The organism is Shewanella sp. SM55 (assembly GCF_025654025.1).
GTDB lineage: Bacteria > Pseudomonadota > Gammaproteobacteria > Enterobacterales > Shewanellaceae > Shewanella > Shewanella oncorhynchi.
Window position 1 is genome coordinate 1 of the sequence record NZ_JAKKRS010000023.1, and the last position, 41,012, is coordinate 41,012.

Genomic DNA, 41,012 nt, shown 5'->3' on the forward strand with positions numbered 1-41,012 from the left:
ATTATTTACGGTGGCCATTAGATCACGTGGTTTCGTCGTCTTGTGCCAACTCACCTCTAGCCTACGCCTCATATGATGTTCTTGTTCATCAGCTCGCAAATTTGCTAGCGGCTTCCTTCAGACCAATCCTCGCGGATAAGCCCTTGCCATTCGCTAGTAGTTAACGTTTAATTACAGGATGTTATTGAACGGTGACCTTCCTACAGAGGACTTTCACCTCATTAGTTCATGCCCATGCTGGGCGTACACAAGCAGCTTCACCGGACAGAATACTCGCTGCACTCGCATTTTGCCGGTGAGCTAGGCGTTAATCCATATAAATTTTTATCCGAAATTCGCCTGATACGGCCCACGTCCTAACACGCTTTTGTCCCAAAGAAGGTTAGGGCGCTTCACTCGATATCTATAAAAACTCCTGAAAATGACATATTTATGTCCATAGCAGCTCAAAATCGGCAACATCTTAGTATTTTATTGTGACTTTTTGGACAAGCATAAGCGCGTTGCTAGGTGTTTCTGGCTAGTTTGCGAGTCCAATATACCAAAGCATTCACGTAGCGACGATTAAATTGTTTAAGATACAGTCAAGTGGAACTGGTGATGTGTTCGAACGACTCCGATGTTGATAAATCACGTCATCAACATTACAACAAATTAATCGGTAAGATTAAGCAGTGGAAATATAGCTACGAACCAATTTCAATTAAGCTTGGTAAACCTATGAATTATTGTAAGTAATCATTCTAATGGAGCGACATAATTTGATTGGGGCATTGTTTCATAAAATTCATTTCTAACACGTCATCTATACTTCAAAAGTGTTCGCATAGCTGCGTGTGAGATGCGCTTTGTCAAAAAGCAGCAAACACAAAGTTTAATGCGCTCTGGATGAACAGCTTTGCACCATAATGGAGCAAAGCTGTTGGCGGAGTGAATTATAGCCTTGATATATAATAACAAAAGTCAGACTCACGAAATGACACAAAACTCATTTGGAATGACAAGCCACACACATGTGGCTTGTCATACAAAATGAGTTTGGGAAATGCGTAGAAACAACGAGTTAGAAAATACGATTTTCTTTGGAAGGCTTTAAATTGTCATAATTTATGATTTTAAGCGCTTTTTTGTCAAAGAATATGATTTTAAGCGCTAATAAATTAATCAGCATCTGATTGAAGATGGCCGAAATATGACTTTATTTATATTTAATAATATAGTTTTTTAAGTAATTTATCACTCTATTTTTATCAGAAGTGTAAGCATGGAATTAAAGTGAAGACTATTTGAATTCAACGAAGACAATCTTTTGAGAAAAAATCACGATCAAAATAACTAATTGATTGAGTGCACAGAGAAAGCACTTGGATGCCGTTGTGGAGCAGCTTGATGCACGTCAATGCCATCCTTTGTGATGTAGAAAAGACATCAAAGCTCATCACGGCCGAGTGTTCGTTCATTTTTATCACCATGACCGAGAGGGCCTTGAAGACATGTTGTTCTTAGCGTTGAAGCCATTGAGTAAGCGCCTTGATAAGTTACCATTGACGCGGGCTTTGTTGAAAAAGCTTGGATTGAAGTGAGTGTTGTATAGGCTACGCGCAATGAGGTGAGCTTGTGGCGTCTTATATGATCTTTATCAGGCGTTAAGGCATCTGGGGTCGACTGCGCGCAATTCGTGCTTATGTTAAATCGGCAAGTTTACCCTGATTTATAGCCGTTTTAAGGCAAAATCGCCCGCAAATGTCGATTTATACGCATTTAATCGGCGATTTAGCGTTGCAACAGCATGAAAGTTTATAACCGTTTGTGGCTCACATTGCCCTTGGAATTGTCGAAGCGTCGCTTCATGCAAAAATGACACTACACCACCCATTTTGGATTGTTTTCTAATTGAAGTTCGGCTCGGCTGTCGGTGAGCACTGCCAATTGCGCTAACTGTTCATGGGTCAACAGAGTGCAATACGTTGAGCTAAAAATGGGGATAATTTGTGCCTCGACCATCACACGCTCAACACTATAACGGTGGTAACTACGCAGGTAACACCAGCGCTGTAATGATGAATATTGCACTAACACTGCCTGCAATGACGCGCGTGTGATGTCACGATTGCGGCTGCAGGCAAATAGCCCTGGGCGGATCATCTCCTTCATTCCCGCAAAATGGATCCTCAAACGCCTAGCAACCCACTTTTGCGATTTGTCTTCTTGTGGATCAAATACTTCATTATCTTCGACAAACTGTTTCACATCCTCAGCGGCCAGGTGGAGTGTTAATTGCTCATTGTAGCTGGCCAAGGCTATTCGAAATTTTCCCTGATGGATCCCCTCGAACAGTCGACTGAACTCGATGCCATACATCATAAGCAGTTTGTTAAAACTCTGTTCAGGGTAATAGGCACATTTATCTTGGCTAATACGTGTCTTAAACCAGCGATAAATTTGGCGCATATCATAAGTTCGGTGCCGTGAATTGGATAGGTGGTATAGGCTATCAAAATGGCCACTGTCCTCGAGAATACTCAGTTGAACAGCTGTTAAGTCGAGCAGCTGACGCAGGTAAAATGTACTCACTCGACACGCTAAAGGCACTGTAATGTGTGGATGTTTATCCACTCTGTCGTGCACGGTATAACTGGGCCATGTGGATTGGGTTTCAGCCACCTGAGCCGGTAAGCCATTCAGCTCACGCAAGCTGGTGAGGGGGGACTGCACATGATGTTCACCAAAGAGGCTGAGATAGTGACGATCTTCGGCACATTGTTTGCCCCAAATCAGGTCAAAACGGCCTTGCAACAGGTGAAATGCATCGAGAATGTACTGACTGTCTAGACTCAATTTGTGGTTTGGTGGAAGGGGATCGAGATCGGTCGGATAAATCAGACGGGTGATTGCCCGATGCAATAAGTGCAACCGCTCCTCTGCGCCTTCTTCTTGTTCAATCCATTGTTGATAATCAACATCGATTTCATGGTTGGCGGGTAAAGTGGCCCAGGGTTTTTTGCACTGCAAACAGTGACTAAATAGATGCTGCTGCCAAGTGAGGGGATGCTGACAACAGGGACACTGATCAATGCGTTTACAACGATGTTTTACACAAAATAGCGCTGTCTTAAAGTGCTCGACATGACGCACGTACGGTGTGGTGCCGATGCAAATAGGACAAAATCTGGGGGAGTGTTGATAGAACATCCGCGCTGGCATGGACCTTGGGATCTCCTCCATGCGCGGTAGAAACTCCGAGTGGGGAAGGTGGGTTAATTGCACTAGGCGGTCAAGCGAGACATCCGGATCGATTTTGGTTTTCTTTATCCCCATGACCAATAAAAATTCGGCCATGGTTGACCAGCCATTGACGGTGGCTAGCCGACATAGGTAGGACGGCAGGGATTCGGCCTCATAGGGGCGCAATCTGATGGGTAATGTCACTGCACTCATGAAAAATACCACTTTTCTAATTGGTTGCTCGTGATTAAAAACGGACAATGTGAGATGTCATGATCAGCAATATCACGGAACGCGGTGGAAAAATCGAGTAACGTCGCCTTCTTACCGTCAAGGCTATTCTCGATCACAAACTCCAAAATTTTAATAATGATAGAAATTTTTCCGCGACTGGCGGCAAGGAGACGACGAGCAACATTCGGATCGATGAGATTAATGGTTTTGATTGGCATGAAAGACGCAATCGAGTGGAGAAATGAAACATACAGATCATAGGCCGTGTATTCCTCAGTGATGAGTTCATCAGTCATACTAAAAGGCTTGAGCGTCACCGATTTCGAAAATCGTCGTGCTAATTGCGGATCCATGCTCAATAGATCTGTCGCGTCAGGCATACCAACGAGGACGACCGGACAGTTTGTTTCGGTCATCAGGTTTTTAACGAGATTGATAACTGGCCGCGTTTTTTTCTGGGCATTACGCTCAGTTAGATGTTGAATTTCATCAAAAATGATGATTTTTGTATCGAGCTCATGGATCAAGGTGGTGATCCGAGTGAACATACTGTTGGCGGTTCCTCTGTCTGGCGTCGGGCAACCCAAGACTTTCAGTAGTGCGGAGCACAAGCTTTTCACACTGGCATCCACAGGGGTCACGACATTGGCGACTGTTTTGTAGGAATGTGTTTCTGTTGCAGGTCGACTGAATCGTTGTTCAAACAGTCTCAGCGCTGTGGATTTACCAAGACCAGAATCGCCAACAATCATCAGCCCAGTCGGATTAAGGCCAGTTGTTTTCAGGCTGCGTTCTAATGCCGCAATCACTGCATTGCACTCAAAGTGGTAAACTGAACGAGATAAAAATGCTGTGGTAATAGGCTTTCGTTGAGGTTGATAGTGATCCATGTGTTATTCCTAGCTGGTTTGGTAATTGATTATTTTAGGGATCACGGCGGATTCTGGGACATCGCTGCCCGTCGGTTTTGCTGGCGATAATACCAGCGCTTGATGAGCCACTTTTTCACGTTTAGTTAACATGTCTTGAATAACATCTTGAGTCAGCGGTGTGTCCATGGACAACGCCTCATCGGCAAGATTGTGGCTCGTTTTCACGTCTCGAGCGGCTTTCTTTTTACGCTCGAGAGCCTGTTTTGTGATATCGTTGACCTTCAGTTCGCCTGCGTTCGGCATGAAAATTTTCTTGGTCATTTTCAGTTGCAGGAAGGTTTTTCCCCAAGCTAATTTGTTGGTGTTAGGCACAGTTAACACAGATTGGTTTAACGGGTTAATGACCATGATATTACTGGCGTTTAGCTCATCAACATAAAAAGTGACTTTGCCGCGATCACGACTATTCTTTTTTAATTGTTCAAAAAGGTTTCGTAATTCCATGGAATTAAAAAACTGATTTTTATACTGCAATCCCTTTAATTGCTGGAGTGTGCCTCGTTTTTGTTGCCGCAGGTAAAGATCAAATATCGCAACATTGGCAGGCACAATAGCCGGAGAATAGCGAATATGTGTGTTCCACATCGCTATTGGCGTTTGATTTCCTACTCCTGCATGCGCTTCTTGATGGTATATATCATTGATGAGAATACAGACAATCTTTTCGAATTCCTCGACCGTCAGGGTGGCATAGTGCTTTGCCGGGTGATCATAGGTGAAACCATCCGTTAATTTTCCGACATATCCAGGTATCCCCTTGAGTTTGTCGCGTAACGTACTATTAAAGCGTTCAATAAAACTGTGTTTCCAGGGCTGGCGTGACGGCCCAGCGATTCGATTGATCTTGAGTTGAGCTAATAGTGCGTCGAATGATTCATTAATGAATGCTGCGCCAGAATCGACGTACAGATCCATGGGCGTACCATGGCATGTCCATGGATTTTCCATAAAGGAATATTGTTGATTGGATTTGGGCAAAATGGCATGGCGTAATGCGCTCACCGCTGCATTAGTGGTTTCTCCTTCTTGGATACTGATATGCATTCCCATAATGCAGCGGCTAAAAGCATCAATCATCAAGAAAATGATCGGCTTCCCAACGATATCGCCCTGTTGATCAACGAGATAAATACCGACGTGAACCGCATCCATTTCACATCTTTCAAATAGCCCATTGACCTGATATTGATGGTTTGCAGTGCGCAGATATTTATTTGCAGCGATCGAACCTTGCCGCCGCCTAATAATAACGCTTTCATCTAATTTTTTTATTTCTCTGTAAAATGTCGATTTTGATATCATTGGGCAGTCAAGTGCCATGCGCCTGTGTTGTTGCATAAGCGTTCGGTAACAATCCGCCGCGTTGGGGCCATTAAGAGTCAGATAAAAACTATCAATGACATCGTCGACGAGAGAACGCATCGCTGCATCGATTCTGCAGCTGAGTGTCAGGTTTGGATCGTGTTTTCTGGAGGCCAGCAGATAGATGAATTGTCTATTATTGTTTAGCCATTTTGAATACCAGCGCCGTAGTGTTGATGTTGATGGACGGCAATTCACCGGTTCATTTAATATCTCTCCGCATGTCGAAATAGCCATATTGAGTGAACGTATTGCACCTGGGTATTCGAGTTTGTCTAGATAGTTTAGGTAGGTGTTATAACGCCGAAGATCAGCCTTCTGTTGTTCGTTTAGCCAAGATTGGTCAAGATTCAGATTTGTCTTAGGGAGGCTCAAACTTCCTAGTTGATATTCAGACAATAGCTGGTCAATCGATAACACCTGATGATGTTTGCTGTCCACAACCTCTAGTGTCACTAACGTGTCATCGAGCATGACTATCCGGTAGTCACGATTATTGCGACAAATAACCATATTGGCTTTAAAGATTTGTTGAGCCATAAGATCTTTCCAGATGAGTTAATGGGCTTAACATACAAGTTAAGTCGAATGTGTAGCATCGATTTGCTAATAGGATCATCGGATCATAAACATGACATTGATGAGATTCTGCCCAGCTAATGAGACCACAATATGTGATACGCGAGGGTAATTCTTGCATTACCTGCTGGCATTGTTCTGACAGCGTAAGTGACCGGTAATGATAGAGTTTTTTTAGATTTGCAATTGTACTGCCGACATAGATTTGTTCTTCAGTAACGAGCTTTAAACCATTGTCAGAGATGGCGGCAAAGGCTTTTGAGAGAATATCGAATTTTTCAATATTTTTTTGACTACCGAGTTTGTCTTTTGGTTTAATTTCCTCGAAATACACCCCTTTATGTTTATGTGAAATAATGAGATCAGGCGTATAACGTCTATTTTTTCCGTTGACGAGATATGTAAATGACGCCGGTTGGGTATTATATGCAATGACATCATCCTCAAACTCCAATAGCAATAATCGAGCAACTTCTAGTTCACTATCACAGAAACGTGTAGAATCATTTTTTTGTGAATGGAAATGAATGCGCGCCATCACTTTACTGTGTCGCGGAATTTTTCTGGGTTTCATATTAACCTCGCTTTATGGATAGATATACACATTAGTGATTCCAAATTATTGTGTAAATAAATATTTTTAGCGAACGCAAGAGAGGTTTGAATATTTTTTGAATATCGTAAATATGTTGCCACCCATCGGCGCCTCACGTTTTCATATTGACTTGTTTATATTTTTCACGAAAACACACGCTGTATTCGAGAGCAGTGACGAATGATGGTGCCAAAAATAAACAAACCTAAAATCATAAGCTTATGAATTTCACACCTATTAATTTCATATTCAATTCGGATATTATTAATACTTTGACAGTGTGGTTAATTTAACTTTCCTTTTATTTTGCCGTGCACACTTAATTTTATTTGATATATATTTCAATAGTAATGTGTATTGCAGCGTAATATACAGCCTAAAGGTATAAGCAGTTAATCGTCCAGAGTGAATTGTTATGCTAAAAAGTATTTTCAAACCTATGAATGCCGCTAAATATCTTGATGAACAGAAAATGATTATGACAGGGCTAATCATTGATGATTTTGCTACACTTGGAATGACACCTTTTACGAGAAGCGAACTAACCTTATGAACTCAACATCACTAAGTACCGAGTACCTATTTAATAGGGCATGTGAAATTTATGGTGAGAAAACCCTCGCTGAAACACTGTTTAATAGTGAAATCCCAGTACTAGGTAACAATAAGCCCATCGCATTAATGCAAACACCAGAGGGCTGTAAATTAGTCAATGAATGGCTAAATAAAATAGAAGCAGGGGAGTATTCTTAGCCTTCAATAGTGCACTGAAACGGCCATGCTCACTTGCGATCCAACATCCCATTAAGCATGCCCTGTAACACAGGGCTATAAATGTCTGAGCTTTCTCGTAAGGTTTTTGCCTGAGCGATTATCAAAGGCCTTTTTGACCTGGCCAGATGAACCCCCAAAGTACATGTTTTTGCTACCTTAATTTATTATCAAACATTAATATCGCTATAACTCATTTGGAAGGGCGTTAGTCTAAGTCTGTTGGTGGTTGAAAAGGGATGCCGAGTTGGCTTGAAACCGCTTGAATGAGAAATGCGCCGTCATCACCATTACAACATCGGTGTAGTGTTAATCGATTTAGTGAGCATAAACATCGCCGGTTAGATTTGTTCAACGCGCTAAAAGCTAACCCCGCGTTAATACAAATTCTTGATTCTAACAATCAGCGTTACGGCGCAGGCACTCTCTTAATTACCACTCAAGGTATCGCGCAAAAATGGAACACGCGCCCAGACATGTTCACACCACACTGTACGACCGGGTAGAATTGTCTGCCCGAGATAAAGTGATTAGAGAGATTTACACGTTTGCCCTAACTCAATGCATTCAATGAAGCCTCTGTACGTTAATTACTGTAAAGCCATGAATGAAGTTCTATGTAACAAAAAGCTCGTTCAATTCTATCAATTTGATTAATCTTGTCTCAATAACTGGATTTTTTGAGATAAAATTTATGCCAGGTCAGTATCTATCACCGCCTGAGTGTCCGTTTAGCACTATCAGTGATGTTATATTTGAGATCCGTAATCATGGTGATGATCCTAATAAATACATGGATTACATCAGTTCACTTCATATCGAGTATCATTCCTTTGATGAATTTAGACGCAGCGTTAAGCCTAGCCTAAATGTTAATTTCTGTTGGTGGTTAGTTCGGCTACATAGAGACAGTTCGCTAATCAATCTCACCCCGTTAGAAAATAAACCGTTACCACTACACCTGCCGGAGTCCGTAAACCGAGCGCTATCGCAATCTCCTGACTTCATGACATATTGCCGATTTAATCACTTGCATGAGTTTAGTCGGGTTTTGTCACAGATTGACCGCTACACCACGCATAGTGCGATGCTCGGAGTGCTTGAGCAAATCGGAGAAAGCGTACATTTTGAGCACTTTAAAAATAATTTGATTGATGATGAAGCTATATCGAGTAGTCAGCTAGAGGGCGCTGCAACAACGACGCTGATTGCGAAAGAAATGCTCCGAAAGAAGCGTAGGCCTTGTACTGATGGTGAGCGGATGATTGTTGGGAATGCTGACTTAATGAATGCAGCGTGGGACCTCAAGGATGAGGCATTCAGTATTGATTTGATAAAAACCTTACATAGAATGGGTACGCAGCACTTAGAGCAAAAAAACTACACCTCTGGGATATTTAGAACCACAGATGATATTGCGGTTGTGAACGCTGATGGTGAGGTCGTTCATCAGCCACCAAAGCATGATGCTATTGAGTGCCTATTATCCCGCGTCGTGAATTGGTTAAACTCGACTGACGATCACATTCATCCGGTTATACAGGCCATTACTCTTCATTTTGTCATTGGCTATGTTCATCCGTTCCGTGATGGTAATGGACGGATAGCAAGAGCTTTGTTTTATTGGTATCTGTTTAAGTGTGGTTATACGGGTTTCCGCTATATTGCGATTTCAGCACTGTTGAAAAAATCGCCCACTAAATACGGTCAGAGCTATCTGGATTGTGAGCAGGACAACTTAGATTTAACCTATTTTATTCGATATCAGTTAAGTATTATCAATCGTGCCATTACTGAATTCGTTTCTGCATACCAGCGTGCAGCATATCGAATGACTGAATTGGCCGAGCAGTATTCTGATTTAGATGATATTGAGAAAAAAATTATTGGTTTTGTTGCTGGTGAGCCTCGTTATCGAAAAAAACCGACAATTACAGCCAGAGAGGTCGAAAAACTACTGGGGCTTAGTTATAACACGGTTAAGCAAAGACTTGATGAAATGGTTACTGCTGGAATACTCAGACGTGAAAAAATAGGTAAAGCGACAGAATATTTTTTAGGATGAACATCATCAGCAGTGTTGTCACGTGAAGAAAGACTGATGAAATTTAATGGAACATACAACTTTATGAAAATGTATGGCAGCCCCTAGCTCGTTGTAGTGTGTGTTGCGTTAATCTTAGATTTCTTCGTGGTAATGGCTCGCAATCTTAACGCGCTTTAGCCCCAATCCTAGAGTCAGTATCATACTGATGATCTTCCTTAAGATGAAACAGTTCCAAATTTTCTTATGGTGGGTACTGAAAGGGCGAATCTATCACGCTCATTCACCCTCGAATATCGCGTTTCTATAAACGATAAGAGCCACATTAAGTGGCTCTCTTACGCGCTACCTGCGGTCAATACGCTATGCGCGGAAGAGAACAGGGCTATTTGAATTCATCTGTCTACGAGTGTAGCCGAAGCCGCGTTTCTCATAACAAGAGACTATGGCGTCAATAACTAATTTATCGCTTTTGGCGCTTCCCATAGGGCACCGTCTCTCAACATCGAATTTAACGTCACCACCATCTTCCTAATACAGGCAATGATAGCCACTTTTTTAGGTTTCCCTGTGGCAACTAATCGCTGATAGGTGCTCTTAAAAACCGGGTTAGATTGTATGGCTGACATCATTGCCATATATAAAACCGTTCTCACTTGATGCCTTCCTCCTTGTATTTTTCGCATGCCTTTAAAGCGCCCGCTTTCTTTATTCATCGGTGCCACACCGACCAATGCGCTTGCTTCCTTGTTACTGATATAACCCAATTCTGGTAAGTTACTGATGATGGAAGCTGCGGCGATTTTACCGATACCTTTCATACTCTGAAGCAGTATATTTTTCGCTTGATAATCAGGGTTTGACTCAATGAGTTTAACGATTTTTATTTCAATCTTTTCAATCTGATTTTTGAACGCCGTTAAAATAGGTTTAATGGTCATTTCAAGTTCTTTTGGCAATATTTGAAGGCGGTTTTTTTCCATCGTCTGCATCACCAATAGTTGATTTCGTCTTGCGACTAAATCACTCATAGCACGCATTACATCAGGTTTTAAAGTTGATAAGGTCGGCTTAATCGCTTCGCTGTAATGCGCTATAAGTTGCGCATCAAGCTTGTCAGTTTTTGCCCGTTGACCAATGGCACCAGCAAAGCGTTTTATGTGAACAGGGTTTGCGATGACAAAAGGTAAGTTTGCCTCAGCGCAGGCCATAATGAAGGGCATTTCAAGACGACCTGTCGCTTCGATAACGATGCGCTCAGGAGTGTATTTTTTAATAGTTTTGACGGCCTCTTTAATCCCTTTTTCATCGTTCGATACAGTGAAATAGATATTGAGAGGGCGGATATAAATGTCGAGTTGAAACTTGCCAGTATCAACACCTACGTTAATGTTTTGATTAGAAGTTGTTTTCATAATAAGCTAACTCTTGCTTGCAAATGCGGGTTCGAGACCCAGTAGACTATTCGAGTATTTTGCTTGGAGTCCTTTGTCGCGTTCTTTCTTGTTATCGGTCTCTCAATAGAGGAGCCAGCGTTCAATCGAACTACGACAAGGAAAGCTTTAGTTGCAGCTAAAGCCTGGGTCTCACATTACCCGAAACTGGAAATTATTTGTAATCAGGTGAGTTTATTATCCATACAAGCGTTAGTAGTATATTTTTGGAACCGGAATCTGTCGAATTTAAATCTGGCTATTCATACTGAGTGAGAATGCTGGCAAAGTTATGCCCCAAGGAAAGTTAACGAGTTGTCTGTGGCTCAATCTAAAGCAGACTCTCTGGCCTAGAAATTTTCATGCATATAACTCAAATGTTGCAATTCCTTGCTATGCCTAAAAACTGGACAGGAATACAGTCATATTCAAATTATGAGGATTTTGAAAAATTTTAATCCTACCTTCGTCCGCGTTTTCAAATTTGCTCACCAATAAAAAAATTAAAATAAAATAGTTACAAATACCATGGATTAGATAAGAGGTTTGAGTGATCTACGAAATTCGAATTAATGATGTAGTAATTGGTACTACCAACTTAGAAGGTGGTGATCCGCCGATGGGGTTCGTATTCGTCACTGTCACTCCAACTGAAAACTATGAGTTTTTATCTGGGGGGCTTGCACAATGATCCCGAGCAGATGATGAACATTAAGGCGTTGCGGTTAGGGCTTTATCGCTGGGGCCGTTATTGGGTGCACCAAGAGTTAGGCAAGGGGTTTTCGAACCGCAGCGCCTGCGACCGTTTAGGCGAAGCGCTGGGCGGCGGCAACTTAAAGCACGAACTCAACGTGCCTGCCCACGTCGCCCATTATGACCACCTCGTTGAGCTGTTATCCATTAACTGCAAACGCGCCATCCGCGCCCATTATCTGTGCAAAGAGCAGTGGGCCTTAATGGGATTTGACAGCAAAAAGTCCTATATCTTCTGGCTAAGAAAAGCCGAAATGGCACTGCTGGATAGGATGAATTAGAAGGAACGCCCTCTTACGAGGGCTGGCGGGTTAGACGGTTGTCCACCAAGACTGCTAACCCGTTACTAGTACTTTATCAAATGGCAGTCGCCACCACAAAATTCAGATAATAACCGCGACATTCTAATTTAGGCAAAGAGGCATTACTCTTTGGTTTAAGCTGTACAAATTACTCAATTGCTTAGTGTCGTACCATGGTGCTGAACTCGAGAGTTGGTTGCACACCTTTGACGCATTCATCAAAAATAATCACTTCCGCTATCGTTTAAACTTATTAATATTTCACCCCGAGTCACCCTTTTCCTCCTATCAATAAGTAAGTTCATCCTCATAGTTTGGTTTTGATATAAAACACAAAATAAACAAATTGTCAGGTCATTGCCGTTCAAATCTTAGGACACTCAAGGACTTTGTGGCAAACTCCACAATCTAAGTATTCGGTTATCTATCTAGAGGGAATTGGATTAGTAATGGTCAACCATAACGCGAACATCAATAAAGCAAAGTTAACCGAAACAGATATCATCACAAAGTTCATCATGCCTGCGGTAAAAAATGCTGGTTGGGATGATATGACGCAAATTCGCCAGGAGGTGAAGTTGCGTGATGGTAAGGTGATTGTGCGGGGTCAAATGGGCATGCGCACAACAGTTAAGTCAGCCGACATTGTGCTCTACCATAAACCGAGTATGCCGCTGGCGGTTATTGAGGCTAAAGCGAATAAGCATGAAGTCGGTAAGGGCATACAACAAGCACTCGATTATGCTCATTTGCTCGATGTTCCCTTTGTTTTTGCCTCTAACGGTGATGGTTTTATCTTCCATGACAAGACCCATGCCATCACAAACAGCCCAGGCACGCCAGATGCTCACAACCTTGAATCCGAAATCCGTTTAGAAGATTTTCCTAGTCCTGAAGAACTTTGGGCCAAATACTGTATTTGGAAAGGTTATACCGCAGCGCAGTTACCTATTATTAATGAAGCCTATTACGATGACGGCACGGGTAAGCACCCGCGTTATTATCAGTTGCAAGCCATCAATAAAACCGTTGAAGCTATCTCATCGGGTAAAGATCGGGTATTGCTGGTGATGGCAACGGGCACAGGTAAAACCTATACAGCGTTTCAAATCATTTGGCGGTTATGGAAATCCCGTGCCAAGAAACGCATTTTATTCCTCGCTGACCGTAATATTTTGGTCGATCAAACTCGCATAAACGATTTTCAGCCCTTTGGCACATCGATGACCAAAATTACTGGCCGAACAGTCGATCCTGCTTATGAAATCCATCTAGCACTTTATCAAGCACTGACTGGCCCTGATGAGAGTCAAAAAGCGTTCAAACAAGTCGCTCCAGACTTTTTTGACCTGATCATTATTGATGAATGTCATCGTGGCAGTGCCAGTGACGACAGCGCTTGGCGCGAAATTCTGGAGTATTTCAGCAGTGCCGCACAAGTGGGCTTAACCGCAACACCAAAAGAAACCGATGAGGTCTCTAATTCTGATTATTTTGGCGATCCGCTTTACACCTATTCGCTCAAAGAAGGTATCGACGATGGTTTCTTAGCGCCTTATAAAGTGGTTCGTGTGGATATTGATGTGGACTTACAAGGCTGGCGACCCACAAAGGGCCAAATCGACAACAATGGCGAAGTGATTGAAGACAGGATCTATAACCAAAAAGACTTTGACCGCACTATGGTGATTGATGAGCGTACTCAGTTGGTGGCCGAAACCATAACTAACTACCTTAAACGCACCGATCCTATGGGTAAAACCATTGTTTTTTGCAACGATATTGATCACGCCGAACGGATGCGCCGCGCACTTGCCAATCTTAACCCTGAGCAAATGGCGAAAAATGACAAATACGTTATGAAGATCACCGGTGATGATGAACTCGGCAAAGCCCAGCTGGATAACTTCATCAACCCTAAAAAGGCCTATCCGGTTATTGCGACCACCTCAGAACTCATGACCACAGGTGTCGATGCGAAAACCTGTAAGTTAGTGGTGCTCGATCAAAATATTCAATCCATGACTAAATTTAAGCAGATCATCGGTCGCGGCACTCGAATAGATGATAAATACAATAAGTTATGGTTTACCATTCTGGATTTCAAAAAGGCAACCGAGTTATTTGCCGACGAACGTTTTGATGGTACCCCTGAAAAAATCATTAAAGTGACGCCTGAAGACATTGAAGATGAAGACGTGGATATTGATGCCGCTGATGATGAACCAAACGAGGAAGATGTTCAGGGGGACATTCAAGATGAGCAACAAGGCGACGGCCAAGACAACACCAAAAATGATCCTCAAGGCGATGGTAGCTTTGATGAAAGTGAATGGGACGAAGGCGAAACTCGTAAGGTTAACAAGTACCGCGTATCTGGCGTGACAGTCAGCAAAGTTGCCGAGCGGGTGCAGTATTACGACAGCGACGGCAAACTGGTCACTGAATCCTTTAAGGATTACACCCGTAAAACCATGGCGAAACAGTTCAGTTCGCTTGATGAGTTTGTCAGGCGTTGGAATGACGCTGACCGTAAACAAGCGGTCATCGATGAGCTGGCGCAAGAGGGAATTATTTGGTCAGCACTTGAGGAAGAAGTGGGCAAAGACATGGATCCCTTCGATATGATTTGCCATGTCGTGTACGACCAACCGCCGTTAACCCGCGCTGAACGGGCTAATAACGTTAAAAAACGCAATTATTTCACTAAATATTCCGACACGGCCCAAGCCGTACTCGAGAATTTATTGATAAAATACGCCGATGTGGGCGTGCAAGAAATTGAAAACCGTCAGATATTGAAGGTGGCGCCCTTTACTGAACTAGGCCGCCCCATGGAAATTGTTAAAAAAGGCTTTGGGGATACCGCTGATTACGATAAGGCTATCAGAGAGCTTGAAGCAGCAATCTACCAATCTGTAGGTTAATATCACTTACTCTTGCTCTGCTCGGGCATCAAGCTCAGCAGAGATATTTCTCATGACCTTGGTCATTTCATCACTTAAACAGGTATGTGGCACATAGCGGCTATGTACGTATCCAAGCTTTAAGGTTTCATAGCCTGGTTGCTGGGCCAGTATCTCAAGGTATTGATTAAGCGTCGTTTCGGGGGTAGTTGGGCGGCTCAGCTGCTTCTTTATTTTTTCCGCAAACTTGCGCTCTTCATCAGCATCTCTCACCCCATAGGTATCATATCCATCTACATAGAGTTCTTCGTACAGCAGTCCGGCAAAGTTCGGAATACTCAGCTGTAACTTGGTAAGTATTTCTTTAATGTATTTTTGTTTCTGCAATGTCCCCATTTGTCCCTAGTCCCTATGCAATTCTATCCGTGTCTTAGCGAAGACAACCTAACTACTTACACAATTAAAGGAATTGAACATGTCCAACAATAAAACCCCGATGACACCCGCAGCCGCTGCTCGTATTCAGTCAGGCACCGCCAAGCAGAACGGTGGACAAGTTGACAAAGGCTCTTTTTCATCCCGTGCTCAAAGTGCAGCAGCAACTAATCAAAAAACCGGTAAATAAGGAGCCTGTTATGAGCAAGCCATCACCCAAACCTGCACCTGCTACACCCAAAACAGGTCAAAATCCTAATTACCCAAGCACAACGGGAAAACCATCTGGATCTGGCCGCGGAAATACACCTAAGCGTTAAATACCTCTGAATTAAGAAGCCTGCCTGTAACCGCAGGCTTTTTTATTACCGTTTAACGACAGTTACTGGCATTAATCATTAGTATTTTCTTAAAGTTATCAATGTTTTTACTTGCTTCAGCATAGCTGATTTGCTTTTGCGTTTCAGCCAGAGCACACAAACACTCTTTGCGCTTATCCCGATACCTACTCATAGTATGAAGGCTATCATTAGCGTTAATGCAGCTGTCCAGATAGGCATATTCTATCTCCATGGGATAGCGTTCAGCGTTATTGTGAAACAAGTATTCTTTCCCTGTATGGACACCGAACAAAGCGCTAACGACTATCGTCCCTGTGGCAATCCACTTGCGTTTTGAAAAGCTGAACCCTTTATAGTCCTTCTCACACTTCTTACAGCGGATATGTTCTGCATATTCAATTTCGTTATCGTGATAGCAGTGGGGGCATTCAATAATCATCGTGGCTCACTTTCGTCCATGTTAATGAGTTGTTTTAGCGCGTATTTAAGCACAAAGTCTTATTTCTTGAACAGGCTTTGTTGCCTAGAGAGACTGATTTTGTGACATATGGCATTAACAATTTGCTGTAAGGAGATTTTTCGTTCACTAAATCCTATTTTAATGCTCGCAAATGTGGCTCTCAATCAGTGTACTGACGCTGCTATTTTGGTACTATCCCAATAATTTTTAGGTATTTAGGTATTTCTCTCATGTCCATCAGCTCCGTTATTAAATCTATTCAGGACATCATGCGCAAAGACGCCGGCGTCGATGGCGATGCTCAGCGCCTCGGTCAGCTCTCATGGCTGCTATTTCTTAAGATATTTGATGCTCAAGAGCAGGAGTTGGAATTCGAGCAGGACGATTATAATGCCCCCATTCCCAGCCTGTACCTTTGGCGCAATTGGGCTGCCGATAACGAAGGGATCACAGGTGACGAGCTGCTTGAATTTGTGAATGATGAGCTATTCCCTGATCTTAAAAATCTCACCGCCCCGATAGATAAAAATCCCCGCGGTTATGTGGTAAAAGCGGCGTTTTCGGATGCCTTTAACTACATGAAAAACGGCACGCTACTGCGTCAAGTCATCAATAAACTCAATGAAATCGATTTTACTGACTCAAAAGAGCGGCATTTGTTTGGTGATTTGTACGAGCAAATCTTAAAAGACTTACAAAGCGCGGGTAATGCAGGCGAGTTCTATACTCCGCGTGCCATCACCAAGTTTATTGTGGCCGTGACAGATCCAAAGCTTAACGAGTCGATTATGGATCCGGCCTGTGGAACCGGTGGCTTTTTGGCCTGTGCCTTTGATCATGTTAAAGCCAATTACGTCAAGACAGCGGATGATCATCAAACCCTGCAACAGCAAATTCATGGGGTAGAGAAAAAGCAATTACCGCACTTATTGTGTACCACCAACATGATGCTGCACGGCATTGAAGTGCCGGTGCAAATTAAACACGGCAATACCTTAAACAAACCGTTATCAAGCTGGGATGAAGATATTGATGTCATCATCACCAACCCGCCTTTCGGCGGCACCGAAGAGGACGGGATTGAAAAAAACTTCCCTAGCGAGTTCCAAACCCGCGAAACCGCCGACTTATTCCTGCAGTTGATTATCGAAGTGCTTGCCCCTGCAACAAATGGCAAGGGCGGCCGCGCAGCCGTGGTATTGCCCGATGGCACCTTGTTTGGTGAAGGCGTTAAAACCAAAATTAAAAAAATGCTGCTCGAAGAATGTAATCTGCACACCATAGTGCGTTTACCTAACGGTGTGTTTAATCCTTACACTGGCATTAAAACCAATATCCTGTTTTTCACTAAAGGCATGCCTACTAAAAATGTCTGGTTTTACGAGCATCCCTACCCAGCAGGTGTAAAAAACTACAACAAAACCAAGCCAATGAAGTTCGAAGAGTTTGAGACAGAACTCGCGTGGTGGGGCGATGAAGCCGATGGTTTTGCAGCGCGGGTCGAAAACGAGCAAGCGTGGAAAGTCTCCATCGACGACATTATTACCCGTAACTACAACCTTGATATTAAAAACCCGCATGTGGGCGAGGTGGTAAGCCACGACCCGCAAACCTTGTTAGCCGATTACGCTAAACAACAAGCGGATATTCAAGCCTTGCGTGACCAACTCAAAGGCATCTTGTCTGCGGCATTATCTTCCCCTACACAATCATCAGACGGTGAGGGCAAGTAATGGCTAATTTATCCATACCAAACGCTCACGCTCGCAATATCGAATCTGCGCCAACGTCTGAAAATTTAATTACCACGCACCTTGATATTTGGACGACCGCCATTGAGCAAAAGTCCTCAGCAGGCCGCGGTAGTTCTAATAAATTTTCGCTTTATGGCATTAAAAAACTGCGTGAATTGATTTTAGAACTCGCCGTGCGCGGTAAGTTAGTGCCACAGGCCAGCCGCGAGGCGAGAAATAGTCCGAATTATGAACCCGCGTCAGTATTGCTAGAACGCATTGCTGCTGAAAAAGCGCAATTGGTGAAGGAGGGCAAGCTTAAAAAGCAAAAGCCGTTGCTTGAGATTGGTGAGGATGAAAAGCCGTTTGAATTGCCGAATGGTTGGGAGTGGGCATTCTTTGGTGATATCTGTGAAATAGAAAGAGGTGGATCTCCTCGACCAATTAAGTCCTTTATCACTGAGGAATCTAATGGCTTAAATTGGATTAAAATTGGTGACACTGAGATCGGAGGAAAATATATCACTAAATCAGCTGAGAAAATTAGACCTGAAGGTTTAACCAAAACTCGACAAGTATTTCCAGGTGATTTCCTTCTAACTAACTCAATGAGTTTTGGCCGACCTTACATCACTAAAATTGAAGGTTGTATACACGATGGCTGGTTAAGGATTAGTCCGCCTAAGCCGTTAGATAAAAATTACTTATTTAGCCTTCTTTCATCTCCATTTATTATTCGTTCATTTAAGAAAAGTGCCGCTGGAGCGGTTGTTATGAACTTAAATGCAGATAAAGTAAAAGAAACAATTATCGCAGTACCTCCTACCGAAGAACAACACCGAATCGTCGCTAAAGTCGATGAGTTGATGAGCTTGTGTGATGCCCTTGAAGCGCAAACCGAAGCGAGCATTGCGGCACACCAAACCTTAGTCGAAACCTTGCTCAATGCGCTGCTACTGCCACTGCCACAAACGGCTGCTAATACTGCAAGTCAATCTGATGCCAGCCTTGAACCGCAGCCTTTTACAAATAGTTTTGATAAGGATTGGCAACGTGTTGCCGAGCACTTCGACACCTTATTCACTACTAGTGCCAGCATCGATACGCTAAAGCAAACCATCCTCCAACTTGCCGTGATGGGTAAGCTTGTCAAACAAGACCCTAATGACGAACCAGCAGCCAAACTACTCGCGCGTATCGCCAAAGAAAAAGCCCAGCTGATCAAAGAGGGAAAAATCAAAAAGCAGAAACCACTACCTGCCATCACCGACGAAGAAAAACCGTTTGAACTACCGAATGGGTGGGAGTGGTGCAGGTTTGGCGCTGTCTTTATCGATCTAAAATATGGAACCTCACAAAAATCTGATTATGGAATTGATGGACAAGCAGTTTTAAGAATACCAAATGTTGTTAAAGGCTTTGTTTGTATCGAGGACCTGAAGTACTCAAAACTTACAAATAAAGAAAAAGAAGACTTAAGACTGCTAAGTGGGGATTTACTTTTTATCAGGTCAAATGGAAGCTTAGGAATAGTCGGAAATTGTACAGTTGTTGACAGAGACCTTGAAGATTTTGCTTATGCCGGATATTTAGTCCGAACCAGACTTCCTTTGGAGTTTGTATCACCTAAATTCATAGCATTAGTAATGAAAACTACAGATATACGCGATCAAATTGAGAAGCCAATAAGAACAACATCTGGAGTTAAAAATATCAATTCTACAGAGTTGGGGCAACTTATTTTCACAATGCCATCACTCACAGAACAACACCGCATTGTCGCTAAAGTCGATGAGTTAATGGCGCTTTGCGACCAACTCAAAGCCCGTTTAAGTGATGCCCAAACCACTCAACTGCACCTCACCGACGCCATCGTCGAACAGGCTGTGTTGCAGTAACAGTATATGAATAGTTTCCTTATCAAGGAAGAGACAAAGTAATGAAGCTACTAAAGAGTCAATATAATAATCTAAAACCTAATGCTGATTTTTTGCATGACCCTCATGTTCTAGGTTTAGCTTGGAAAAGAACTCAACACTATGTTCGTACTACAAATTGGTATGCTGATTTATTAGAGCTAGATAAGACCTGTTTAAATATCGAATTCAAGATAAACGAATGGGTAAATGATGTTAGATATGGTTCTTTTTCATGTAATCCGTTGGAATTAATACCAGCTCCAAAGTCTGGCGGTTGGAATGTAAGTAATAATATTTGGCAGCCTGAAACCTGTGAGAACAATACCGCAAGTTTGAGGCCTCTTGCTCATATATCAATCAGAGACCAGTCTGTTGCAACGGCAGTCATGATGTGCGTGGCAGATGCTGTGGAGTCGAAGCAGAAAGATTGTAGCCTAGGAAAGCAAACCTATGCGGATCATCAAAAAGGTAAAGTTTACAGTTATGGTAATCGGCTGTCTTGTGACTGGGAAGGTGATTCTGCTCGGTTTAGGTGGGGAGGCAGCGAATTTTATAGAAGATTCTCTATAGACTATAAAACTTTTTTACAACGTGCTTGCTATGTTGGAAGAGAAACTCAGAAGCAAGTTAGTGCTATAGATGAAGTTTTCATAGTTAGTTTAGATATATCTGATTTTTTCAATAATATCAGTATTGAGTTATTGATTTCAAAATTGAAAGTTATCACTTCTGAATACTACCGGAATGATTTTAATAAATATAACCAGTCATTTTGGTCTAAAGCTCAACAGTCATTAAGTTGGGATTGGTCTGAAACTGCAGCAACTTTAGCTAGAACGTTAAATATGGCTAACCTTGACGGTATTCCTCAAGGTCTCGCATCAGCAGGGTTATTTGCCAATGCATACTTAATAGAATTTGATAACTTAATTAGTAGTAAGTTAGGTAAATCAATACCGGATTCTAAGGTATTTATACATGATTATTGTCGATATGTAGATGACCTTCGATTAGTTGTTTCTGGTGAATCAATAGATAAGAATAGTCTTAAAAGCTTGATGTATGATTTTATAAATGGATTATTGCAAGAGTCTGCTAATTGTACTTTAGAGCTTAATAATAGGAAAACTAAAGTATTTGAAATTTCAGATGTTGATAGTTGGAGTAGTTTAGCTAATAGAGTCAATGATATACAGGTTGACATTGGTTCTTCATCTGTCGCAGATCGAACGACTCTTGAACAAAATATACCAGCATTACAGTCTCTTCTTACATATGAGGCTAACGAAGATCTTTCTTCTTTTAGTTCTTTAGCTCCATGGGAGGGGGAAGGGGACAGCTTAATTCGAATAGACTCTTTAAGACGGTTTTCAGCAAACAGGCTTAAAAGTTCATTAGATAGCATGAAGAAAATATTGCTAGATAGTGAGAAAAGGACCTTTGATAATGAATCTATAGCTATAGCCAAAAAAATGCTTAATGCTTGGTTGAAAGATCCTTCTGTTATGATTTTATTTCGTAAGGCTATGGAGGTTTACCCATCTGTTAATCTATATGAAAGTATACTATCAGAGGTTTTCAAGCGAGCCACAGTCAGAGAAGCTTCGCATGATAAGTATTGCATGATTTATATCTTGGCAGATATTTTTAGAAGTATTTCAGATATACATAGGCTTGGTGAAGTAGTTGGCGAAACCTCATACAAGGACCTTCTTGATTGCATCAGTATGTATGCACAAAAGATATTATCAATGAAGGTTAAACTGCCTCCTTATGTATATCACCAAGCTTTATTCTTTCTCGCAACAATCAATCGTCCTCACTTGGATAGAAAAGCCTGTAATAAAGAACAGGTTAGACTCCACAAAGTGTTGTCGAGGTCAGTATTAACTGATTTTACGTCTGAGGATAGTGCACTTTTTGAATTAGCAGCTCAAATTACTGGTCAGTTTGATTCGTATGCTGCTTTTCTTATTCAACACCTTGGGGGTTATAAAGATAGAATAAATGTACTGGAAACTTTTGCTAAAAATGGAGGTGAGTTTTGGAGCGCTATATGGCGTGAGCTACATCGTAAACAGGAGGTTAAAACACTGACTAGGTTGAGGTGGGCTATTCCTTTGATTGAAGCAGTGCCAAGTGGCAAACGTCATTTTCTATCATCGATTTGTTCTTTCAGTGACAACCCATTTAAATATGAACACTCATTAATTAAGTTAGGTATTGGCCTAATAAACCTTGTTGAAGAGAACCCTTCTGCGTTAGGTGCGTCACCACATGAAGTATTGATTAAGTTAGACCCAAATGGTAGCTGGAATGGTTTATGGAAAGAAAATACCAGAGGAGTTACTTGCGAATTTGAAAGTAAAGAAGCAGGAAGGGATCCAAGGTATGGTTCACCGGGGTGGCTAGCAGGTCATCAAGATATATTAAGCAATGAAAAAATTATCTATTGGGTTTGTAGCCTCCTACGTGCAGCTGCACTGGGTAATACTGACTTTACTCAAAGAAATGATATTGAAGTGATTGCATTACGGTATCAAGGGATACGGTCAAATTGGTTTAAAAGGCAAATTGGGATGCTACATTCCCCAGAGTCATTAGTAGGCTGTTATGCAACAATTAGTGACTGGTTTACTAATTTGCTAAAACATGGTTTGCAGTGGCCTGGCTTTGCTTCTACCCACATAGAAGAGCTTGATATTACAGGGATTGAAGACATTCTAACTTTTAAGGGCTGCTTAGAGTCAAGGCTAGCAGTATTGAATAGATCTATATGTAAGTCCTCGGAAATACCAACATTAACAACCGTGGTAAATCGTCCAAATCTTGGGGATAAGTTATTTAGGGTGGTTACTGTTCAACAGCTATTGCCTAAAAGCGAACAGTTTCATAAGTCCGATGTAACACTTGATAATGCTAATGTTCGGGCTGCTCATAGAGAGCATCTTGCCGCTATTTGCAGATTGACAGAACAAACTCTTGAAGCCAAGTTGAAGGCTGATGATAAATTGGGAGAAAGCGCAGCAGATTTGATCGTGTTCGCTGAGGTTGCGGTTCACCCTAAAGATGAGGATTTGTTAAGGTCATTGGCATATAAAACCAACTCAATTGTTTTTGCAGGTTTTGTTTTTCATGAATACGAAGGGAAGATAGTTAATAAAGCTAGGTGGATAATTCCTGATTATACGGATACAGGAATACAGTGGAGATTGCGTGATCAAGGAAAGTATCACATGACGAATGAAGAAATTGATCTAGGGGTTGAAGGTTATAGGCCCTGCCAACATATAATTGAGGTTCATGGCCATTCAGAGGGACCGTTCAGGTTAACTGGTTCTATTTGTTATGATGCTACAGATATTTGCTTAGCGGCTGATTTAAAGAATAAAACTGACATGTTTGTTATTTCTGCGTACAACAAAGATGTTAATACGTTCGATAATATGGCATCGGCACTTCAATGGCACATGTACCAACATGTTGTTATATCAAATATTGGCCAATTCGGTGGATCTACAATACAAGCTCCTTTTAAAGAGCAATATGACAGACTCATTTCCCATGTCCATGGTGTAGGGCAAATATCTATAAACACAGCAGATGTCGATCTTGCTGCTTTTAATAGAAAACTCAAACAATTCAAACCTAGAAAAACAAGACCAGCAGGAACGAAATAATGATTTGTTATGAAACAGGTTTAGCCGCTGTGCTAGATGCACAGTTACTAGCTAACTGGGCTACTATTGCTGCTCCGTTTATTGCGATTTCGGCTATTAGCTATGCTAAACGACAACTTAATGCATCAAGAGCTGATAGTCGCAGGGCAACTGCCTATGCCACTTATCAAAGTTATCTTCAGCTTTGTTTTGAGCACACAACATTTGCTAGAGGAAATGAGAATGACATCACTAGGAATCAGGATGATTATGAAAGGTATAAATGGTTTGTTGCCCAAATGCTTTTTTCATTCGAGCAAGTTTTAGAGGCATGTTCAGGTGATGATGATACTTGGGAGCCTACAATTAAACATCAACTAAAAAGGCATAAGTGGCATTTAGATAAATCTGGTTCAGCTTCAAGGCCTGAGTGGAGCAAAGCATTGAAAGTCTTGTTCCCATAGACTAACTTAAAGGATGAATATTCATGGCTGGATTAGGTGATATTGAAGCATTTTTTGCACTTAAAGATAGATTCAATAAATGGCATCGACCAGAGCCTTTAGTGACTAATACTGCTCAACGTTTCATCTATTTATTTGAAGCGCATGGTGTTGCTCGGGTGCAAATTCCTCGTTTCTTTGGCCATAATCTCACGATCTATCAGGTTGAACATGAGAGTGAGCTTTTAAATCTCGTTCTAGCTTTATCCCAAAATCACTTAACTGATAACTAAATCATTCAAAATTTGCTAACCGGTTAGTACTGTATATGGTTACTGCGATTATATACAGTATTCTAAGGGGCATATTCTTCCTTTTATTCCAGTCTCTGCGCATGCTGGGATCAGTGGTTTTGAGACACTTGCAGCTGAGCTTAAGTCTTGACGAGCGACTTGTGCAGCATCCTAGCGCTTCGTATGTGGAGATTACCGAGGGGGGATTTGATGCTGACTGAGGGGATTTATGATGGTGACTTGCTGATTGTAGATAGGCATATTACTGCACAGCATGGAGCTGACTTCATTCTGCTAATTGTGAACAGCCGCCTGTAGATTTGAAAATTCTCAATTAAAAATGTCCAGTTTGAGTTGACCAGTACAAAAAGCCCTGTTCTAAAAGCCTAAAAAGCTCGGAAATCTGGTATCGTCTTGCTTCGGTCAACTGCTGATAATTCATAGTGATACTCTTTTACTTTGGCGAGATAAAGCGTACTACTTTCAGTCGTTGGCTTCTTCTACGACTCAATTAGAGTGTCGCAGTTATTATCTGAATTCTGGAGTAACTAAAAAAGTAACTTGAGTCGTCTATTTTCAGATTAAGCCTAATGAATAAGGTAATTATTTGATATCTCTACCTAATAATATTGTGAAAGGATGCCTTGATGTTAGACCGTAAACAGAATTATTTTGAAAAGCTTTTTTTGCAATTCAAAGCCTTTCAGAATGAAGAATTTGCATACCAGCAAGTCCTAGAAGTTTATCTCTATAGAAAGCCTGCTAAAAAAAGCTTGTCGATTGTTAATCGAGAAGACTGCTTTTGGCATTCAACATTCATTTATGATTTCCCACCTCATCTGTTTGGATCTGATGATTTTATCCTAGCCTTAGCCCGTTATTTTGCACAGGACATCGCTGCTAATCCTAAGTTTATCTCAATGGTATTAGCGAAATCGCCAAAAACCATCATAACGGCGATCAGAAGATCTGAGATAGTACTTAAGAAAGAGCATACTAAGTGGCATGAAATTAACCAGCTATCGAGCCAATACCCAAATATACTTGAAGGTTTGATTGAGACATGTCATCAATTCCAACAAGCTCACGAAGATAGAATAGGGCTGATAGCAAAGTACAGCAAACCATTTAAAGGTATATCTTTATTCGAGTTTTTGTCATTTTCTTCTGTATATTTTTTCAAATATCAAATAGAACAAACCATATCATTTGACGGTGGTGTGATAAGTGTAAACTCAAAGTTGAGAGCGCTTACGGAGTTAATACATTGGAAATTAAGACATTCACCAGATACTGACTTCCATCTGAATGATAATAAAATTGGTAAATCACTAAAAGCGTATCATGCCCCATTAGTATTCCCATCTAATGAAGACAGTACTGCTGCAGATTCATTACTGAATACGTTTAGTCAATTGATGCAAGTACAAGTCGAACTTGATGAGTTTTTGTCGCAAAGCGTATATCCATTTTGTTTTGACGATTCATTACATTTTTCAGTAACAAATGGAAGGTTAATATTTGAGCGTTTTGGTGAAGGTATAATTAATAATTGGGATCGTAATGGGAACAGACAGCAACTTCTTAAAGGTTACTGGTTTAATATAGCAATGGAAGAATTTATTACTGCAGGAATGGCCAGTGTACAGATTGGTTCTGTTGAACACCATGACAACAATCAAATCGCTTACTTAAAAGCCTTAGCAAGTAAGTTGGAACTACAGAAACTATATGGTTTTCAGGAGTTTGTTAAGCTCGATAACGGGTTTAACGTTAATTTATTCCAAGCTTTACTATCTTTAGAGCTCATGGTCGTATTTTATTTCAAAGAGAACATTGAATCGTTCTATCATGAACATGCTCAACTAGGTGATTGGCAAAAAGCCATTGGAATGGTTGCAATAAAAGGGATCGCTATAGGTCAAAATCGATTTCCTATAACTTGGTCTTTATGGAAAGAGAAAGTTAATAATATTGTCGGTTGGACTGTTTCCAAAGACTTACCTAAAAGGAGCATTAAGGCTGCTGAGGCTATTTTAGAGTTTTGGTGCCTTGATATGAAAAAGCTCAGTATTGAATTACGCCAATCGAAGTTTGAAAAGATACAACCACTTTACGAAAAACCAGTTTTTAAAATCGGCAGTCATTGTGTTCAACTTCCTTGGTTGATGTCTACACAGTATGGTTCGCTGAGTGCAGTGAATAATCTTCGACGTTTTGCCAATCTGCGCAGTTCATTAAAAGACGAAACAACAAGAATAGAAAATCAGTTAGGTGATGCATTCGAAGGCCGTGGCTTCAATGTGATACGAAATTATACTGCAAGTACTCCAAGTGGGATTGAAGCAGGTGAGATTGATTTAATTTGTGTCATAGATAATATTGTCTTTATCATTGAAGTGAAATCAACATACTACCGTACAACTCACTCTGAGATATTTCATTACCGGGATCGTACATTACGTAAAGCTGGTATACAGGTAAGGAAAAAAGTTGAAGCGTTTAAGGATAATCTTGGCATAAATAAAGAACTTAGACAAATTTTAGGTTTAACGGTTGAAACACCAAAAGTTAAAGGTTTGATTGCTGATACTTCACTCGAGTTTGATCATGACTATTTCGCTGGTTTTATGAAAGTAAGCGTTGAAGAGCTTTTGATTGCATTGGCTGACAATGCTCATTATTTATGTAATCAAGAGAAAGAAATTACATTGTCTATGGCATCAGTTAAACCTGTTCATTTATCTTCAGAGCCTTATTCTTTGTATCCATTGGGATTTAATGGCAAAGAGTTTCTGAGGATAATCGAGGAATCGCTTGTTTGGGCAAAGGCTGAGTTAATATATCAACCATAAGCCCTTTATAAGGAAGGCAGGTTGTATTATGCAGCTAACACATAAATAAAAGCAGCTAATCGGGCCGCAGGAGGTATCTAGTCTCCCCCCTGTGGCGGGCGTTAGTTGAATAAGGAAATTCCGTGGATATATTCGGATTACTGTCGGAAGCTTTAGTTCAAGTTTGGTATTTAATACCTTTATTATTCATCATCTCGCTTTTTAAGAGTCGGTGGTTTAAAGGTGTGTTCGGTTAATATCTGGTAAACAAACTACTGGCACAGTTGCCAACGTTAGATTATACGTTGGTAAAAGACGTTACCTTGCTAACTGAAGATGGTACGACCCAAATCGATAATATTGTAGTATCTAAGTTTGGTGTTTTCGTGATCGAAACTAAGAACATGAAAGGTTGGATTTTTGGTTCAAAAAATCAAAAACAGTGGACTCAGAAAATCTATCGTCACTCTTCTAAGTTTCAGAATCCCCTTCATCAGAATTACAAGCATGTTAAAACGCTGGAATCATTGTTAAACATAGACCCATCAAAAATGCACTCAATAATAGTATTCATTGGTGACAGTACGTTCAAAACGGATATGCCTGAAAATGTCACCTATGCACGAGGCTGTTTAAACTACATCAAGCAGATCGATCAACCTGTTTTTTCGGATGCAGAGTACATTCAACTCATTGATATTATAAATAATACTAAACTTGAAAGAGGTGTTGTTACAGACTTTAAGCATCGAAAGTATATTAAAGAGCTGGTCGCATCAAAAGAACCAGTAAAGCTATGTTCGCGTTGTGGTTCAGAAATGGTTCTGCGTGAAACTAAGCGTGGTGAGAATAATGGGAAACAATTTTGGGGTTGCTCTGGATTCCCCAAGTGTAGATCTATAGAAAAACTCAACTAAAAACGCCTCCACCGCGGTGAATTTTGACGTGGGGTTTGATAAAGAAAAGAACCAGTGGTGTTACATCGAAACATCACAATAATTCTTGCCAGTTACCTAACAACGCCTATAATCACTGTATATAAAAACAGTGGTGTTGACTATGCGTATTATCCCTATCTATGCCAGTGCCGGTATCACTGGCTTCGAAAGCCCTGCAGCTGAATATAGTCAGTTGGGTCTGAGCCTTGATGAGCTGTTAGTTGTGCATCCTAGCGCGACTTTTATTGGTGTCGCAAAAGGTGACTCAATGCAGGGAGTGGGCATTTTTTATGGCGATTTACTGATTGTTGACCGTCAGGAAACCGCGCGTCATGGTGATGTGATTGTTGCCAATTTCAACGGTGAATTTGTATGTAAAATCCTCGATAAAACGCATCGCATGCTGCTTTCATCGAATGAACAGCACCAACCTCAGCCTATTCACGACTACGATAACTTTACCATTGAAGGTGTTGTTATTCGTTCTATTCGTTGTCATCGCCAAAGTCCATTATTAGCGGACATCTGATGTTTGCCTTGGTAGACGCCAACAGTTTCTATTGCAGTGCCGAGCAGGTATTTAGACCTGATTGGCGTGGTAAGCCAATGATTGTGTTGAGCAACAATGATGGCTGCATCGTAGCGGCAAACAAGCAAGCGAAAGAACGGGGTGTTCCTAAGTTTGCACCATACTTTCAAGTCAAAGACTTGTGCACGAAATTAGGTGTCATTGTTTGTTCAAGTAACTATGAGCTCTATGCCGATTTATCCGCAAAGATGATGAATATCATTGGCCGATTTGCACCAGAGCAGCATGTCTATTCGATTGATGAAAGCTTTCTCTCCTTTAAAAATTGTTACCCCGCCATCAAGTGTTTACAAACCCAAGGTCAGTTGATTCGAAAAGCTGTTTGGAAAGAAACACGTTTACCGGTTTGTGTCGGCATAGGCTCAACACTCACACTGGCTAAAGCAGCCAATCATGCGGCAAAGAAGTTACCTGGCTATCAGGGTGTGTGTGTGATTGATAATGAACAAGACAGGATTTCAATTTTACAATCAATGAATGTGAATGATGTCTGGGGCATTGGGCGCAGGATAAGCAAAAAACTTGAATTGATGAACGTAAAAACCGCCTATGATTTAGCTAGAATCCCTGCAGGTTTAGCGCGTAAGCAATTTAGTATTGAAATAGAACGCACTGTGCGTGAACTCAATGGGCAAGCGTGCAAAGTGTGGGACGAGGCCAGGGCGGATAAGAAGCAAATATTCTCAACTCGTAGTGTGGGCGAACGCATTACCGATTATGAGGATTTACTGCAAGCCTTAAGTAAACATGTGGCGATTGCTGCAGCGAAAGCGCGTAAGCAAGGTTCAAGCTGTAAAACCATGTTGTTGTTTGCCAGCAATTCTCCCTACGATGAACGCCCTACAGGCTTTAAGACCTTAGTGCACTTTGCTTGTGCCACCGATTGCAGCATTGAACTCACTCAAGGTATGACACAAGCAGCATCTCAACTTTTCCGTGCCGGCGTACGTTATTATAAAATCGGTGTAGGTCTGATTGATTTGGTCAGCACCCAGCATGGCCAGTTAGATTTATTCAATGTCTCAAAAGCCAAGCCCGCGTTAATGAAGACCCTTGATTGCATCAATCAACGTTATGGCACAGACACCTTATTCATTGCCGCCCAAGGTATCGAGCAAAAATGGGCCATGCGCCGCGACCTGCTCACACCGCAATACACGACTAAATGGAAATGTCTGCCAGAGATAAAGTGTTGATATCTGACAGTAGATGGATTAGCACGTTAATGCCTCAAAGCGTGTCAGTATAGCTTAGACCCAATTTTTAGTCATACTACAGAGTGGCTACTGTAACTGTGACGATTCGAATAGAGGAATTGATAATGAAGAATACTAAAATCAATATATTGCTCTCAAAATGTGACGCTACCGCACCACTATCTGATGACTTAGCGGCAAGGGTTGATTCTCCTTCTGTCGGGTATGAGATTATTACTTATTGCGAAGAGACGCCTCTGAGTTCTGATGATGAGTATCGTGCAGCTTTAAAGAAAATTGAAGGATTGTTTGATGCAATACCTAATACTGCTGAAGGTTCCGAGCTTGAAAAATGGATTTCATTAGTTGAATCATATGAAAATGAACACTTCCCAATGTAACTCACTGTTGCCCCGAAACAAGTTATGGACCAAAGTATGAACATAGATTTTCTGTTAACTTTGGTATACAAAAAGTAATGTTGGTCAAAAGTTAAGAACTGACGCCGATTAATCTAATCAACATTTATATTTACACGAAGAAAAACTAATTACTAAGTAAGGTAGAGAATGTCACGCAAAAAATTTATGGAATCCTACGGCGCAACTAATCGCAATGCTCGGTATGGTTGGGCCTTTGTGAATCACGAAGAAAAGGAAGTATATTTTGGTGCGTGGGATGTCAATACAAACGGAGACAGAGCGTTGATTTTTTCAATGAGCTGGGAGTTCAATAACGAAGGGTGTAGGGTTAATGCATTTGGCGAAGCTCTTGAGTATATAAAACTAGTAGAAAATGAAGGTTATTCATTAAGAATATTCCCAATAATATGGGATGAAGATAACGACGGTTACGCAGATACAGGCAGCGCCAAGATAAAAGAGTATATAGAAGAAGTCTCTGACATGTCCCTCGATATTATTGGCGGTGATTACTATGCGGTTGGTAACCATAAAGCAAAGTACTCTAAAATGCCTTTACCCAACGTAGCAAAAGACGTCGATGATATATTCGGTACTACTACTGATAAGACTGAGCGCGAAAGCTTAGTACTTTCTCGTGTTGGGCAAGGGCAATTTAGACAAAACGTCATCAACGCATGGGGTAATGGTGAGAGCTGTGCATTAACCCTTACAAGGGTACGCGAGATGTTAATTGCATCTCATATAGTGCCTTGGTCTAAATGCGAAAGTGATGAGCAGAGGCTTGATGGTGCAAATGGTATCCTACTCTGTGCTCATATTGATAAACTCTTTGACGCGCACTTGCTAACCTTCACAAAAAAGGGCTCGAAGTACATATCTCAGTTATCACCCAAGCTTGATACTTCATTGTTAAAAGGTTTGGGTATTCAAAGTGGTGAGGAACTTTGTTCTGAAGAGCTAAGCGAAGAGCATCGTGATCGATTTGAAAAGTATTTGGAAGTACATAACAACGAGTTCAACTTCAAGATCTCACAGACCCACTAAACTAACACTAGCTCGACCATTTGGAGTTTCAGACTTCCAAATTAAAGGGCCCTACGTGATTCGTCGCGGTGATTGCAATTAGGTGGATTTGTCAGGACGTCATCGCACGGAACAGATATATTGGGGTCGTCTCAGAAAACGGAAAATAAAGCACGCTAAGCCGGTTGCAGAGGCCGTAGCGGCCTGAACTTCCCCGCGCCGATCTTGGCGCTGCTGCGCCATAGGTAATCACCGGTCAGGTTGATGTGCTCCCAGCCGAGTGGCGACAGGTACTGCAATAGCGAGTCATCGACGGCATGACCATTGCCGCGCAACGCATGCGCCGCACGCTCCAGGTAGACCGTGTTCCACAGCACGATGGCCGCCGTCACCAGGTTGAGGCCGCTGGCCCGGTAGCGCTGCTGCTCGAAACTGCGGTCACGGATTTCACCAAGGCGGTTGAAGAACACGGCACGGGCCAGCGCATTGCGCGCCTCGCCCTTGTTCAGCCCGGCATGCACGCGGCGGCGTAGCTCGACGCTTTGCAGCCAGTCGAGGATGAACAGCGTGCGCTCGATGCGGCCCAACTCGCGCAGCGCGACGGCCAAGCCGTTCTGGCGCGGGTAGCTGCCGAGTTTCCTGAGCATCAGCGAGGCCGTCACCGTGCCCTGCTTGATCGAGGTGGCCAGCCGCAGGATTTCGTCCCAATGGGCGCGGACGTGCTTGATGTTGAGCGTGCCGCCGATCATCGGCTTGAGCGCGTCATAGGCGGCATCGCCCTTCGGGATGTAGAGCTTGGTGTCGCCCAGGTCGCGGATGCGCGGCGCGAAGCGGAAGCCCAAGAGGTGCATCAGGGCGAAGACGTGATCGGTGAAGCCCGCCGTGTCGGTGTAGTGCTCCTCGATCCGCAGGTCGGATTCGTGGTACAGCAGGCCGTCGAGCACGTAGGTTGAGTCGCGCAGGCCGACATTGACCACCTTGGTGTGGAATGGCGCGTATTGGTCGGAGATGTGGGTGTAGAAAGTCCGTCCTGGGCTGCTGCCATATTTTGGGTTGATGTGCCCCGTGCTCTTTGCCTTGCTAGCGGTTCGGAAATTCTGTCCGTCCGATGATGATGTGGTGCCATCGCCCCAGTGCCCGGCAAAGGGATGCCGAAACTGAGCGTTGACCAGTTCAGCCAACGCTGTCGAGTACGTTTCGTCGCGGGTATGCCAGGCTTGCAGCCAAGCGAGCTTCGCGTAGGTCGTGCCGGGGCAGGACTCGGCCATCTTGGTCAGGCCCAGGTTGATCGCGTCGGCCAGGATCGTGGTCAACAACAGGTTCTTGTCCTTGGCCAGATCGCCCGATTTCAAGTGCGTGAAGTGCCGGGTGAAGCCCGTCCACTCATCGACTTCGAGCAGCAGTTCGGTGATCTTGACGTGCGGCAGGACCATGGCTGTCTGGTCTATCAGCGCCTGCGCGGTGTCGGGCACCGCCGCATCCAGCGGCGTGATCTTCAAGCCCGACTCGGTGATGATGGCATCCGGCAGGTCGTTGGCTGCCGCCATGCGGTTGACGGTGGCAAGTTGTGCTTCCAGCAGCGTCAGCCGCTCATGCAGATATTGTTCGCAGTCGGTGGCCACGGCCAGCGGCAATTCGCTGGACTGCTTGAGGCTGGTGAACTTCTCGGGCGGTACCAGGTAGTCCTCGAAGTCCTTGAACTGGCGTGAACCCTGCACCCAGATGTCGCCCGAGCGCAGGGAGTTCTTCAACTCGGACAGCGCGCACAGTTCGTAGTAGCGCCGGTCGATGCCGGCGTCGGTCATCACCAGTTTCTGCCAGCGCGGCTTGATGAAGCCGGTCGGTGCATCGGCTGGCAGCTTGCGGGCGTTGTCGGTGTTCATGCCGCGCAGCACCTCAATGGCATCAAGCACGTTTTTGGCGGCGGGCGCGGCCCGCAGCTTGAGCACGGCAAGGAATTCCGGTGCATAGCGGCGCAGGGTGGCGTAGCTCTCGCCGATGCGATGCAGGAAATCGAAGTCATCGGGTTGCGCGAGCTTCTGCGCCTCGGTGACGCTCTCGGCAAAGGAATCCCAGGACATGACGGCCTCGATGGCGGCAAACGCATCGCGGCCTGATTGCTTGGCGTCGATCAGCGCCTGACCGATGCGCCCGTACAGACGTACCTTGGCGTTGATGGCCTTGCCTGACGCCTGGAACTGCTGCTGATGCTTATTCTTGGCAGCGTTAAACAGCTTACCCAGGATGCGGTCGTGCAGGTCGATGATTTCGTCGGTGACGGTGGCCAGCGCCACGAGAGTGGCGTAGCGCCGTTGCGGCTCGAATTTGGCCAGGTCGGCGGGTGTCATCTGGCCGCCCTCGCGGGCAATCTTGAGCAGGCGGTTCTGGTGAACCAGCCGCTCGATGCCGGTAGGCAGATCGAGTGCCTGCCATGCCTTGAGGCGTTCGATGTGTTCCAGCATATGCCGCGAATTTGGCTTGGCCGGAGACTGGCGCAACCAAGCCAACCAGGTCGTCTTGCCGTTGTCCCGGCGCTTGAGCAGATCGTCGAGGCGGCGGCGATGCGCGTCCGCCAGTGGTTCGGCCAAGGCGTCGTAGATGCGCCGGTTAGCACGGGTGATCGCCTCGGCACTCGCCCGCTCGACGGCGTTGAGGGCGGGCAGAATGACCGACTGCCGCCGCAGGTGCCCGATCAAGGCGCTGGCCAGCACGATGCCTTTGTCGGTTTGCATCGCCAGCTCGGTCAGCATCTGGACGGCCTGCCGGTAATGGCTCATGGTGAAGGGCCGGAAACCGAACACGGTTTGCAGCTCGCTCAGGTGCTCGCGCCGGGTCTGCTCCCGCTGGCCGTACTCGTTCCAGCTTTCGACGCCGACCTTGAGCTGGTCGGCGACCAGCTTCAACAAGGGCGGGAACGGTAGTTCATCGACGCCCAGGATGACGCCGGGAAAGCGCAGGTAACAGAGCTGCACCGCGAAGCCCAGCCGATTGGCTGGCCCGCGCCGCTGTCGGATGATCGAGAGGTCGGTATCGTTGAATGTGTAATGTCGGATCAGGTCGTCCTTGGAGTCCGGCAACGCCAGCAGGCTTTCCCGCTCGGCGGCGGACAGGATGGAACGACGTGGCATATTTACTGATCCGTTCTCAAGTATTGATACAGGGTTTCGCGACTGATTCCGAATTCACGAGCAAGCTTGGTCTTTTGCTCGCCAGCCTCGACACGTTGGCGCAGTTCGGCAATACGCTCAGACGACAGGGATTTCTTCCTGCCACGGTAAGCCCCGCGTTGCTTGGCGAGCGCAATACCCTCGCGCTGACGCTCGCGGATCAGGGCGCGCTCGAACTCGGCGAACGCGCCCATCACCGAGAGCATCAGGTTCGCCATCGGAGAGTCTTCGCCAGTAAAACTGAGGTGTTCCTTGACGAATTCGATATGCACGCCGCGTTGTGTCAGCGTTTGCACGATCCGGCGCAAATCATCGAGATTGCGCGCCAGGCGATCCATGCTATGCACCACCACGGTGTCGCCGGTGCGGGCGAAGCTTATCAGCGCTTCCAGTTGCGGACGCTTGACATCCTTGCCGGATGCCTTGTCGCTAAAAGCGCGATCAACCTTGACGCCTTCCAGTTGCCGTTCCGGGTTCTGGTCGAAGGTGCTGACCCTGATATACCCAATGCGCTGTCCAGTCATGGAATTCCCTGCAAAATGTCAGGGAAGACTCTATGACCTTCAACGAGATATGTCAATAAATTCAAAATTCAATCCTATCCTGACGCAATTTACACATGGCATCTGACATCAGGTTAGGGTATAGCTTAACCGGACACCTCGGCCTCTGTGCCTTTACTGCTTTTCGGTACAACCGTCAAGAACAGGCAGAGCGCTCCGATAGTTATCGCCACATCAGCGAGGTTGAAGGCGGGCCAGTGCGCAAGTCGCCAATGGAAGTCAAGGAAATCAACAACCTGTCCACGCAGCACACGATCCGCGACATTGCCCAGCGCACCGCCGAGGATCAGGCTGTATCCCATCGCTTCGAGACGGGGCAATTGCTGGCACAGCATGCGTCCCAGCCAAGCAGAAACGACCAGGCCCAGCGTGATGAAAAAGTAACGTTGCCAGCCGCCAGCGTTCGCCAGAAAGCTGAATGCCGCGCCGGGATTCAGGACATGGACGAAGTTGAAGAAGGGCGTGACTTCGACCTGTTCACCGTAGGCAAACGTGCGGGTGATGGCGAACTTTGCGAGCTGATCGGTCATGACAGCACTGGCGGCCACTGCGAACCAGACCCAAGTCGATGTGCGGCGAGCCGATTGCCACACAGGGGCGGCCAGCGGCATCAGCCACCCGGCGAGCGCCGTGCAACTCAATCCAAGTACCCACCCCGCCAGCACATCGGCAGGAAAGTGCATTCCGGCTGCGATGCGTGACCAACCGACCAATGCGGCGTACAACACCAAGCCGATGCGGCCACGACGGCCTATCAAAGGCCAGAGCGCGCCGACCACCAGCGCGGCATAGGTGGCATGCCCGCTGGGCAGGCTGTAGTGTCGTTCGATGCCCCCGATAACGCGCACCATGTCGCCAAAAACGGCAGGCGGGCGTGGAAAGTCGATCCATAGCTTCAAGATGGTGGCGACGAGAAATGCCAACGCAAAGGCCACGCTAAAGACTCTGAGTCTGTACCGGATGGCATCGGCCCGCGTTGGGTCAGGTGCCGACTTTGACCATCCCCACATCGCCAAGAGCATCAGTGGTGCAGTCCAGTAGTTGCCTATCACAAGGTTGAAGAACGATGCCAGCGGTTCCAGCGCTGCAGGTGTGCTCATGTTGATGGCTTGGAACAACGCGATGTTCAGACCACCCCAGTCGTAGAGAAAGAATTTCCAGCTCATTTGCGCAACAGCCTCAAGCCATTGCCAACGACGAGCAAGCTGGCCCCCATATCAGCAAACACCGCCATCCACATGGTCGCTTGACCCGTGAAGGTCAGCACCAGAAATACTGCCTTGATGCCAAGGGCCAGCACAATGTTTTGCATCAGCACCTGCGCCGTCGCACGCGACAGGCGCACGAAGGTCGGAATCTTGCCCAGGTTGTCGTCCATCAGGGCCACGTCAGCGGTCTCGATGGCGGTATCTGTGCCAGCCGCTCCCATGGCAAAGCCGATGTCCGCACGCGCCAAGGCCGGGGCATCGTTGATGCCATCACCGACCATGCCGACCTTGCCCTTTATGGCCAGTAGCTCAACTTCGCGCAGTTTGTCGTCTGGGAGCAGATTGCCTTGCGCACGGTCGATCCCGGCTTGTGCGGCAATGGCCTGTGCCGTGTGGGGGTTGTCGCCGGTCAGCATCATGGTGTTGATGCCCAGTGCATGAAGCTCGGCAATGGCGCTCCTGCTGCTTTCCTTGATGGTGTCCGCTACGGCAAATAAGGCATGAACCCCTTTTGCGCTGACCAACATCACGACAGTTTTACCCATGGTTTCCAGCGCCGCGATGCGCTGTTCCAGCTCGGGAGTACGCTGCCCCAGCTCTTCTAGCATCCGCTGGTTGCCAAGATGGTAGGTTTCACCGTTGATTTGGCCCTGCACACCCCGACCGGGCAGCGCGTTGAATTCGGCCACGTCGAGCAAGGCAACCCCGTCCGTCTGCGCGGCCAGTGCCACCGCCTTGGATACAGGATGGTCCGAGCGGGCCGCCAGACTGGCAGCGATGCTGCGGCTGTCCGAGGCGAGTGCATTGCCCCATGTGACAAAGTCGGTCTGTGCGGGCTTGCCGTGCGTGATCGTGCCGGTCTTGTCCAGAGCCAGCCAGCGCAGCTTGCGGCCTTCTTCCAGATAGACGCCACCTTTGATGAGAATGCCGTGGCGGGCGGCGGCGGCCAGGCCGCTGACGATGCTGACCGGTGTAGAGATCACCAGTGCGCACGGGCAGGCGACCACCAGCAGAACCAATGCACGGTAGATCCAGTCGAGCCATGCCGCACCCATGAACAGCGGCGGCAACAACGCGACGGCGATGGCAACGCCGAATACAACGGGGGTGTACCAGCGGGCGAACTGATCGACAAAACGCTGAGTCGGCGCACGACTACCTTGCGCAGCCTCTACCGCGTGAATGATCCGGGCCAAAGTGGAGTTGTTGGCCAAGGCGGTGACGCGGTACTCGAACGAGCCGGATTCGTTGATCGTGCCAGCGAACACCGAATCACCGGGGGATTTTTCGACCGGGAGGCTTTCACCCGTGATCGGGGCTTGGTTGACGGCAGAGCGGCCTTCCAGCACCTCACCATCAAGGGCGATGCGCTCACCTGGTTTGACCCGGACGCGGGCGCCGATGGTGATTTGCTTGGCGCCCACCTCGCGCCATGTGCCGTCAGCCTGCTGTACCGTGGCCTGTTCCGGGGTCAGGTCGAGCAGGCCACGGATAGCGTTACGAGCGCGATCCAGCGATTTGGCTTCGATTACCTCGGCCAGCGCGAACAGTACCATCACCATTGCCGCTTCGGGCCAGTGGCCGATCAACATGGCACCCGTGACCGCAATCGACATGAGGGCGTTCATGTTGAGATTACGGTTCTTGAGCGCAATCCACCCCTTCTCGTAGGTGGAGAGGCCACCCGTGAAGACCGCGACAAGCGCCAGAACGACAACCGACCAGTGATTGCCGTTGTGGAGCCAGTAGACCGCCTCGGCCGCCGATGCAGTGACCAAGGAGATGCCCAGCGGCCACCAGTTGGTCGGCGTGGTCACAGGGGCGGCGGATGGAGATGCGACCTCTGCCGTGTCCACGACCTGCGCCTCGAATCCAAGCGCTTGCAGTGCCACGAGCACGTCTGGCAGAACCTGGTTCGCATGGCGTACCGACAGCGTGCGCTGCATCAGGTTGAAATCGAGATCAGCAACACCGGCCACGGTGCCGAGCTTGTTGCGGATCAACGTCTCTTCGGTCGGGCAATCCATCTTGGCAATGGACAGCTTGGTCGTCTGCTCGGCCGACGCCTGATCCATGCGCACAGCTTGCATGCCGATGGCCTTCAGCGCCTGCTCGACGGGAGACAACGAAGGCAATTCGTGTCGCACGGCCAAGGTACGTTGCATCAGGTTGAATTCAAGACCCGCCACCCCCGCCAGACCGGCCAGTTTGCTTCGGATCAGCGCCTCTTCGGTCGGGCAATCCATGTTCTCGATGCGGTACACCGCTTGAGCCGATCCGGTTGCCAGCGGGGCCGGTGCCGTGGGTTGGATGATCGGCTCAGTCGTGCAGCCACACCCCTTTGAAGCGCATTCGCTCATGAGTAACTCCTGAAAATCTTCTATTCAGCCTCCATTAAAATCTCTATAGTCACTATAGAGTCAAGTGATAATTGGAGATTGATGCATGGAAATCAGAATTGGCGACCTCGCCAAGCGCTCTGGGTGCGAGGTCGTGACCATCCGCTACTACGAGAAGGAAGGGCTACTGCCGAAGCCAGCGCGAAGCGGTGGCAACTTCCGGCTGTACGGTGAGGCGCACATTGAGCGCTTGCAATTCATCCGTCATTGCCGTTCGCTCGAGATGACGTTGAGCGAGATTCGCGCATTGCTGGGTCTGCGAGACAACCCGATGCAGGACTGTGGGGAGGTCAACACGCTGCTGGAGGCCCATATTCAACAGGTGGAAATGCGTGTATCCGCGCTGTTGCAGTTAAAACGGCACTTGGTTGATTTGCGCGAGAAGTGTTCTGGCTCTCGATCTGTAGAGGCGTGCGGCATTTTGCAAGGGTTGGGCAATTGCAATTGCCATGGTGAAAGTGCCACGAACAGTCAAACATCTGGGTAAGTAAGGGCTTAGCGTGCTTTATTTTCCGTTTTCTGAGGCGACCCCATATTGATCTAACGAACTTCTGCCCCGCAATGAGCTGGATAGTAAAGTGGAAAAATAAAGGGCAAAATAAAAAACCCAAGAAAACTTGGGTTTTATTTTCCCATAAAATGGGGAACGAATTTTTTTAACTTTAAAAAATTTAGGTCTAAGTTAATCACCTGGTTTGTGATCATGTGGTTTTAACGGCTTATGTTTATTTGGTGTGTTAGTACGTTGTCTTTTATCCGGCGTTCCATCATCATTTTCTCTTTTCGGTCCTGGTTTAATGAACATATGTATACCCTTTGTAATGGTTTAAGTTGTTTATTCACCTTTATAATAACCATTTTTTTACTAAAAAATAGACTTAAAAATTTAAAAACAGTAAAGAAATTTATTGGTAAGGGGTAGAAATTTAACTATTTGTGTTCATCATTGGCTTGTTTTTCATTTTATCGAATTATTACTCTCTGTTTAAAGCTGGCTTATCGATTAAAAATCTAATCCTAATGTACTTCATATAAATGGTTAATGTCTCGAATGTGGTGGCTACTGCCCTTATGACGTTGAATTTAGCCATGTAGAATTTTTTATTCTATGATATCCGATATTGCACAAAGGACTGTTTAGTTCGCATTAGGGACGTTAGCCTTAAATTTTTGCCCTATATTTTTCTCATCTGAACCATCCAAATTAGAGCAAATAATCTAGCGCGTTTCTGTCCAGAAATGAGCTGGATGGGGTCGAGTTGAGATTGTCCGATTAAGTCTAGCTATTTAATCAACGCTGTCAGTTCATATATGAGCTAGTACACATAATGATTTTTGTCCAAAAGAAGGTTAGGGCGCTTCACTCGATATATATAAAACTCCTGAAAATGACATATTTATGTCCATGGCGGCTCAAAATCGGCAACATCTTAGTATTTTATTGTGACTTTTTGGACAAGCATAAGCGCGTTGCTAGGTGTTTCTGGCTAGTTTGCGAGTCCAATATACCAAAGCATTCACGTAGCGACGATTAAATTGTTTAAGATACAGTCAAGTGGAACTGGTGATGGGTTCGAACGACTCCGATGTTGATAAATCACGTCATCAACATTAAAACAAATTAGTCGGTAAGATTAAGCAGTGGAAATATAAGCTTAGTAAACCTATGAATTATTGTAAGTAATCATTCTAATGGAGCAACATGATTTGATTGGGGCATTGTTTCATAAAATTCATTTCAACACGTCATCTATACTTCAAAAGTGTTCGCATAGCTGCGTGTGAGATGCACTTTGTCAAAAAGCAGCAAACACAAAGTTTAATGCGCTCTGGATGAACAGTTTTGCACCATAATGGAGCAAAACTGTTGGGGGAGTGAATTATAGCCTTGATATATAATAACAAAAGTCAGACTCACGAAATGACACAAAACTCATTTGGAATGACAAGCCACACACAAACAGAGCGGCGATGGGAACCATACAGAGCGCATTTAACATAATATACATTGTGCGCAGCTTTGTGTGGAAGGGATTAGATGTGCCGATAAGTGTCGTTATCGGCATTTCAGCATTCCTTGCTATGCCTTACAGGGATTTAGCCATTAGTCAGTTATCAACGGTTCAATTTTGGTTATTTGCCGCAACTCAGCAAAACAGTTCGGGCAACTATCACTGAACACTGGGCGTAAATCATCAGGCCACCAAGGTTTGTAGCAACGTGTACATTGATGCGTTGGTGCATCTTTGCG

The 41,012-nt window shown here is 44.8% G+C and carries 30 protein-coding genes; 19 read left to right on the forward strand and 11 right to left on the reverse strand.

The window, feature by feature from the left end:
- Positions 1-1,863 precede the first annotated feature (1,863 nt).
- Genes L5L91_RS21820 through L5L91_RS21835 form a run of 4 tightly spaced genes read right to left on the reverse strand, consistent with a single transcriptional unit; the run spans position 1,864 to position 6,906 of the window.
- Positions 1,864-3,438 (reverse strand): TniQ family protein, encoded by a 1,575-nt coding sequence (locus tag L5L91_RS21820; protein ID WP_263237734.1) that lies wholly within the window; start codon positions 3,436-3,438, stop codon positions 1,864-1,866.
- Positions 3,435-4,349, reverse strand: a complete 915-nt coding sequence (locus L5L91_RS21825; protein ID WP_263237735.1) for a TniB family NTP-binding protein — start codon at positions 4,347-4,349, stop codon at positions 3,435-3,437. Before L5L91_RS21825 ends, L5L91_RS21820 begins: the two co-directional genes overlap by 4 nt.
- Before the next feature lie 9 nt (positions 4,350-4,358).
- Complete coding sequence (locus L5L91_RS21830) at positions 4,359-6,293, reverse strand: DDE-type integrase/transposase/recombinase (RefSeq protein WP_263237736.1); 1,935 nt, start codon at positions 6,291-6,293, stop codon at positions 4,359-4,361.
- Positions 6,274-6,906: a Tn7 transposase TnsA N-terminal domain-containing protein gene (locus L5L91_RS21835; RefSeq protein WP_263237738.1), complete on the reverse strand. Its 633-nt coding sequence runs from the start codon at positions 6,904-6,906 to the stop codon at positions 6,274-6,276. Before L5L91_RS21835 ends, L5L91_RS21830 begins: the two co-directional genes overlap by 20 nt.
- Positions 6,907-7,476: 570 nt before the next feature.
- On the opposite strand from L5L91_RS21835, the gene L5L91_RS21840 reads away from it, so the two are divergent.
- The 3 genes from L5L91_RS21840 (at position 7,477) to L5L91_RS21845 (ending at position 9,763) form a co-directional block, all read left to right on the forward strand.
- On the forward strand, positions 7,477-7,680 hold the full coding sequence (locus tag L5L91_RS21840) for an MbcA/ParS/Xre antitoxin family protein (protein ID WP_063884429.1): 204 nt from the start codon (positions 7,477-7,479) through the stop codon (positions 7,678-7,680).
- A 284-nt stretch (positions 7,681-7,964) separates the two neighbouring features.
- The gene (locus L5L91_RS22765) at positions 7,965-8,204 is read left to right on the forward strand and encodes a DUF4113 domain-containing protein (protein ID WP_411569329.1); all 240 of its coding nucleotides are present in this window, start codon (positions 7,965-7,967) and stop codon (positions 8,202-8,204) included.
- 188 nt (positions 8,205-8,392) lie between these two features.
- A complete protein-coding gene (locus tag L5L91_RS21845) occupies positions 8,393-9,763 on the forward strand; it encodes a Fic family protein (RefSeq protein WP_411569330.1) in 1,371 nt (456 codons plus the stop codon).
- 437 nt (positions 9,764-10,200) lie between these two features.
- On the opposite strand, the gene L5L91_RS21850 is transcribed toward L5L91_RS21845, so the two are convergent.
- Positions 10,201-11,157: an IS110 family transposase gene (locus tag L5L91_RS21850; protein WP_107948140.1), complete on the reverse strand. Its 957-nt coding sequence runs from the start codon at positions 11,155-11,157 to the stop codon at positions 10,201-10,203.
- Positions 11,158-11,834: 677 nt separating this feature from the next.
- On the opposite strand from L5L91_RS21850, the gene L5L91_RS21855 reads away from it, so the two are divergent.
- Positions 11,835-12,209 (forward strand): hypothetical protein, encoded by a 375-nt coding sequence (locus tag L5L91_RS21855; protein WP_263237742.1) that lies wholly within the window; start codon positions 11,835-11,837, stop codon positions 12,207-12,209.
- Between the two features lie 470 nt (positions 12,210-12,679).
- The gene (gene hsdR / locus L5L91_RS21860) at positions 12,680-15,157 is read left to right on the forward strand and encodes an EcoAI/FtnUII family type I restriction enzme subunit R (protein ID WP_263237743.1); all 2,478 of its coding nucleotides are present in this window, start codon (positions 12,680-12,682) and stop codon (positions 15,155-15,157) included.
- A gap of 6 nt (positions 15,158-15,163) precedes the next feature.
- Here hsdR and L5L91_RS21865 read toward each other — a convergent pair whose 3' ends face one another.
- Positions 15,164-15,532: a hypothetical protein gene (locus tag L5L91_RS21865; protein WP_263237744.1), complete on the reverse strand. Its 369-nt coding sequence runs from the start codon at positions 15,530-15,532 to the stop codon at positions 15,164-15,166.
- Between the two features lie 79 nt (positions 15,533-15,611).
- Between L5L91_RS21865 and L5L91_RS21870 the strand changes: the two genes are divergently transcribed.
- Entirely contained in the window at positions 15,612-15,761 is a 150-nt protein-coding gene (locus L5L91_RS21870; RefSeq protein ID WP_220733689.1) for a hypothetical protein, read from the forward strand.
- A 182-nt stretch (positions 15,762-15,943) separates the two neighbouring features.
- Here the strand turns inward: L5L91_RS21870 and L5L91_RS21875 are convergent, their stop codons facing one another.
- Positions 15,944-16,351, reverse strand: coding sequence for a hypothetical protein (locus tag L5L91_RS21875; RefSeq protein WP_263237745.1), 408 nt, complete (start codon positions 16,349-16,351; stop codon positions 15,944-15,946).
- A 251-nt stretch (positions 16,352-16,602) separates the two neighbouring features.
- Here L5L91_RS21875 and L5L91_RS21880 point away from each other — a divergent pair, with 251 nt between their 5' ends.
- The 11 genes from L5L91_RS21880 to L5L91_RS21930 all read left to right on the forward strand — a co-directional run bounded on the left by L5L91_RS21880 (position 16,603) and on the right by L5L91_RS21930 (position 31,445).
- On the forward strand, positions 16,603-18,105 hold the full coding sequence (locus tag L5L91_RS21880; protein WP_263237746.1) for a type I restriction-modification system subunit M: 1,503 nt from the start codon (positions 16,603-16,605) through the stop codon (positions 18,103-18,105).
- Positions 18,105-20,003, forward strand: coding sequence for a restriction endonuclease subunit S (locus L5L91_RS21885; protein WP_263237748.1), 1,899 nt, complete (start codon positions 18,105-18,107; stop codon positions 20,001-20,003). Before L5L91_RS21880 ends, L5L91_RS21885 begins: the two co-directional genes overlap by 1 nt.
- A 41-nt stretch (positions 20,004-20,044) precedes the next feature.
- On the forward strand, positions 20,045-23,704 hold the full coding sequence (locus tag L5L91_RS21890; RefSeq protein WP_263237750.1) for an RNA-directed DNA polymerase: 3,660 nt from the start codon (positions 20,045-20,047) through the stop codon (positions 23,702-23,704).
- A complete protein-coding gene (locus L5L91_RS21895) occupies positions 23,704-24,147 on the forward strand; it encodes a hypothetical protein (protein ID WP_263237751.1) in 444 nt (147 codons plus the stop codon). Before L5L91_RS21890 ends, L5L91_RS21895 begins: the two co-directional genes overlap by 1 nt.
- 23 nt (positions 24,148-24,170) lie before the next feature.
- Positions 24,171-24,419 carry a hypothetical protein gene (locus tag L5L91_RS21900; protein WP_263237753.1) on the forward strand — a complete coding sequence of 83 codons (249 nt, stop codon included), beginning with the start codon at positions 24,171-24,173 and terminating at the stop codon, positions 24,417-24,419.
- A 647-nt stretch (positions 24,420-25,066) separates the two neighbouring features.
- Positions 25,067-27,274, forward strand: a complete 2,208-nt coding sequence (locus L5L91_RS21905) for a nuclease-related domain-containing protein (RefSeq protein WP_263237754.1) — start codon at positions 25,067-25,069, stop codon at positions 27,272-27,274.
- A 239-nt stretch (positions 27,275-27,513) separates the two neighbouring features.
- Positions 27,514-28,170 carry an NERD domain-containing protein gene (locus tag L5L91_RS21910; protein ID WP_411569331.1) on the forward strand — a complete coding sequence of 219 codons (657 nt, stop codon included), beginning with the start codon at positions 27,514-27,516 and terminating at the stop codon, positions 28,168-28,170.
- 142 nt (positions 28,171-28,312) lie between these two features.
- Positions 28,313-28,720: a LexA family protein gene (locus L5L91_RS21915; RefSeq protein ID WP_263237756.1), complete on the forward strand. Its 408-nt coding sequence runs from the start codon at positions 28,313-28,315 to the stop codon at positions 28,718-28,720.
- Complete coding sequence (locus tag L5L91_RS21920; protein WP_263237759.1) at positions 28,720-29,976, forward strand: Y-family DNA polymerase; 1,257 nt, start codon at positions 28,720-28,722, stop codon at positions 29,974-29,976. The genes L5L91_RS21915 and L5L91_RS21920 overlap by 1 nt, the downstream gene beginning before the upstream one ends.
- 125 nt (positions 29,977-30,101) lie before the next feature.
- On the forward strand, positions 30,102-30,377 hold the full coding sequence (locus L5L91_RS21925; RefSeq protein WP_014357986.1) for a transcriptional regulator: 276 nt from the start codon (positions 30,102-30,104) through the stop codon (positions 30,375-30,377).
- 168 nt (positions 30,378-30,545) lie between these two features.
- Positions 30,546-31,445, forward strand: a complete 900-nt coding sequence (locus tag L5L91_RS21930) for an HNH endonuclease (RefSeq protein WP_263237760.1) — start codon at positions 30,546-30,548, stop codon at positions 31,443-31,445.
- 155 nt (positions 31,446-31,600) lie between these two features.
- On the opposite strand, the gene L5L91_RS21935 is transcribed toward L5L91_RS21930, so the two are convergent.
- The 4 genes from L5L91_RS21935 to L5L91_RS21950 all read right to left on the reverse strand — a co-directional run bounded on the left by L5L91_RS21935 (position 31,601) and on the right by L5L91_RS21950 (position 38,722).
- Entirely contained in the window at positions 31,601-34,552 is a 2,952-nt protein-coding gene (locus L5L91_RS21935) for a Tn3-like element TnAs3 family transposase (protein WP_015344976.1), read from the reverse strand.
- Between the two features lie 2 nt (positions 34,553-34,554).
- The gene (locus L5L91_RS21940; RefSeq protein WP_000147567.1) at positions 34,555-35,115 is read right to left on the reverse strand and encodes a recombinase family protein; all 561 of its coding nucleotides are present in this window, start codon (positions 35,113-35,115) and stop codon (positions 34,555-34,557) included.
- Between the two features lie 125 nt (positions 35,116-35,240).
- A complete protein-coding gene (lspA, locus tag L5L91_RS21945; protein ID WP_011638892.1) occupies positions 35,241-36,320 on the reverse strand; it encodes a signal peptidase II in 1,080 nt (359 codons plus the stop codon).
- A complete protein-coding gene (locus tag L5L91_RS21950) occupies positions 36,317-38,722 on the reverse strand; it encodes a heavy metal translocating P-type ATPase (RefSeq protein ID WP_263237761.1) in 2,406 nt (801 codons plus the stop codon). The genes lspA and L5L91_RS21950 overlap by 4 nt, the downstream gene beginning before the upstream one ends.
- Positions 38,723-38,807: 85 nt before the next feature.
- Between L5L91_RS21950 and cadR the strand changes: the two genes are divergently transcribed.
- Positions 38,808-39,248 (forward strand): Cd(II)/Pb(II)-responsive transcriptional regulator, encoded by a 441-nt coding sequence (gene cadR / locus L5L91_RS21955; RefSeq protein WP_011638890.1) that lies wholly within the window; start codon positions 38,808-38,810, stop codon positions 39,246-39,248.
- Positions 39,249-40,732: 1,484 nt separating this feature from the next.
- Positions 40,733-40,939: a hypothetical protein gene (locus L5L91_RS21960; protein ID WP_263237762.1), complete on the forward strand. Its 207-nt coding sequence runs from the start codon at positions 40,733-40,735 to the stop codon at positions 40,937-40,939.
- The last annotated feature ends 73 nt before the right edge of the window (positions 40,940-41,012 follow it).

Coding starts and splice junctions, on each gene's coding strand:
- L5L91_RS21820 (WP_263237734.1), bottom strand. CDS start 3,438: ATGAGTGCAGTGACATTACCCATCAGATTGCGCCCCTATGAGGCCGAA.
- L5L91_RS21825 (WP_263237735.1), bottom strand. CDS start 4,349: ATGGATCACTATCAACCTCAACGAAAGCCTATTACCACAGCATTTTTA.
- L5L91_RS21830 (WP_263237736.1), bottom strand. CDS start 6,293: ATGGCTCAACAAATCTTTAAAGCCAATATGGTTATTTGTCGCAATAAT.
- L5L91_RS21835 (WP_263237738.1), bottom strand. CDS start 6,906: ATGAAACCCAGAAAAATTCCGCGACACAGTAAAGTGATGGCGCGCATT.
- L5L91_RS21840 (WP_063884429.1), top strand. CDS start 7,477: ATGAACTCAACATCACTAAGTACCGAGTACCTATTTAATAGGGCATGT.
- L5L91_RS22765 (WP_411569329.1), top strand. CDS start 7,965: ATGAGAAATGCGCCGTCATCACCATTACAACATCGGTGTAGTGTTAAT.
- L5L91_RS21845 (WP_411569330.1), top strand. CDS start 8,393: ATGCCAGGTCAGTATCTATCACCGCCTGAGTGTCCGTTTAGCACTATC.
- L5L91_RS21850 (WP_107948140.1), bottom strand. CDS start 11,157: ATGAAAACAACTTCTAATCAAAACATTAACGTAGGTGTTGATACTGGC.
- L5L91_RS21855 (WP_263237742.1), top strand. CDS start 11,835: ATGAGTTTTTATCTGGGGGGCTTGCACAATGATCCCGAGCAGATGATG.
- hsdR (WP_263237743.1), top strand. CDS start 12,680: ATGGTCAACCATAACGCGAACATCAATAAAGCAAAGTTAACCGAAACA.
- L5L91_RS21865 (WP_263237744.1), bottom strand. CDS start 15,532: ATGGGGACATTGCAGAAACAAAAATACATTAAAGAAATACTTACCAAG.
- L5L91_RS21870 (WP_220733689.1), top strand. CDS start 15,612: ATGTCCAACAATAAAACCCCGATGACACCCGCAGCCGCTGCTCGTATT.
- L5L91_RS21875 (WP_263237745.1), bottom strand. CDS start 16,351: ATGATTATTGAATGCCCCCACTGCTATCACGATAACGAAATTGAATAT.
- L5L91_RS21880 (WP_263237746.1), top strand. CDS start 16,603: ATGTCCATCAGCTCCGTTATTAAATCTATTCAGGACATCATGCGCAAA.
- L5L91_RS21885 (WP_263237748.1), top strand. CDS start 18,105: ATGGCTAATTTATCCATACCAAACGCTCACGCTCGCAATATCGAATCT.
- L5L91_RS21890 (WP_263237750.1), top strand. CDS start 20,045: ATGAAGCTACTAAAGAGTCAATATAATAATCTAAAACCTAATGCTGAT.
- L5L91_RS21895 (WP_263237751.1), top strand. CDS start 23,704: ATGATTTGTTATGAAACAGGTTTAGCCGCTGTGCTAGATGCACAGTTA.
- L5L91_RS21900 (WP_263237753.1), top strand. CDS start 24,171: ATGGCTGGATTAGGTGATATTGAAGCATTTTTTGCACTTAAAGATAGA.
- L5L91_RS21905 (WP_263237754.1), top strand. CDS start 25,067: ATGTTAGACCGTAAACAGAATTATTTTGAAAAGCTTTTTTTGCAATTC.
- L5L91_RS21915 (WP_263237756.1), top strand. CDS start 28,313: ATGCGTATTATCCCTATCTATGCCAGTGCCGGTATCACTGGCTTCGAA.
- L5L91_RS21920 (WP_263237759.1), top strand. CDS start 28,720: ATGTTTGCCTTGGTAGACGCCAACAGTTTCTATTGCAGTGCCGAGCAG.
- L5L91_RS21925 (WP_014357986.1), top strand. CDS start 30,102: ATGAAGAATACTAAAATCAATATATTGCTCTCAAAATGTGACGCTACC.
- L5L91_RS21930 (WP_263237760.1), top strand. CDS start 30,546: ATGTCACGCAAAAAATTTATGGAATCCTACGGCGCAACTAATCGCAAT.
- L5L91_RS21935 (WP_015344976.1), bottom strand. CDS start 34,552: ATGCCACGTCGTTCCATCCTGTCCGCCGCCGAGCGGGAAAGCCTGCTG.
- L5L91_RS21940 (WP_000147567.1), bottom strand. CDS start 35,115: ATGACTGGACAGCGCATTGGGTATATCAGGGTCAGCACCTTCGACCAG.
- lspA (WP_011638892.1), bottom strand. CDS start 36,320: ATGAGCTGGAAATTCTTTCTCTACGACTGGGGTGGTCTGAACATCGCG.
- L5L91_RS21950 (WP_263237761.1), bottom strand. CDS start 38,722: ATGAGCGAATGCGCTTCAAAGGGGTGTGGCTGCACGACTGAGCCGATC.
- cadR (WP_011638890.1), top strand. CDS start 38,808: ATGGAAATCAGAATTGGCGACCTCGCCAAGCGCTCTGGGTGCGAGGTC.
- L5L91_RS21960 (WP_263237762.1), top strand. CDS start 40,733: ATGGGAACCATACAGAGCGCATTTAACATAATATACATTGTGCGCAGC.